Consider the following 57,671-nt stretch of genomic DNA (forward strand, 5'->3'; position numbering starts at 1 on the left):
CGTGCCGCCGACGTCCATCAAGATGAAGCTGGTGGACGGTCCTTTCAAGACCCTCGACGGCGTGTGGACCTTCAAGGCCCTGCGCGAAGACGCCTGCAAGATCGAACTGGACCTGCACTACGAGTTTTCCAGCCGCGTACTGGAACAGATCATCGGCCCCGTCTTCGGCATGATTGCCAACAGCATGGTCGATTCCTTCTGCAAGCGCGCGGAGACCGTGTATGGCTGAGACCAGCATGCAGGTGCAAGTGTGTCACGCGCTGCCGGACAGCAGCTTTTTGCGCACCTTGACGGTGCCTGCCGGCACCACCATCGGGCAGGCGGTGGCGCTGAGCGGCTTGCTGCAGGAAATGCCCGGCATCGACCTGGCCGTGAACATGGTCGGCATCTATGGCAAAAAGAAGCCGCTCGATACCGTATTGCACGAGCATGACCGCGTGGAAGTGTACCGCCCCTTGCAGGCGGACCCGAAAGAGGCGCGCCGGCGCAGGGCCAGCGGCAAGCCTGCGAAGGGCTGAGCGGGCAGGGCGGCCGCTGCCTGGCGAGCGCCATTTTTTGCTATTTTCAAATATCTTTTCTATGCTGCAAGGACGGAGGGCGCTTTTTTCTGTATAATCTGCTTTTGCGCCAATAGGAAATGCTATGCGTCTACTTCAAAAAGCACTCACATTCGATGACGTGCTGCTCGTCCCAGCCTACTCCAACGTTCTGCCCGCCGATACGTCCCTCAAAACTCGCCTGACCCGCAACATCACCCTGAATATTCCCTTGCTGTCCGCAGCCATGGATACGGTGACGGAAGCCCGTCTGGCGATCGCGATGGCCCAGGAAGGCGGCATCGGCATCATCCACAAGAATTTGAATCCGAAGGATCAGGCTCGTGAAGTGGCCCGCGTAAAGCGTTTCGAAGCTGGCGTGCTGCGTGATCCGATCACGATTCCGCCGGAAATGAAAATCCGCGACGTGATCGCCCTGACGGAACAATACGGCATCAGCGGTTTCCCTGTCGTCAAAGGCAAGGAAGTCGTCGGCATCATCACCAACCGCGATTTGCGCTTTGAGCAGGAACTCGACGCGGAAGCTTCCGCCAAGATGACCCCGCGCGAAAAACTCGTCGTCGTCAAGGAAGACGCCGATACGGCCGAAGCCAAGCGCCTGATGAACAAGCACCGTCTCGAGCGCGTGCTGGTCGTCAACGACGCATTTGAGTTACGCGGCCTGATCACCGTCAAGGATATCCAGAAGTCGACCTCGCACCCGTTCGCGTCGAAAGACAGCCAGGGCAAACTGCTGGTCGGCGCTGCCGTCGGCGTCGGCGCCAAGGATGAAGAGCGCATCGACCTGCTGGTCGCCGCCGGTGTCGACGTGCTGGTGGTCGACACGGCCCACGGCCACTCGCAAGGCATCCTCGACCGCGTACGCTGGATCAAGACCAAGTACCCGCAAGTCGAAGTGATTGGTGGCAACATCGCTACCGCCGCCGCCGCCAAGGCGCTGGTGGAATACGGCGCCGATGCGGTCAAGGTCGGCATCGGTCCTGGCTCGATCTGCACCACGCGTATCGTCGCCGGTGTGGGCGTGCCGCAAATCACGGCCATCTCGAATGTTGCCGAAGCACTGGAAGGCACGGGCGTGCCATGTATCGCCGACGGCGGTATCCGCTTCTCGGGCGATATTTCGAAGGCGCTGGCCGCTGGCGCCTCGACCGTGATGATGGGTTCCATGTTTGCCGGTACGGAAGAAGCGCCAGGCGAAGTGATCCTGTATCAGGGCCGCAGCTACAAATCGTACCGCGGCATGGGTTCGCTGGGCGCGATGTCCGACGGTTCGGCTGACCGTTATTTCCAGGACGCCACCATGAAGGCCGACAAGTTCGTGCCTGAAGGTATCGAAGGCCGCGTGGCTTACAAGGGCAGCGTGCTGGCGATCATCTTCCAGCTGGTGGGCGGCGTGCGTCAATCGATGGGTTACTGTGGTTGCGCCACCATCGACGAGCTGCGCGAAAAAGCGGAATTCGTGGAAATCACCTCGGCCGGCATGCGCGAGTCGCATGTCCATGATGTGCAGATCACGAAAGAAGCGCCAAATTATCGCTCCGAGTAAGCGGTAACGAAAGTCCAGACCGGCGCCCAGTGCGCCGGTTTTGCAATTGACCCTGAATAAAGCTCCGACCATGCATTCTAAAATCCTCATTCTCGATTTCGGTTCCCAAGTCACCCAGTTGATCGCCCGCCGCGTGCGCGATTCCGGCGTGTTTTCCGAAGTCTTCCCGTATGACGTCAGCGACGAATTCGTGCGCAACTATGGCGCCGCCGGCGTGATCCTGTCGGGCAGCCATAATTCCACGCTGGACGGCGATTCGCCGCGCGCGCCGCAAGCCGTGTTCGAGCTGGGCGTGCCCGTGCTGGGCATCTGCTACGGCATGCAAACCATGGCGGCCCAATTGGGCGGCAAGGTGGAAAACGGCCTGGTACGCGAATTCGGCTACGCCGAAGTGCGCGCCCGCAGCCATACCAAGCTGCTCAACGGTATTGCCGACTTCGTCACCGACGAAGGCCACGGCATGCTGAAAGTGTGGATGAGCCATGGCGACAAGGTGCTGGAAATGCCGCCAGGCTTCAAACTGATGGGCAACACCCCAAGCTGCCCGATCGCCGCCATGGCCGATGAAGAGCGCCAGTTCTACGGTGTGCAGTTCCACCCGGAAGTAACGCACACGGTGCAGGGCAAGGCCATGATCGGCCGTTTCGTGCATGAAATCTGCGGCTGCAAGTCGGACTGGAACATGCCTGACTACATCAGCGAAGCGGTGGAAAAGATCCGCGCGCAAGTGGGCACCGATGACGTCATCCTGGGCTTGTCCGGCGGCGTCGATTCGTCCGTGGCCGCTGCCCTGATCCACCGCGCCATCGGCGACCAGCTGACCTGCGTCTTCGTCGACCACGGCCTGCTGCGCCTGGACGAAGGCAAGATGGTGATGGACATGTTCGCCAAGAACCTGGGCGTGAAAGTCATCCGCGTCGATGCGGAAGACCAGTTCATGGGCCACCTGGCCGGCGTCACCGACCCCGAGCAAAAGCGCAAGATCATCGGCCGCGAGTTCGTCGAAGTGTTCCAGGTCGAATCGGGCAAGCTTGTCAACGCCAAATGGCTGGCGCAAGGCACGATCTACCCGGACGTGATCGAATCGGCCGGCAAAGGCAAGAAGGGCCAGACCATCAAGAGCCACCACAACGTGGGCGGCTTGCCGGACACCATGAAGCTCAAGCTCCTCGAACCCCTGCGCGAACTGTTCAAGGACGAAGTGCGCAAACTGGGCGTGGCCCTGGGCTTGCCGCATGACATGGTCTACCGCCACCCGTTCCCGGGTCCGGGCCTGGGCGTGCGCATCCTCGGCGAAGTCAAGAAAGACTACGCCGACCTGCTGCGCCGCGCCGACGCCATCTTCATCGAAGAACTGCGCAATACGCCGTATGAACCGGTGGTGGTGCCTGGCTTCGACCAGGATAGCGTGCCGACCAACTGGTACGAAGCGACGAGCCAGGCTTTTGCCGTCTTCCTGCCCGTCAAATCGGTGGGCGTGATGGGCGATGGCCGCACCTACGAATACGTGGTGGCACTGCGCGCCGTGCAGACACAGGACTTCATGACGGCTCACTGGGCACACCTGCCGCACAGTCTGCTGGGCAAGGTCTCGAACCGCATCATCAATGAAGTGCGCGGCATCAACCGCGTCGTCTACGATATTTCGGGCAAGCCGCCGGCGACCATTGAGTGGGAGTGAGTTCCCATAAGGAAACTTTGCATTTCCGAATAAGCGAGTAAGCCAAAGCCCTGTTTTTACAGGGCTTTTTTTATGCATCAATGCCGGACGCCATTGCCTGCTCTGTCGCCGCCAGGCCGCGCGGGTTTTACTAGTGGTAATTGGATAGTTGAAAGACAGTTACCAAACAGCTAAAGTTCTCAAGAAATAAATAAAGTTGCCCCATAGAAATAATTAATTTATAATTTCCTTACGTAAATAATTACTTAAGGCAACATATGCACCTGCGCTTGACGCCATGGTGCGGTGTATTTTTGTTCAGCGGTACCTTGTGTGCCGCCGTGTCTGCGCAGACCCGTCCCGAAATCGCGCCGCCCCTTCCCACCCCGCCTGGCAGCAGCCAGCGCGACGATGCCAGCCAAGAATTGATCCGCCAGCAAGAACGTGAGCGCCTCCTGCGCCAGCAGCAGGAGCGCACGCCCGACGTGCGCCTGCTCGAGGCGCCCGCGGCCGCTTCCGCCAACCGCCTGCCCACAGGCGAATCGCCGTGCTTTACCATCGATCATCTGCAATTGCGGGCCGAGGACGCCGCCCAGTTCCAGTGGGCGCTGGCCGCAGCCGGGCGCGACGACCTGGGGGCGCCGGATTCTGCGCTGGGGCACTGCCTGGGCACGCAGGCCATCAATGTGCTGATGGGGCGCATGCAGAACGCCATCATCGCGCGCGGCTTTGTCACCACGCGCGTGCTGGCCGAGCCGCAGGACCTGAGCCGTGGCACCCTGGCCTTGACCTTGATACCGGGGCGTATCCGCCAGATCGGCTTTGCGCCCGGCACCAACCCCCGCGCCACCTGGTGGAATGCCGTGCCGGCGCGGCCGGGCGACTTGCTCAATGTGCGCGATACGGAACAGGCGCTGGAAAACTTCAAGCGCGTGCCGACGGCCGAGGCCGATATCCAGATCATGCCGGCCGAAGGCGGCAATGCGAAGCCGGGCGAGAGCGACCTGCAGATCCAGTGGAAGCAGGGTTTGCCGTTCCGCCTGGCGCTGGGCCTCGACGACGGCGGTTCGCGCTCGACGGGCAAACTGCAGGGCAGCGTGACGCTGTCGTATGACCACTGGCTGACCCTGAACGATCTGTTTTACCTGAGCCTGAACCAGAACGTTGACGGCAACCGCAATGGTCCGCGCGGCACAGGCGGCATGGTGGCCCACTATTCGATTCCCTACGCCTACTGGCTGCTGGCCTTCACGGCCAGCGACAGCCGCTATCACCAGTCCGTGGCCGGCATCAGCCAGGATTACAACTACAGCGGCGCCAGCCAAAACAAGGAAGTGAAACTGTCGCGCCTGGTGTACCGCGACGCGTCGCGCAAGACGACGCTGTCCCTGCGCGGCTGGCAGCGTGCAGCGCAAAACTTCATCGACGACACGGAAGTGGAAGTGCAGCGCCGCCGCATGGCCGGCTGGGAACTGGGCCTTGGCCACCGCGAATTCCTGGGGCAGGCCACCCTGGACCTCAACCTGCAATACCGGCGCGGCACGGGCGCGATGCATGCGATGGCGGCGCCCGAGGAAGCGTTTGGCGAGGGTACGTCGCGTTTCAAACTGATCCTGGCCGACGCGGCCCTGTCGGCGCCGTTCAAGCTGGCCGGCCAGCCGCTGCGCTACGCGGGCAGCTGGCGCATGCAGCACAACCGCACGCCGCTGGTGCCGCAGGACCGCTTTGCCATCGGCGGGCGCTACACGGTGCGCGGCTACGACGGCGAAAGCAGCCTGTCGGCCGAACGCGGCTGGCTGCTGCGCAACGAGCTCGGCGTGTCGCTGGGCAGCAGCGGCCAGGAAGCGTATGCGGGCCTGGACCACGGCGAAGTAGCGGGACCGTCCGCCGAATGGCTGATCGCGCGGCGCCTGACGGGCGGCTTTGTCGGCTTGCGCGGGCAGTGGCTGGGCGTGCAGTACGACGCCTTTGTCGGCTGGCCCGTGCGCAAACCTGAGCTGTTCCGTACGGCCAGCCATACGGCCGGCTTCAATTTGAACGCGAGCTTTTAATCATATATCCGACACCATGAGTACCTCTTCTTTGGACATTATCGCCCCCGCCTTGGGCTTGCCTGGGCACAGCGAGGCAGAACTGTTTGGCGCGCTGACATGGCTTTGCATGCATTCTAAGAATCATCGCGATCTGCCGCTAGCGTCTTTCAGCCAGACTTTGTTGAATCCGATCAAACAGCAGCAGTTCATGCTGGCGTTGACGTCGCTCGATGGCGTTCAGCAGCCGGTGGCTTACGTGGCCTGGGCAAATTTCGATGCCGATGCCGAAAGCCGCTATCTGGCAGACGGTAACCATACCTTGATGCGCCCGGAAGACTGGAATAGCGGCGACCGCATGTGGATTACGGACTGGGTCGCTCCATTTGGCCACACGGCATCGTTCGTACGCGAAGTTTCTACACGCCTTTCCGAATCCTGTTACCGGTTTTTGTATCACAAGGGAGACGAGACGGGTTTGCAAGTAAAAACATCCCGCGGTTGCGCGGTTTCCAAGGAGCAGGCGGCCAGCTGGTGGAGCGCCAGGCCCATGCATGCCAATTACGCCGAAACGACATCCATTTAAATATTTATAACACCTAGCGCAGCAAGTTTTGTTAGGTGTTCTCAACGAGAAGAATCCATGAATAAGCACCTGTACCGCATCATATTCAATCAACGCCGTGGCCAATTGATGGTGGTGGGCGAGAATGCCACGTCGCAAGGTAAAGCTCCTGGCGGCGAAAGTGTCATGAACGACGGTGCAGGGGGAGGTGGCGCGGAATTGACGCTGGCAACGTTGCGGCCGGCCTGCCTCGCGGTATTCAGTGCCTTGGGCATGCTGCTTTTTGTGACCGGTGCTGCGCATGGTCAGGTCGTGGCGGATCGCAATGCCCCGGGAGGCCAGCGTCCAACCGTGTTGCAGACAGCAAATGGCATACCGCAAGTGAATATCCAGACGCCGAGCGGGGCAGGCGTGTCGCGCAATACGTATAGCCAGTTTGACGTGCAGAGCAATGGCGTCATCCTGAATAACAGCCGTGGCAATACGCAAACCCAGACCGGTGGCTGGGTACAAGGCAATCCGTGGCTGGCCGGCGGCAGCGCGCGCGTCATCCTGAACGAAGTCAATTCCGCCAATCCCAGCCAGTTGCGCGGCTATGTCGAAGTGGCGGGACAACGCGCAGAGGTCATCATCGCCAATCCTTCCGGGGTAGCTGTGGATGGCGGCGGCTTTATCAACGCCAGCCGCGTGACGTTGACGACAGGTTCTCCCATTGTCAATGGCGGCAATCTCGACGGCTATGTGGTGCAGCGGGGTATGGTCACCGTCAGCGGCAGGGGACTGGATACGTCACAAAGCGATTACACGTCCATTCTGGCTCGGGCTGTGCAAGTGAATGCTGGCATATGGGCCAACGATCTGCGGGTCGTCACGGGCGCGAACCGGATGGATGCAAATCATGCGGTCGAGGCTGCCGCATCTGGCGATGGCGCGAAGCCTGCGTTTGCACTGGATGTCGCCCAGTTGGGCGGCATGTATGCCGGAAAAATTACACTGATAGGCACCGAGGCTGGTATCGGTACGCGTAACGCCGGAACCGTGGCCGCATCGGTGGGTAATGTGGTGCTGCATTCGGATGGTTGGATCAGCAACAGTGGCTATATTCAGTCTGGTGCTGAAGGTGGCCAGGTACAGGCCAGCGCAGCGGGGAATTTGCAAAATGCGGGCACGATTTATGCCGCAGGCGATACTGGTATTTCAAGCGGTGGTGATATCAGCAACAACGGCGTGATCGCTGCTGCTGGCAATACTGCGCTGCATGGAGGCGGCCGCGTTGATTCAGCCGCCGGTGCGGTGCTGGCTGCTGGCCTGAATGCTGACAATATGCTTCGTCCAACGGGCGATTTGACCGTCGAGGCAAATGCCGGTGCAGGTATCCATGGCATCGGCGCCGCGGGCAATACGGTGCGGATTGCGGCAACCGCAGTCGATCTCGCCGGGGCTAATCTGTCCGCCAGACAGCTTTCTGCCGTGGCAAGCCAGGGAGACCTGGATGCCCGGCACGCCGGGCTGGCCGCGCGCGACACGCTGGCGCTGCAGACCACGCGTTTACTGCGTACCGATGGTGCGCAGGCAACGGGCGGAGAGGTGAGTATTGCTGCGCATGACATATCGAATGTGGGGGGCCAGATTTTGCAACTTGGCGAAGGCGACCTTGCGCTTCGTCTGCCTGGTCAACTCGATAATAGTGCTGGACGGATTGCCACCAATAGCCACAACCTGACCGTGGATGTGGCGGCGCTGGTCAATACAGGCGGCAAGATCGAACATGCGGGCACGGGTGCCCTTGCTATTCATGCCGCCTCGCTGGCAAATCAGCGTGGACAGATAACCGGCAATGGCGACCTTGCGCTCGCGGCTGACGCAGTGGACCACCGCGAGGCGACAACGCTGGCCAGGCATCTGACTGTGCAAGCAGGTACGCTGGATAACCGCGGTGGCAGCCTCATTCAAACCGGAACCGAGCAAACAACGGTGGATGTTGCGCGGGGGCTGGAGAATAGCGGCGGCAGGCTGGAAACCAACGGCAGTCTTGGCCTGTCGGCAGCCAGTGTGCTGAGCGAGCATGGCCGCATTGCCGCAGCGCAGGCCGTCAACATGAACGTTGCCGGGGGCCTGAACAACACGGGCGGTGTGTTGGCTGCTGGACTTTCCCTGACCTTGAATGCTGGCGACGTGAACAATACGCGCGGCCAGATCCAGGCGGTATCCGGTGCGGCCAGCCTGGCCATCGGCGATTTGCGGAATACGGCCGGCAGCGTGTTTGCGGCGGGTGACCTGGCGATTGCGGCCGGCAAGGTCGACAACAGCGGCAGCCTGTACGCAGGCGCGCATCAAACGCTCAAGGCGACGGGTGCCATTGTGAATACGGGCGTGATCGCGGCGCAGGGCAATGCGACGCTCCAGGCGGCCAGCCTGGACAGTTCGGCATCGAGCCTGCTGGGCGCGGGCGTGAAGGCCGATGGCGGCTTGCTGGCGGCGGGCGACTTGCGCGTGACGACGGCACAGGCGCTGCTGGCCAAGGGACAAAACCTGGCGGCGGGCCAGCTGGCCCTGAGCGGCGCGGCGCTGGACCTGACGGGCAGCCAGACGGGCGCGGCGAACATCGCATTGACGGCGACACAGGGCGATGTGCTGACGCGCCAGGCACTGCTGACGACGCCGGGCACCCTGGCGGTGACGGCGGGAGCACATGCGGGCCAGACCCTGGTCAATGAACAGGGGCAACTGAGCGCGGGGCAGCTGGACTTGCAACTGAGTAACCTGGACAACCGCCGCGGCACCGTGGTGCAGACGGGCGCCGGCGATACGCGCATCGTGTTGAGCACGCCGGCCGGCGTACTGGACAACACCAGCGGCCGCATCGCCGTCAACAGCGCGAATGCGACCCTGGATGCCGGCAAGCTGATGAATACGGATGGCAAGCTCGAACATGCGGGCAACGGCACGCTGGCGCTCCACGCGGCAACGCTCGATGGCGAGCGTGGCAGCATCCTCGGAAATGGCCTGGTGCGCATCGACGCGGGCATCATGCGGCATGACCAGGCCAGCACGGTGGGGCAGCAAGTGACGCTGCAGGCCGATAGCCTGAGCAACCGTGGCGGCCATGTGCTGCAGACGGGCAATGCGGCGATGACGGTAGCCACGACGGGACAGCTCGACAACAGCGGCGGCGAGATCGGCGGCAACGGCGGCGTGCAGGTGCGGGCCGGCGTGCTGGACAACAGCAAGGGCCGCATCACGTCCGCGGCTGCGGCATCTGTCGCCAGCAAGGGTGCTGTGAATAACACCGATGGCGTGCTGGCGGCGACCACCGACCTGCAGGTCGGCGGTGCCGCGCTGGACAATACGCGTGGTGTCGTGCAAACGGGCACCGGTGCCTTGGCGCTGGATGTGGCCAGCCTGCTGAACCAGCAGGGCACGCTGAGCGCGGGCACGGACCTGGCGGCCAAGGTCGGCGGGGATCTGAACAACTCCGGCTTGCTGTATGCGGGCCGCGACCAGCTCCTGGTCGTCGGCGGCACGCTCGGCAACAGCGGCTCGCTGGCGGCGGGGCGCGATGTCAGTGTGCAAGCAGGCAGCATCGACAGCAGCGGTTTGCTGGGCGCGGGCATGCGGGCCGATGGCACGCTGGGCCAGGCAGGCAGCCTGGTCGTAACGGCTACGCAGGCTTTGCGGGCGACAGGCCAGAACTTGGCAGGGGGCGACGCAGTGCTGGACGGCGCCGCGCTGGACCTCACGGGCAGCCAGAGCAGTGCTGCGAATATTGCGCTGACGGCGCGCGCAGGCGACGTCCTCACCAGCCAGGCGCAGGTGAGCACGGCAGGCTTGCTGGCGATCACGGCCAACGGCAACAATGGGCAGGTACTGGTGAATGCGGGCGGCCAGCTGAGTGCGGGACAACTGGCGCTGGCGGCGGCCAATGTGCGCAATGTGAAGGGGACGATCGTGCAGTCGGGCGCGGGCAGTACCGTCATCGACACGGGCGTGCTGGACAATACGGGTGGGCGCATCGCCGTCAACAGCGGCAACTTGAGTCTGGGCGCAGGGGCGCTGACGAATATCGATGGCAAGATCGAACATGCGGGCACGGGCACGCTGGAGATTCGCGCCACGAACCTGTATGGACAGCGGGGCCAGATCTCAGGCAACGGTGCATTGGTCGTGACGGCCGATAGCTTCGACCACCGCGACGGCGCATTGCTGGCCAGGCAGGTGACGCTGCATACCGGCACCCTGGATAATCGCCAGGGCAGCGTCACGCAGACGGGAACTGGCAGTGGCAGCGTGGCGGCCACCGGTCATCTGGACAACCGTGGCGGCAAGATTGAAGGCAATGGCGACATGGCGCTGAGCGCCGACATGCTGTTGAATCAGAACGGGCGCCTGGCGTTCGCCGGCGCGGCCGAGATCGTTACTGGCTCGCTGGACAATACCGATGGAGGCGTGCTGGCAGGCGGCCTGAATATACGTGGCGGCGACGTGAACAATACGCGCGGCCAGATCCAGGCGGTATCCGGTGCGGCCAGCCTGGCCATCGGCGATTTGCGGAATACGGCCGGCAGCGTGTTTGCAGCGGGCGACCTGGCGATTGCGGCCGGCAAGGTCGACAACAGCGGCAGCCTGTACGCAGGCGCGCATCAAACGCTCAAGGCGACGGGCGCCATTGTGAACACGGGCGTGATCGCGGCGCAGGGCAATGCGACGATCCAGGCGGCCAGCCTGGACAGTTCGGCATCGAGCCTGCTGGGTGCGGGCGTGAAGGCCGATGGCGGCTTGCTGGCGACGGGCGACTTGCGCGTGACGACGGCACAGGCGCTGCTGGCCAAGGGACAAAACCTGGCGGCGGGCCAGCTGGCCCTGAGCGGCGCGGCGCTGGACCTGACGGGCAGCCAGACGGGCGCGGCGAACATCGCATTGACGGCGACACAGGGCGATGTGCTGACGCGCCAGGCACTGCTGACGACGCCGGGCACCCTGGCGGTGACGGCGGGAGCACATGCGGGCCAGACCCTGGTCAATGAACAGGGGCAACTGAGCGCGGGGCAGCTGGACTTGCAACTGAGTAACCTGGACAACCGCCGCGGCACCGTGGTGCAGACGGGCGCCGGCGATACGCGCATCGTGTTGAGCACGCCGGCCGGCGTACTGGACAACACCAGCGGCCGCATCGCCGTCAACAGCGCGAATGCGACCCTGGATGCGGGCAAGCTGATGAATACGGATGGCAAGCTCGAACATGCGGGCAACGGCACGCTGGCTCTCCACGCGGCAACGCTCGATGGCGAGCGCGGCAGCATCCTCGGCAATGGCCTGGTGCGCATCGACGCGGGCATCATGCGGCATGACCAGGCCAGCACGGTGGGGCAGCAAGTGACGCTGCAGGCCGATAGCCTGAGCAACCGTGGCGGCCATGTGCTGCAGACGGGCGATGCGGCGATGACGGTAGCCACGACGGGACAGCTCGACAACAGCGGCGGCGAGATCGGCGGCAACGGCGGCGTGCAGGTGCGGGCAGGCGTACTCGACAACAGCAAGGGCCGCATCACGTCCGCGGCTGCGGCATCTGTCGCCAGCAAGGGCGCTGTGAATAACACCGATGGCGTGCTGGCGGCGACCACCGACCTGCAGGTCGGTGGTACCGCGCTGGACAATACGCGTGGTGTCGTGCAAACGGGCACCGGTGCCTTGGCGCTGGATGTGGCCAGCCTGCTGAACCAGCAGGGCACGCTGAGCGCGGGCACGGACCTGGCGGCCAAGGTCAGTGGCGATCTGAACAACTCCGGCTTGCTGTATGCGGGCCGCGACCAGCAGCTGACCGTGGGCGGTCTGCTGAACAACACGGCTTCCATCGCCGCCGCCAATCACACAACGATCTCCGCTGGCAGCGTCACCAGCAGCGGCTTGCTGGGTGCCGGCATGAAAGCGGATGGCAGTCTGGGTACGGCAGGCAATCTGACCGTCAACGCGGATGGCGTGCTGCAAGCGAGCGGGCAGAACCTGGCGGCGGGCAGCGCCGTGCTAATGGGTTCCAGCGTAGATCTGTCGGCCAGCCAAACGGGCGCTGGCAATATCGCCATCACCGCGCGCAGCGGCGACGTACTGACAAACAAGGCAGTCATTTCCGCCAGCAACGTGCTGGCCATCACCGCCAATGCCAATAATGCCCAGGCGTTGGTGAACAGCCAGGGTCAGCTGGTGGCGGGCCAATTGCAGTTGAATGTGGCGAATCTGGACAATGCCAGCGGCGACATCGTGCAGACGGGCACAGGCGATACCGTGATTACCACCGGTAAGCTGGACAACACGGCCGGCCGCATCGCCGTCAACAGTAATAACCTGGCCCTGAACGCGACGGTGTTGACGAACCTTAACGGCAAGCTGGAGCATGCAGGTGCGGGCATACTGTCCATCAACGCGGGCCAGTTCAACAACCAGTTCGGCAAGATCACGGGCAATGGCAAGCTCGACATCACGGCAGTCGCCTTCGATCACCGCAATGCGACGACGGTGGCGAATCAGATGACCGTCAACGCCGGCAGTCTGGATAATCGCGCCGGCAGTCTGGCGCAGACGGGCGCGGGCATGCTGACGGTGACTGCCACCGGGCAGCTGGACAATACGGGCGGCAAGATCGAGAGCAATGGCGATGCATTGGTGAAAGCTGGCGCCTTGCTGAACAATACGGGCCGCGTCGTGGCGGCGCAAGATGTCGAATTGAAAGCGGGAAGCCTGGACAATACGGAAGGCACGGTGGCGGCCGGGCGTCACTTGGTCTTGAACGGTGGTGACATCGACAATACCAAGGGGCAATTGCAAGCCGTTGCCGGTAACGCGACCTTGAACGTCGGCAAGCTCCACAACACTGCTGGCAGCGTGTTTGCAGGCGCCAACTTGAACGCCACGCTTTTCAGCTTGAATAACACGGGCAGCATGTATGCTGCCGGGAATCAATCCATTACCGCCAGCGGCGGCGTCGCCAATACGGGTGTGATTGCGGCGCAAGGCAATACCAGTCTTGCGGCCAATAGCCTCGATAGCAGTGCAAGCAGCTTGATCGGTGCAGGCATGCAGGCCGATGGCAAGCTGGGCACGGTTGGTGACTTGACGATCAATACCGCGCACATGCTGGCCGCACATGGCCAGAACCTGGCGGCCGGCGCGGCGAACCTGTCGGGCGCCAATGTGGATATCACGGGTAGCCAGACCGGTGCAACGCAGATCAGCCTGGCCGCGACGAGCGGCGATGTGTTGGCCGCCAAGGCCGTGGTGAGCACGCCGGGCACGCTGACGGTCCGCGCGCACGATACCTTGCGCAATACGGAAGGGCAACTCAGTGCCGGCCAGCTTGACCTGCACGTGGGTCACCTGGATAACACCAAGGGCACCGTGATCCAGACGGGCACGGGCGACACTGTCATCCAGACGGGCAAACTGGACAATAGCGTGGGACGCATCGCCGTCAATAGTAATAATTTGATCTTGGGCGCGGCCAGCTTGACGAATGCGGGCGGCAAGATCGAGCATGCGGGTGCAGGTACCCTGGCCATCACGGCGGCCACCTTGCAGGGCGCAGGCGGCAGCATCATCGGCAATGGCGCCGTCGATCTCAAGGCCGGTCTGTTTGACCATGCCAACGCCACCACCACGGGGCGGTCCCTGAGCGTGCAGGCTGACAGCTTGAGCAACCGGGGTGGCCATTTGCTGCAGACGGGCGCGGGCGGTATGACGGTGGCCGTCAGTGGCCAGCTCGATAATACGAATGGGGAGATGGCCGGCAACGGCGTGTTGTCGCTGCAGACCGGCAGCCTGGACAATACCAAGGGCAAAATCACCTCGGCAACGTCCGCCGACATCGTCAGCACTGGCGCACTCGTCAATACCGACGGCGTGATCGCGGCGGCGACCGATCTGCACCTGGGCGGCGCCATCGACAATACGCGCGGCCTGCTGCAGGCAGGCACGGGCGCCTTGAGCCTGGATGCGGCCAGCGTGCGCAACGTACAAGGCACACTCGGCGCGGGCACGGATATCACGGCCAAGGTCAGCGGCGACGTCCTCAACGCTGGCGTGCTGTATGCGGGCCGCAACCAGACCCTGGAGATCGGTGGTTTGCTCAGCAATACCGGTTCGCTGGCGGCCCTGGGCAATACGGCGATCACGGCGGGCAGCCTGGGCGGCAATGGATTGCTGGCGGCAGGCATGCGCGCCGATGGCAGCTTTGCCTCGGCTGGCGATTTGACGGTGAAAACGGCCGGCGCCTTGCAAGCTGGCGGCCAGAACATGGCGGCGGGCCAGTTGCAATTGACGGGCGGGTCGGTCGACGTGGGCGGCAGCCAGACCAGCGCAGCCAATGTCGGCTTGACGGCCTTGACGGGCAATGTGACGACCAGCAAGGCCATCGTATCGACGAATGGCTTGCTGGCCATCACGGCGAATGCCGCCAACGGGCAGGCACTGGTCAACCAGGGCGGCAGCCTGAGCGCCGGGCAGCTGGCCCTGCGGGTGGCCAATCTGGACAATACCAAGGGTACCTTGATACAGACGGGCACGGGCGACACGGTCATCGAGACGGGCAAGCTGGATAACACCGGCGGGCGCATCGCCGTCAACAGCGCCAATCTGCGCCTGCAGGCGGGCGACCTGACGAATATCGATGGCAAGATCGAACATGCGGGCAAGGGTGTGCTGGATATCCACGCCACGCATCTTTACGGCCAGCGTGGCCAGCTCACGGGTAATGGCGCGCTGCAAGTGGCGGCCGATTACGTCGATCACCGCAATGCCAGCGCGATTGCGCGCCAGCTGACGGTGACGAGCGGTGCCCTGGACAATCGTCAGGGCGAGATCATCCAGTTAGGAACCGACCTGGCGAGCATCGTTGCCACGCGTAGTCTGGACAACAGCGGCGGCAAGATCGAGGGCAATGGCGATGTGCAGGTCGAAACGGCGACCCTGCTCAACGACCATGGCCGTCTTGTTTCGGCACAGAATCTCGGTGTGAACGCCAGTACGGCTTTGAACAATACTGAGGGAAATATTCTGGGTGGGCGCAAGCTGACACTGCGCGGTGGTGCAGTGGATAATACGCGCGGCCAGATCCAGGCGCTCGATGGCAATGCGGAGCTGGCTATCGGCGACCTGAACAATACTGGCGGCAAGGTGTTTGCCAGTATCGACCTGAATACGGTTGCCGCCAACGTCGTCAACAGCGGCAGCCTGTATGCTGGTGCCAACCAGACTCTGCGTGCCTCGGGCGATGTCAGCAATACTGGCACTATCCTGGCGCAAGGACACAACACGATCAATGCAGGCAGTCTGACCGGTTCCGCGTCGAGTTTGCTGGCTGCGGGCGTCAAGGCCGATGGCAGTTTGTTGGCCGCAGGCAACCTGAACGTGACGACGGCCCAGGCCTTGCGCGCCTCCGGTCAGAATCTGGCTGCGGGCAACATGGTTTTCAGCGGTGCTACGGTGGATGTGGCGGGGAGCCAAACCAGTGCGTCGAACATCGCGCTGAACGCGAGCGCGGGTGACGTCTCCACCAGCGGCGCCGTGGTAACGACCCCTGGCACACTCGAAGTCCATGCCGCCAATCACTATGGCCAGCGTTGGGAGAACGGCCGCGGCCAGGTCAGCACAGGTCAATTGACCGTGCAAGTGGCGAACCTGGGCAATGTACAGGGCAGCATCATCCAGACGGGCAGTGGCGCCAGTTCGCTCAACCTCACTTCGCCCGGCGGCGTACTCGATAATACGAGCGGACGCATCGCCGTCAACAGCGTCAGTTTGAACCTGAACGCTGGCGTGCTGGCAAATACGGACGGCAAGATCGAACATGCGGGTAGCGGAACACTGACGATGCATGCAGGCCAGATCAGCGGCCAGCGGGGCCAGATCACCTCGAATGGCAGTTTGGACATGACCGCGGCGGCGCTTGACCATCGCAATGCCAGCACGATCGCGCAGCAGGTAACGATCTCATCCGGTACGCTCGACAATCGTCAAGGAAATATTACCCAACTCGGCCTCGGACAGACCGCTATCGGCGCCAGCCAGAGCCTGGATAACCGCGGCGGCACGATCGCCAGCAATGGCAGCACCAGCATCGCTGCCTACTCTTTGAATAACCAGGGCGGCACGCTGCAGGCGGCTGGCAGCGGCAGCCTGGATATTCGCGGTGGCGGCACGCTGGACAACAGCAAGAGTGGCGTGATCGCAGCCGGCGGCAATTTCACGGCGGCGGTGGGCGAGCTGTTGAACCAGGGCGGCAAACTGACGGCTGGCGGTACGCTGCACGCCAGCGCGGCCCAGGTGCTGCGCAACGAGGCCGGCTTGCTGGCCGCGACGGGTAACGTCGAACTGGCGGCTGGGTTCCTGGACAATACCGGCGGTAAGGTTGCGACAGTGGCAGGTAACTTGAATGTCATCAGCGGCGGCGTCTTGAAAAACGACGGCGGCACGCTGCAGGCCGTTGGCGACATCACGCTTCGGAGTGCTGACTTGAGCAATACGGTCGCTGCCGGACAAGGCGCCGCCGGTATGATTGTTGGCAAGAATATCCGGATCGATACGGGCCTATGGGCGCTGGATAACCATCTGGGCACCATCGCCGCCAGCGAGACGCTGAGCGTGTACTCCGGCCCGTTGACGAATGATGGCGGCCTGTTGCAGTCTGGCGCTGGCATGCGCATCGACACGCGCGGCCAGGTCCTGAGCAACGGTAGCGCTGGCGCCTATGCTGCGCGCAACCAGGGCAATGCCGGCGGCATCGTCAGCGGTGGCGACGCCGTTCTGTCGATAGGCAGCTGGAACAACACGGCAGGTTATTTCGGTGCGGCAGGGGCGATCAGCGGCACCACCGGTTTGATCAACAATGCGGGTGGGCAGATCGTCGGCCAATCCAGCCTGGCGTTGTCTGGCGCTGGCCTCGATAACCAGAATGGCCAGATACAGGTGGTGGGCAAGCTGTCGTTCGCTACTCCCGGCGGCATCGACAACCGGAATGGATTGATACGCTCCGGCGCCACGGTCAGCCTGACGGCGGGCACGATCGACAACAGCACGACGCAAGGCAGTAACCAGGGTATCGAGGCGATTAACGCCATCCTGACGACGGGCTCGCTGAGCAACCGGGCGGGAGCGTTGCGCACCGATGGCAATCTGGATATCGTCGGCTCAGGTGTTTTTGATAATACACAAGGTCTGGCCAGCGCCGGCAGGGCGCTGAGCGTGGCCGATCTGGCGGCGAACCGCAGCCTTGCCATCATCAATACGGGAGGGACGGTGATTGCCGGCGCGCTGGCCGATGTGCGTGCCGCCAGTCTGACGGGCGATGGACGCCTGTTGTCGCAGCTGGACATGAACCTCGATCTGAGCGGTGGCTATAGCCATGGCGCCGGTGCGGAGCTCGTCGCCAACCGCAACCTTGGCATCGCCACCGGTGGTCAATTCCTGAACATGGGCAAAGTGCGCGCGGGCGGCACATTGACCCTGCGTACCAATTCCAACATCGATAACACGGCCTACGGTGACATCAGCGCGACCATCACACGCCTCAGTGCCGGCGGTCTGCTGGTGAATCGGGGCGTGATCGACGGTGTTGCCACTGAGATTAATGCAAACATCATTCATAACATTGGCACCGGACGCATCTATGGTGATCAGCTCAGCATTGGTGCCGGGACCCTGAACAATGATGTGGAAAATGGTGTTGCCGCGACCATCGCTGCGCGCAACGACCTGCAGATTGGCGCACAAACCATCAATAACTTCGAACACGCGCTGATTTTCAGCGCCAACAGCCTGTCTATCGGCGGCAGTATTGACGGCAATCGCCAAGCGACCGGGCGCACGGCGGTCTTGAATAACGCCAGCGCCACCATCGAAGCGTTGGGCAGCCTGAGCATGAGCGCTGCCCAGATCAATAATCTGAATAAGCATATTCAGATGAAAATGTCCTCATCGACGAAACAGGAGTCCGTGACCGAGTACCAGGGCGCCGGCGCGGCGAAACGCTATGTCGCCGGCACGCCGGGCGTGGAGACATATGATGACGAGTCGCTGCATCTGCGCACGCCAGATGGCACGTATGAAGTGTGGACGCTCTACAAGACCACGCGTACTTCGCGCCAGAGCGAGATCGTCAGTTCCGACCCCGGGCGCATCATTGCTGGCGGCAATATCTCCATCAGTGCCGACCTGGTTGCCAACGAAGACAGCCATATCATCGCGGGCGGGCTGCTGGACATGCATGGCAGCCGCATCAGGAATGGACAGACGCAGGGACAGAAAATCAGTACTGACAAAGGTACGGCGACCCTATACAAGCGAAAGTTCAAAAAAGGGCGCGATAGTACCAGCATTGGAAAACCGGCGGCTTTTACCGGGGCCGAGAAAACCGAGAGCATCACTCTTAACATTGCGCGGGAAGAACAGTTTGCCACGCCGCAGGGCAGCGGCATCAGCTTGTCCGGCGCCGCTACTGGCGGCGTCAATGCATCCACCAGCGCGGCCGGCGCGGCCAGCGCGCAAGTGCAGGGCAAGGCCATTGTCAGCGTGCTGGCAGGCCTGGCCGGGGTTGACAATGCGGCAGGCCGTCAGGCCGGCGCGGCCAGCGGCGGCAGTGGGCCGAACGGAACGACGCGGGTGGCGGGGGCCGGCCTGGGCGGCACTGTCGGCAGCGTCTCCGGGAGCGCAGTCGATGCGGTTCAACAAGGCAATGGCCCGACTGGTGCTTACCCGAGCGCCATTGCGCTTGGCACGGCGGCAACGGGTGCCATGGCCCAAGAGGTGCAGCATGTCGGCGGTACAGCTTCAACTACTGGCACGGATCGCCTCGGCCAGGCCGGCCAGGGGGGATTCGTTCGTACGGTCGCCGGCGCGCTTGCCGCCACCGTGACAGGTTCGAATCAGCTTGGCCAGGTCAGCCTGGCGTCCGGGAGCACGACTAGCATCGGCAATGCCTCCGGAGGCGTTTCCGCGGCGACCGGCGTCGGTGGCGTGCCGGGTGCGGCGCGCGGGGCCGGCGTCACGGAAGCGACACTGGGCGTGCTGCCCGCCGACATGCAGGTGGGGCGCGTGACGGGGGCGGATGCACACGGCCAGGCCAGCCTGGCGCCGGCGGGCAGCACCAGCATCGGCAATGCATCCGGCACCGCCGCGCAGGCTGCCGGCCTGGGTGGCGTACCGGGCCAGACACGCCTGCCCGGCATTGCGCAAGTGGCGCTTACGGACGCTTCCGGCCGGGCGCAGTTCGTGCGCACCAGCAGCCCGTCAACGGCCTTGCCCAATGCAAGCCTGTTCCGCACCTTGCCGTCGTTGTCGTCGCGTTACCTGGTCGAGACGGATCCGCGCTTTGCCAATTTCCGCGAATGGACAGGTTCCGACTATCTGCTCAATCAGGTCAAGGTGGACCCGTCGGTGACGCAAAAACGCCTGGGCGACGGCTTCTATGAACAAAAGCTGATCCGCGAACAGGTGGCGCAGTTGACGGGGCAGCGCTTTGTCGGCGACTACACGAACGACGAGCAGCAATACCGTGCCTTGATGGACGCCGGCGTGGCATATGCGAAGAATTACGATCTGCATCCTGGTGTTGCATTGACGGCCGAGCAAATGGCAGCGCTGACGAGCGATATTGTCTGGCTGGTCGAACGCGACGTGGCGCTGCCAGATGGCTCGGTGCAGAAAGCGCTGGTACCGCAAATTTATCTGCGCCTGCGTGAAGGAGACCTGGACGGTAGCGGAGCACTGCTGGCCGGCAAGGACATCAATATCAATCTGTCGGGCGACCTGACCAACAGTGGCACGATTGCCGGGCGCAGCGTTGTCAAGCTGACCGCGGACAATGTGGAAAACATGGGTGGCCGCCTGAACGGCGACGCCGTCGCCGTGGCCGCAAGGAACGACCTGAACAATATCGGCGGCACGATCTCGGCCAACAGCGAGTTGATCGCTACCGCCGGGCGCGACATCCATATTGCCAGCACCACGCAAAGTGCCAGCAGCAGCGCTGGAGGCAACAGTTTCAGCCGCACGGATATCGACCGGGTGGCGGGGCTGTACGTGACCGGTGATGGCAGCAGTGGCGGCGGAACGCTGGTGGTGTCTGCGGGCCGCGACGTGAGCATGCTTGCCGGGGTCATCGGCAATGCCGGCAAGGATGGCCAGACCATCGTCAACGCCGGCCGCGACATCAACCTGGGAACCTTGACGACGGCCAGCAGCAGCAGCCTGAGCTGGGATGCGAAAAACTACCGCAAGGACAGCAGCAGTACCGAGGTGGGTAGCCAGATCCAGGGCAGTGGCAGCATTGTGCTGCAGGCCGGCAACGATCTGACTGCCCGGGCAGCCGATGTGCAGGCAGGCGTGGGCCTGTCTGTGACGGCGGGCCATGACATCGTGCTGAGCGCTGGCACGAACCAGCTTACCGTCGACGAGGGACATGTACAGACCGGCAAGGGTTTCCTGAACAAGAAGACCATCACCACGCGCGACATGCTGGACCTGGGTACCTCGGCCGGCAGTGCTTTTGGCGGCGCTACGGTGACGTTTGCTGCAGGCAACGACATCAAGCTTACGGGCGCGCAAATTCTCAGCGATGGCTCCGCCAGTTTGCTGGCGAAGAACGATATCAGCATAGCCGCGGCAAGCGAAACGAGCAAGGAACTGCACCACCGCGACGTCAAGGAAAGCGGCTTCATGAGCGGTGGCGGCTTTGGCTTCAGTTATGGCACGCGCACCACGACTACCGACCAGGAGCGTGACGCCGTCATCCAGAGCGGCCAGGCGCGCAGCACCGTGGGTTCAACCAGCGGCGCCTTGACCATCGTTGCAGGCAAGGACCTGAAGATCGGCGGCAGCGATATTGTCGCGGCCACTGACCTGAACCTGGCGGGCACCAGCGTGAAAATTACGCCGGGACAAGATAGTGATAAGGGGAAATTCGAGACCAAGACCACGCAGGATGGCTTTACCGTCGCCTTGGGCGGCAGCGTGGTGAGCGCCATCCAGACCTTGCAAACCATGAGCACGGCAGCCAGCACGGCGAAGAACAGCCGGGTGACGGCCATGGCTGCGGCGACCACGGCCATGGCGGCGAACGCCGCGGCCAAGGACATGATGAAGGAAGGCGGACCAAGCATCAGCATCAGCCTGACGGCGGGCCATTCGGAAAGCCAGCAGACGCAAACGACGGCGAGCACCACACACAGCGGCAGCGTGTTGACGGGCAACAATATCAACATCACGGCCACGGGTGGCGGCAAGGATAGCAATATCACCATCCTGGGCAGCGACCTGAACGCGAAGAACGATATCCGCCTGCATGCCGACAACAACGTCAATCTGCTGGCCGCGCAGGATACGGAAAGCCAGCACAGCAAGAGCTCAAGCATGAGTGCATCGGTGGGCGTGCAAGCCATTGTCAGCACCAAGGGCACCTCGTTCGGCTTCACGGCCAGCGTCAGCGGCAGCAAGGGGCATGAGGACGGCGATGGCACGACGCAGCTCAACACGCATGTGAATGCGGGCGACAAGCTGGTGATCAGCAGCGGTGGAGACACCAACATCAAGGGCGCCGTGGCCAGCGCCAACCAGGTGATTGCCGACATCAAGGGCAATTTGAACCTGGAAAGCCTGCAGGACACGGCCAAGTTCGACAGCAAGAGCCAGAGCATCTCCGCCAGCGGTACCGTCGGCTTTGGCGCCAGCGTCAGCGGTAGCTATAGCCAGAGCAATATGCACAACGACTATGCCAGCGTGCAGGAGCAAAGCGGCATCAAGGCGGGTGATGGCGGCTTCCAGATCAAGGTGGGTGGCAATACGGACTTGAAGGGCGCCGTCATCAGTGCCACGGAGGCGGGCAAACTTGACAGCAGCCTGATTACGTCGACTTTGACGCATAGCGATATCGCCAATCATGCGATATCGAAGGGCAGCAGCGTGGGGGTGTCGGGTGGCATGTCCTTTGCTGGCACGGGAACACGAAATGAGAACCTGACGGATGTCGCTGGCAAAAAAGATGCTAAGACAGTGGGCCTGCCAGCTATCGTTTCCCTTAGCGAAAACTCCACCAGCACGACCCGCAGCGGCATCAGCGGCGGGACAATCGTCATCACCGACGATGCGGCTCAGCGCGCGGAGACGGGCAAGGGCGTGGATGAAGCTATTGCCGGTGTGAACCGCGATGTGACGACTGGAGTGGATTCCAGCGGTAAGATTGGCAATAATTTTGACAAGGCTGCGCTGCAGGCGACGATGGAGGTGACGAAGGAGTTCGTCAAGGCGGCAGCGCCTTTGGTTGCCAATTGGGTAGGGGACATCGGAACACAAAAGCAAGAAGCCGCCAAGCAGGAAATAATTAGAAATAAGAGTTTGGCTGAAGAAGCGAAGAGAAGCGGTAACGAAGAAGAAGTTGCGCGATTCGAGAAATTGGCCACGCAAGCGAAAGAAAACTACGAATCGTGGGGGGATAATGGTGCAAATCGTATTGCTTTGCACGCTGGAACGCAGGGTCTGATTGGCGCATTGGCTGGCGGAGGGGCTGGCGCACTTGGTAGCGCTTCCGGAGTTGTGGGTGGGAATCTTGGCCAAAAACTAGGCAAGGAATTGGCCGAGAAGGAAGCTGCTCGTCTGAAGTTAGGCGATGTGGATCGCCTATCATTGGTCAACTCTTATCAGCAAATGTTTGCAAGCCTTGGTGGTGCCGTCGGTGGTTTAGCCGCAGCAGGTGCTAGCGGCCAGACTGGGGTTGGGGCACTGTCGTCGGTGGCGCAGGGGAGTGGCAGCGCGACAGCTGTGGATGTCTATAACAGGCAGTTACATTTAAGCGAAGCTGAAAAACTGACGGCGTTGAAGGCCGGAAAATCGAAGCAGCAGCAAGACAGATTGGATGCAGCCGCTTGTGCATTGGTAAAATGTGCAGATGGGGTATCGTCGAGTGATCCCAACTTTGCTCAGTTGAGTAAGATGCAGAGGGATGGAGCGAGTTTCACTGCAGAACTCAATGAACTAAAAAAGACCAAAGATTTTGTTTATGAAACAGCCGACTCACTTAGAGATGGCATAACAAAAACTGCTGAGTGGACTCATCGCGCAACTGGTTTCGTGCATACAGGGGTCGGAGCCATTGGTACGGTCGGTGGCGGCATGCTGACTACTGCCTCCGGCGCCGCCTGTCCAGTTACTGGATTTAGCTGTGCAGTTGCGGTTGGGGCTGCTGGACTGACTTATTTAAGTTATGACCAAATGTTGGATGGGTCTAAAGCGCTTTTTGGAAAATATAATAATAATGAGGGCGCGCGAGTACTTAACTCATTTAATGTTGCTACATATCCTGGCGAAAATAATATATTAAGAAATACATTTGTTGCTGGATTGGCCAACGTTGGACTTGCAGCAGCTGGAAAGTATATGCCAAAGGTTCTGGCACGTAGCGAAGATTTGATCGTTTCGAAGGTGAGCAGTGGCGTAAAATCGCCCTCACCTAAATTGAATGAAGCAAAAAACCACACCCTCCTTGGAGACGAGCCTTATGCCGGGTCAAATGGTATTTCAGATGGTGGAATGGCTCATCCAGTTGCGAGCACTAACTCAGGAAAAATAGCAGTACAAAGTTCTGGGACAAATATTCCCGTAGTGAGTCCTGAAATCGTAGGTGCCTATACGCCGCTAAGTGCGCGTGCGGAAATTGTAGGGGCACGTCAGTTAATTAATAATGGAAGAATAAATTCTGATGATTTGCTTAATTTCGTTCCTGGTAGCACGGTTGATACGTTTTTGCCATCGAACTCAATTTCTGACGGATTTAAGTTCAAGTACGAAGTGAATGGTACGAAAATGGAAATAAAATGGCACTCCCCGGATTCAGTCGCTGCGTCAAAGTTTCCAGGTTCAAATTCTGGCACTGAGTGGACAACGCAGATTAAGATTGGAAATAAATTACTTGGGACTGATGGCTACCTTTACGCAAAACCGAGCAATATTACCCATATACCGTTGGATATAAAATGACAATTGATGATTTTGATGGTGTTAAATTATTGTTGGATAATTTAAGTGATGTGCAATTAAAGAGTAAATTTAACTTTTTGATTCGTGTTATTAAGGAAGTGGAAACGGAAAGTGAGAAGATTCTAATTATGGACGTGTTGGCTGAGTTGGCTGATAGACAATGGGAGACTTACGATCTTTTGCCAGAACAAACACGACTAGGATTGGGCGAGTCAATAACTGATGTTTGGGACCGCGATTCGCTGGACTCGACGGAGAAGTTGGTAGGCATAGTTGCGAAATTAGGACTGGGAAATACGTTTTTGTATCTGACTGAGATTGTCAATGAAATTTTGAATCCAGAGGTAAAACAAGAAATTCGTTCTGCAATTACTGAGTTCGGTGAGAATGTTAACGATCCATATTCTGGAATGAGGTAGTTGGTATTGTCATATTTAATAATGCCTGTAGGGCGCGCAGGTCCGCCATTTGTACACGATCTTAGCTTTAGCGAGAGCGCACACGGCCGGGGTCAGGTCCGCTATTTGTACACGATCTCAGCTTTGTCCATCTCTTTTTTGGGCAAGTTGCGCCTTATTAAATGCCGATACGGCCCGACTGACTGTCTTGCTCGAGACGTGAAAAGCGGCGGCGATATGGGACATGGTAAAAGCGGTAGACAGATAAGCGCGTGCCATTGCCTCGTCTCTGTCGCTATAGCGGGCCTGATATTGAGCGAGTGACAGTGTGACTGCGCGGCGCTGCTGCCATGGCGCATCTTTGAATGCATTGGACCGCTGCGATTGCTGATGTGCCGAAACGAAGGCGTCATCGCCCAGTAGCACTTGGTGGCAGGTGTGGGCGAGCGGACTAGTTTCACCCATACCGGCCGCGACAAACCGAGAATAGTTGGCGATCGCCTCGTCGCGCGTGGTGCCAAATTGGCCCAAGAGCCAGTCCCGTGTCAACCAGCATGGAGACACTGCTTCGTCCAAAACGTAGTGATGGCTGCTCCAGTACCAGTCGTCGGGTGATGCAACCATGTGCGCCCGGACTGGATTCAAGACGATGTAGCGGGCCAATTCCAACAGATAATTTTCTTGCTGCACCAAGATGGCTTTGTAGCGGACTTGCAATACGTGCCCGACAAGCTGGTGGCGCCGATTGAAATACCGGTTATATAAGCCGTTCAGTCGGCCCATGCCCTGCGGCAGATTCGCCTCGACCGTTTCAACGAGCAGATGATAATGATTGCTCATCTGAAAAAGTCGTGCACGAGAAAATGGTGCCGCTCACACACCAGTGTTAGTACTTTTTGCCAGGCGAGGCGATCAGTATCGTCTCGGTAATGGTGCCACTTCGGTCGCCGCGCGAAGTAAGGTAGTAAAGCGCACTGGCGTATTCAAGTCGTAGTGGTCGCGTCATGCGTAGACGGTATCTGAACTAGGCGTATTGGCACTGAGATTGCACCGAGGTTTGGATATTGGTATGGCTGAGGCTATGTCGGAATGGCGGACCTGCCCCCGTTCCGTATTTTTTTGAAAATCAAGATAAAGGATAAAGAATGGAATCGAAAGATATTGAAATATCTAAAGAAGTTGGGAAATATTTATATAATATCGCTCCGGGAGATGCAAAAATAATTTTGATGATTGCAGTCATTTCTCCTGAAGGTGATGTTGGTCGATTTGAGTTTTATTCAAATAACGGAGTCGCCGAAAGCAATTTCTCCATCAGTGATTTGGAGACTCAGAAACTTCTTGATTTGGTTGGTGAACATCAGCAATTCATGGTCAGTAATAATCAGCCTGCATGGACACGTTGCGAATTCACGGTAAATGTTGATGCCGGTAAATTCTCTATGGATCTGGGTTATGAGGCGAACTTATTTAAAGAAGGTTCGTTACGATAATCGATAGGTGACTTTTCATCGGTATGGTGAGGTTTCGTCGAAATGGCGAAGCCTCATTCCGTTCGTGAAATTGTTACTGATCCTGGGTGCCGCAACACCGGGGCACCTCAAGCCGCCGTATTCAGGTCGTCTGCCCCAAGTTGGCCAGGCGTGCCAGCGTTTCCTGCGCATTCATGCTCTTGGCCAGTGAAATGGCAGTCATGCCGCGGCTGTCCACGGCGTCGATGCGGGCGCCGTGTTGCAGCAGCAGGTCGAGGATGGCGAGGCGGTTGAACATGGCGGCCATCATCAACGGTGTCTTGCCGTCCGGGCTGGCGCCTTCCACATGCGCGCCATGCTGGAGCAGCAGTTCGGCGATCTCCAGATAGCCCTTGTAGGCCACGCCGGCCAGCGGCGTCTGGCTCTGGTCGTTGGGGACGTTGGCGTCGGCGCCCGCTGTGAGCAGCAGGCGCGACGTTTCCAGGTGGCCATGGTAGCTGGCCAGCATGATCAGGCTGTCGCCTTTTTCGTTGCGGAAGTTGACCGGGACGCCCTGGGCAAGCATGGGGCCCAGTTGCTGCGTATCGCCTTCGCGCACGAGGGCGAACAGGCTCTGGATGAATGCCAGGGTTTCGGCATCCATCGTTGGCGGGAGTTTTCGAGCATCGGCGGTCATCGTGTGCTTTCTGTGAGGTTGGGCCAGGCTTGCAGTCTACTATGCGGCTGGCACCAGCGCCTTTTGCCGCGCAGCCAGCGCTGCACCGATGAAGAGGGCGATGGCCGAGGCGATCAAGCCCCGCTCCAGTCCGGCCGGGCCGTCGGCGATCCAGCCGACCACGATGGGGCCGGCGATCTGGCCCAGCGCGAACACGGTCGTGTAGGCGCTGATGCCGGCCGTCCAGGATTGTTGCGGCAGGTTGTGCCGCACGAGGGCCGTGGTCGACGCCACCACCGACAGGAACACGGCGCCGAAGACGAGGCCGGAGAGGAAGACGACGGGCACAAAGCTCGTCAGCGCGGGCAGGATGGTGACTGCGCCCAGCACGCCATTTAATATCGCCAGCGATTCGCCGCCCTTGTAGCGGTCGAGCATGCGCGCCCAGATGCGCGACGAGGCCACCACCGCCAGGCCCAATACCGTATAGAACACGGTGATCAAGTTGGCACGCATGCCTTGCTGCTTGAGCAGGGCGATGACGAAAGTCATGTAGCCGATGTAGCCGACGCCAAACATGAAATAGCCGGCCAGGCTGGGAGAAAAGTCGCGCCAGGCGAAACGCCGCGGTGTGTCGACGGCACGCGGCGTTTCGCCGATCGTTTTGGCTGGCAGGGCCATGAGGGCGGTGGCGGCCAGGCAGGCGAGTCCCAGGGCCAGCCATGGCCATTGCCAGGCATGCGCGGCGCCGTGGTCTTGCGCGGCGGCCAATGCCGCCGGCACCAGCAGGGCCGACAGCGCGATGCCGAAGCCCGTGCCGCCGTAGTACAAACCGATGTAGAAGCCGGCGCGCTGGCTGTGCATGGAACCGAGCCGCGCCGCCAGCACGCCGCCGGCGATGAAAATGAAGGCGCTGGCCACGCCCGCACACACGCGCTGCAGGAACAGGGCGGCCGTATCGCTGACCAGGCCCGACATCAGCATGAAGACGCTGGCCAGCACGGAACCGGCGATCAGCAGGCGCCACACGCCCAGGCGGCGCATCAGCGCCGGCGTGGCCAGGGCGCCGAGAAAATAGCCGAGCGCATTGAAGGTGTTCATGGCCCCGGCCAGCAGGTAGGACCAGCCCAGATCGTCACGCATGGGCGGCAGCAGCAAGCCATAGGAAAAGCGCGACAGGCCCAGGGCGACTGCGGCGCCCAGCGACAGCGCCAGCGCCGTGGCCAGCGGATGGGACGGGGAAGGATCGTGTGTCGGCATGGCCTCAATACCCGTTTATGTGAGAGCGTGGAGTGGGCGCCGGGCGGGGGCAATCGGCGGGCAAGGTCTGTGCGGGACAGCGGCTGTGGCGCTGACGACACGCTTTTTTACTGCCAAGTTAATGAACAGGAGCCTGGAAGTCAAGCAGGGCCGCGCCTGTCATGGCAGTCAACAATGCAAATTCTGTCATCGTTACTTTTGGAGAGAATTGTGAGACATGCAATCTCATATAATTGCAATTAGGAAATTAACTTGCCAAAATTCAATTTTGCGGGTTGCTCCTGATCCTCCATATCTTAAGGGCACTATGAACAAGAATAAACCTGGCGCGTTGTTGATGGCAGCGCTGATTGGTGCGGCGTTGGCTGGCTGCGCTTCCGAATCGTCGCAAGCCCTGGCTGTTCCCACAGTCGCCAGCGCGGCCCGACCTTACGTCGGTCCCCGCACGCTGATCGCTGTCGGCAAGTTCGACAACCGCTCCAACTTCATGCGCGGCATCTTTTCCGATGGTGTCGATCGTCTGGGCAGCCAGTCGAAGACAATTCTGATTGCACACCTGCAAACATCCAACCGCTTCAACGTCCTCGACCGCGACAATATGGCCGAGCTCAAGCAGGAAGCTGACTTCAAGAAGCAGGGCCAGAACATCAAGGGCGCGGACTTTGTCGTGACGGGCGACGTGACCGAATTCGGCCGCAAGGAAGTGGGCGACAAGCAATTGTTCGGCATCATGGGCCGCGGCAAGACACAAGTGGCATATGCCAAGGTCACCTTGAACGTCGTCAATATCGCCACCTCGGAAGTCGTGTACTCGGCCGGCGGCGCCGGCGAATACAGCCTGTCGAACCGCGAAGTGCTGGGTTTTGGCGGCACCGCCAGCTATGACGCCACCCTCAACGGCAAAGTCCTGGACCTGGCCATGCGCGAAGCGGTCGAGCGCCTGGTGGCCGGCGTCGAAGCGGGCGCATTGCGCAAACAATAAGGTAACCCATGACAACAATGATGAACAAGGGCGCAGCCCTGCTGGCCATGCTCGCCTGTGCCGCCCTGACCGGTTGCGCCACGCAATCGAAGACCCTGTACCAATGGGAAGGCTACCAGCCGCAAGTGTACGAATACCTGAAGGGCGAAAGCCCGGAGCAGCAGATGGCCGCCATGGAAAAAGACCTGCAAGTGATCGCTGCGAAGGGTAATCATGCGCCGCCGGGCTTCCACGCCCACCTGGGCATGCTGTACTCGATCGCTGGCAAGCCGGAGCAGGTCGCCGCGCAGTTCGAAGACGAGAAAAAACTGTTCCCGGAATCGACGCCGTACATGGACTTCCTGTTGGGTAAATTGAAAAAAGGCGAGAAATTATGATGTCGCGCATGTTGAAAATGGCCCTGTGCCTGGGTCCCGCCATCTTCATGGTCGGTTGCGCCACCAAGCAGGCGGCATACGATTACACCGCCTTCAAGGCGGCCAAGCCCCGTTCCATCGTGGTCTTGCCGCCGTTGAACAACTCGCCGGAAGTCAATGCCGGCAACAGCGTCTACGCGCAAGTGACCTATCCGCTGGCCGAAGCGGGCTACTACGTGCTGCCGGTGGCCGTGGTCGGTGAAACCTTCAAGCAGAACGGCTTGACGAACGCGGCCGATATCCACGGCGTCGATGCCAAGAAGCTCAACGAGATCTTTGGCGCCGATGCGGGCCTGTACGTGACGATTTCCAAATACGGCACGACGTACGCCGTGATCGACAGCGTGACGGTGGTGGCGGTCGATGCCAAGCTGGTCGACCTGAAGACGGGTGCCTTGCTGTGGCAGGGCGCTGCCAGCGCATCGAGCAATGAAGGCAACAACAGCGGTGGCGGCGGCCTGATCGGCGCCCTGGTGACGGCAGCGGTCAAGCAGATCATCAACACCAGCACCGATGCCAGCCATCCTATCGCCGGCACGGCGAATGCGCGCCTGCTGTCGGCCGGCGTGCCGAACGGCTTGCTGTACGGCCCGCGTTCGGAACGCTACCTGGCGCAGTAAGCGTCCTGCCGCACCCGCACAGGGCCTGCATCCGCCATGGCCTGTCGCAGGCCTGCCAGGCCCGTGTCGAAAGGCATGCCTGGCAGCGCCGAACCGTTCGTCCACGATCATCACATCACATCCCGGCCTGCGCGATGCGCACCCGGACATGACGCAGCCCGCAGTCCGCGGAGCCTGTGAGACTTCGACTGGCGCAAGCCCACTTTCCCCAGCCACGTTAAGATAGCGGTATTTTCAAGACTGCGAGGGGACCAGGTGCGCGTGTTGCTGGTGGAAGACGATCCGATGATCGGGGAAAGCCTGGTCGAGGGCTTGCGCGGCGAGTGCTATGCCGTGGACTGGGTGCGCGACGGCCACGATGCGGAGCTGGCGCTGGCCGGCTTCGCCTACGATTTGATGCTGCTGGACCTGGGCTTGCCCGGCAAGCAGGGCATGGACGTGCTGCGCGCCATGCGCGCGCGGGGCGCCGAGTTGCCCGTGCTGATCATCACGGCGCGCGACGGCACGCCGGCCCGCGTGGAAGGACTCGACAGCGGCGCCGACGATTACCTGGTCAAACCATTCGACCTCGACGAACTGCTGGCGCGCATCCGCGCATTGCTGCGGCGCCGGGTCAGCCGTTCGCGCTCCGTCATCGAGCATGGCGCGCTGATCCTCGACCTGGCCAGCCACGACGTCACGTTCGAGGGCGAACTGATCAAGCTGCCGCCGCGCGAGTTTTCCGTGCTGCGCGCCTTGCTCGACCATCCGGGCAAGGTGGTGTCGAAGCGTCAGCTGAGCGAAAAGCTGTACGGCTGGGATTGCGAAGTGGAAAGCAATACCGTCGACGTCTACGTCTACCAGCTGCGCAAGAAGCTGGGCGCGGACGCCATCCAGACCGTGCGCGGCGTGGGCTACAAGATGCGGGTGGCATCTTGCTGACCATCCGCCGCCAATTACTGCTCGGCTTGCTGGCCGCCACCTTGCTGTGCGTGCTCGGCGCCGGCATTTCGCTGTTCCGCTCGCTGCTGGAAGAAACCAATGAACTGGCCGATTTGCAGCTGCGCCAGCTGGCCGTGGCCTTGCCCGACGAGTTCGAGCCGCAGGCGGGCCTGGCCGCCGCGCAGGAGCCGGAAGAAGCGTTCGTGCTGCAGGCGTGGGACGAGGAGGGCCAGCCATTGCCCGTCCTGCAGGGCAAGCCGGCATTGCCGCGCTATGCGCTGGCCGGCTTTGCCGATGTCACATTGCACGGCGAGGACTGGCGCCTGTACGGCGAGACGCGGCGCGGCCGCTACGTGCAGGTGGCGCAGGCGCAGGCCGTGCGCGACCAGCTGGCCTGGCAGATGACCATGCGCGCCGGCGCGCCCCTGCTGGTGTTCGCGCTGATCCTGGCGCTGCTGATCGTCGCCGTCGTGGGGCGCGCGCTGGCGCCGCTGCACCGGCTGGCCGAATCCGTGGCCGGCCGTTCGCCGGAAGCGCTCACGCCGCTGGCGGCCGACGACATGCCGCCCGAACTGCGGCCCGTGGCGCTGGCGCTGAACAGCCTGATGGGCCAGTTCGAGGCGGCGCTGACGGCGCAACGCACCTTTGTCGCCGATGCCGCGCATGAATTGCGCTCGCCGCTGACGGCGCTGAAACTGCAGCTGCAGGTGGCCGAACGGGCCGGCAGCGAGGAAGAGCGCCGCGTCGCGCTGGCGCGCCTGCATGAACGGCTGGACCGCAGCACGCACCTGGTGCGGCAATTGCTCAGCCTGGCGCGCCATGAAACGGCGCTCTCGGCCAGCCAGCTGCACACGGTGGACCTGGGACAGTTGCTGGAAGCGGCCGTGGCCGACCACAGCGCGCTGGCCGACAGCCGCGCGATCGACCTGGGCGTGGTGGAAACGCTGCCGGCCCCGGTGCTGGTACAGGCCGATCCCGACGGCTTGCAGGTCTTGCTGAATAACCTGATCGACAACGCCTTGCGCTACACGCAGCAGGGCGGCCGGGTCGATCTGCAGGCGGCGCTGGAAGAGGGCCGGCCCCTGCTGCGCGTCTCCGACAACGGCCCCGGCGTGCCAAGCCAGCACCATGCACGGCTGTTCGACCGCTTCTTCCGGCCCGACGGCAACGACGCCTGGGGCTGCGGCCTGGGCCTGTCCATCGTGCGCCACATCGCCGAGCACCACCAGGCGGACATTGCGCTGGCCGACGGCGAGGCGGGGCGGGGCTTGCAGGTGACGGTGCGCTTTCCGCAAGCGGCCTGAACGAAAAAAAGCGGATGCCGGCGAGGGCATCCGCTTTTCAGTCGCTGGCGCGGCGCTTAGGCCAGCTCGGTAATGAATTGCTCGCGCGCGGGGCGCACTTTTTTCAGGTCCACCAGCCAGTCGCCTTCGTCGGCACGGTAGCCCAGCGGCAGCATGACGACGGAGCGCAAGCCTTTTTCGCGCAGCTTCAGGATCTCGTCGACCTTGGCCGGATCAAAACCTTCCATCGGCGTCGAATCGACTTTTTCCTGCGCCGCGGCGATCAGGGCCGTGCCCACGCCGATATACGCCTGGCGCGCCGCGTGCTGGTAGTTGGTCTCGGCATCGCGCTGCGGATACGTGGCCAGGATCTGCTGGCGGTACGCTTCCCAGCCTTCATTCTTGAAGCCGCGCACGGTGTTGACCAGGTCAAAGCGGGCGTTGATGCGTTCGACCGTGTAATTGTCCCAGGCGGCAAACACCAGCAGGTGCGAGGCGTCCGTCACTTGCGACTGGTTCCACGCGTGCGGCTTGATCTGCTCGCGCAGGGCCGGATTCGTCACGACGAACACTTCGTAAGGATGCAGTCCGCTGGAGCTGGCCGTCAGGCGCACGGCTTCCAGAATGCGCTCGACCTTGTCTTGCGGCACCGTTTTCGTCGGGTCCATTTTCTTGGTGGCGTAGCGCCATTGCAGTGTTTCGAGCAAATCGGACATGTGAATCCCTTTCAGAGTGAATAGTTCAGATTGGAAATGATAGCGGATTCAGCCATTTCAAGTGCGGCCCCTCAAAGAGAGTTGTATAGATGAGCTGTCTCTTGCCCTTTACAGCCCCACCATGGCCAGCTCCACTGCCGGGTAGCGCGCGCCTTGCACGCTGGCGGGCGCGATGGCGGCGCCGATGGCGGCCAGCTCGGCGCCGCTCAGGGTGAGTTGCGCGGCGGCCACGTTCTCTTCCAGGTGGGCCAGGCTGCGGGCGCCGGGAATCGGCACGATGTCAGTGCCTTGGGCCAGCAGCCAGGCCAGGGCCAGCTGGGCCGCCGTGGCGCCGCGCGCCGCCGCCAGGCGCTGCAATTCGGCAACGAGATGTCCGTTGGCCGCCATCGCCGGCGGCTGGAAGCGGGGCAGGCTGTGGCGGTAATCGTCTGGTGCCAGCGCGGCGCTGGATGCGAGCCGGCCCGTCAGGAAGCCCCGGCCCAGCGGGCTGTAGGGCACGAAACCGATGCCGAGCGCGCGGCAGGCGGGCAGCACGTCCGCTTCCACGTCGCGGCTCCACAGCGAGTATTCGGACTGCACGGCCGCAATCGGGTGCACGGCGTGGGCGCGGCGCAGGGTGGCGGCCGACACTTCCGACAGGCCCAGGTGGCGCACCTTGCCTGTACGCACCAGTTCGGCCATGGCGCCGACCACGTCTTCGATGGGCACGGCCGGGTCCACGCGGTGCTGGTACAGCAGGTCGATGCACTCGATGCCGAGCCGGGACAGCGATCCTTCCACCGCCTGGCGAATATGTTCGGGGCGGCTGTCGACGCCGGCCATGCGTTCGACGCCCTGGCCGTGCGGCAATATCTTGAAGCCGAACTTGGTAGCGATGCTGACTTTGCCGCGCAGCTGTTTCAGGGCGCGGCCTACCAAGTCCTCGTTGGCGTAGGGGCCGTACACTTCGGCCGTATCGATCAGGGTCACGCCCAGCTCAACGGCGCGGTGCAGCACGCGCAGCGAGGCGGCCTCGTCGGCGCCGCCGTAGGCAAAGCTCATGCCCATGCAGCCCAGGCCGATGGGGGCGACGCGCAAGCCGGAGTTGCCCAGTGTTCTGTGTTCCATTGTCATTTCCTTTCAAAAAAAGATGCAAGGAGTATGGATGAAGCAACAGCATGCGATAAGATGGCTAATCCTGCATGCATTACTGAATTTTTCTCATGAATTTTTTCCTCGACAATGGCTGACCTCAACGAATTGACGGCCTTTGCCGCCGTCGCCCGCCTGCGCAGCTTCCGCAAGGCGGCATTGGAGCGGGGCGTGTCCGCCTCTGCCCTCAGCCATGCATTGCGCGCGCTGGAAGAGCGCCTGGGCGTGCGCCTGCTGAACCGCACCACGCGCAGCGTCACGCCGACCGAGGCGGGGCAGCAGCTGCTGGCGCGGCTGGCGCCGGCCATGCGCGAAATCGACGATGCCTTGCAAGACTTGAGCGCCTTGCAGGACGTGCCCGCAGGCACGCTGCGCCTGAACGTGCCCCGTCCGGCCGCCCGGCTGCTGCTGGGGCCCATGCTGGCCGGTTTTGTCGCCCGCTATCCGCGCGTGCAGGTCGAAGTGGTCACCGATGACGGCATGATCGATATCGTGCGCGACGGTTTTGACGCGGGCATCCGCTTCGGCGAACAGGTGGCGGCCGACATGATCGCCGTGCCCGTGGGCGCGCCGCAGCCGTTCGTGGTGGTGGCGGCGCCCGCCTACCTGGCGGCGCATGGCGCACCAGGCACGCCGCGCGACTTGCTGGCGCACGCCTGCATAGGCCGGCGCTTTCCCAGCGGGCGCCAGTATGCGTGGGAGTTCGGGCGGGAGGAGGATGCCGTCAGTATCGCCGTCGGCGGGCCGCTGGTGTTCGATGACGATGAACTGATGCTGCGCGCGGCCCGCGACGGGGCGGGACTGGCCTATGTGTACGAAGCCGACGCGCGCGCCGATATCGCGGCGGGCCGGCTGGCGCGCGTGCTGGAGCGCTGGCTGCCGCCGCCGTCCCGTTACTTCCTGTACTACCCGAGCCGGCGGCAGATGCCTGCCGTGCTGCGCGCCTTTGTCGACATGGTCCGCGCCGACGGTCTTGCCTAGGCGGCGGCCGGCGGCGCGCCGTGCTCGACCGGCCACTTGACGGTAAACACGCTGCCGCCCGCCTTGCCGCGCGTGCAGGCCGCGCTGCCGCCATGCGCGCGCGCGATGGCTTCGACCACGGCCAGGCCCAGGCCGCTGCCCGCGTTCAGGTCGCCGCCGTCGCTGTCGCCGCGGCGAAACGCCTCGAACACGTGCGGCGCCAGTTCCTCTGCAATGCCGGGGCCCGCATCCTCGACGCTCAGGTAATACTGGCCGGCCTGCACGCGGGTGCGCACGCGCAGCAGGCCCGGATGCGCATAGCGGCGCGCGTTGTCGAGCAGGGCCAGCACGATTTGCCGGATGCGCGCCGCGTCGCAGCAGACGGGATGGTCGGACAGGTGCAGCTGCAGCGTAAAGCCGGCCGCTTCCATTTCCTGCGCCAGCAGGCGTCCCACTTCCTCGATTTCCAGGGTCAGGTCCGTCCACGCCATGCGCAGCTGCATGTGGCCGCTGTCGGCCAGGCTCAGGGTGCGCAAGTCCTCGATCAGGCGGCCCAGATCCTCGACTTGCGCCAGCAGGCTGGAAAACGGCACTTCCTCGGGTTTGAAGACGCCATCGACGACGCCCTGCAAGGTGCCGCGCAGGATGGTCACGGGCGTGCGCAGTTCGTGCGCGATGGCGGCATTCCACGTTTCGCTTTCCTTGGCGCCCCGCTGCAGTCGCTCGGCCATGCTGTTGAAGTCGTCGACCAGCATGGCCGTCTCGCCCAGGCTGCGGTCGCCCGCGAAGGCGCGCGCGGACAGATCGCCGTGGGCCACGCGGCGCACGCTGTCCATCACGGAATTGATCGGTTTTAAGATGCGCGCGGCCAGCTTGAAGGCGAAAAAGGCGGCCAGCCCCAGGCCGAAAATGGTGATGGCAAAGATCCACAGCCATTCGACGGTGCTGGGCGACCAGTCGTCGGGCTCGGACAGCATGCCGGGATCGATCTTGAAGGCGACGGCGAAGAAGATCCACGAGCCGATCCAGATGATCAGGATGCTGCACACCATCAGCACGGACATCGACAGCACGATCTGCCGGTTCAGGCCTGTAAAGCGCATCAGGCGTCGCTTTCCAGCCGGTAGCCCACGCCGCGCAGGCTGGCCGGCATGTTCATCACGCCCGCTTCCTCGAGCTTCTTGCGCAGCTTGCTGACGTGGCTGTCCACCGTGCGTTCCATCGAATTGCTTTCGGGCATGCACGACTCCAGCAATTCCAGGCGGCTGCAGACGCGGCGCGGCGTGCGCGCCAGGTGCGCCAGCAGGCGAAATTCCGTCAACGTCAGGCTCAAGGGCACGGGCGCGCCGTCGCGCAGCACGCTGGCCACGTAGGTTTCCTGGTCGATCTCGATGGGGCCGCAGCGCAGGCGCTGGCCGCCCACCGGGTGGTGGCGCACGCGCGAGCGGCGCAGCACGGCGGCCACGCGGGCCACCACTTCGGCCGGGTTGAAGGGCTTGATGATGTAATCGTCGGCGCCCACGCGCAGGGCGGCCAGCTTGTCGGCATCCTGGTCGCGGGCCGTGAGCATGATGACGGGCGTCTCGCCGCGCCGCCGCACTTCGGCCAGCACGGCCCAGCCGTCGACGCGGGGCATTTGCACGTCGAGCAGCAGCAGGTCCGGCGCCAGCGCCAGGTGCTGCTGCAGCGCTTCCTGGCCATCGAGGGCGAAGGCCGTGCGGTAGCCGTCGCGCTCCAGATAACCGGCGAGGATGCGGGCGATTTGCGGTTCATCTTCGGCGATCAGGATGAGGGCGGAAGGGGGCGTGGTGGCAAGAAAAGAGGGCTGGCTGGCGCTGTGATGATAGTTCATGCAAATAGTCTAGCATTCTTCTTTCTCTCCATCGAATCTCCACATTTCTTTGACGAAATATCCACCTTGGCCTTTTATGCTGCGCTTATCTGTCGACCGGACCGCCGGTTGGGATCTGCCATAGAGAAAGACCATGCATCCGAGCCACTTCACCAAGAAAAACATGTTGATCGCCGCGGCACTGCTCAGCCTTGCCGCCTGTTCCAAACCCGCGCAGGAAGAAGCGGCCGCGCCGCCCGCCGCCGTGACGGTGCTCAAGCTGCAGGCGGCGCCCGTCGTCCTCAGCGACGAATTGCCGGGCCGGGTGGCCGCCTTCCGCACGGCCGATATCCGCCCGCAGGTGGGCGGCATCGTGCTGCGCCGCCAGTTCGAGCAGGGCGCCGACGTGACGGCGGGACAGAAGCTGTTCCAGCTGAACCCCGCGCCATTCCAGGCGGACGTCGATTCGGCCGCCGCCGCCCTGCAGCACGCGGTGGCCACGGCGAACCGCGCCAGCAGCCAGGCAGACAGGCTGAAACCGCTGGTGGAAGCGGACGCCATCAGCCGCCAGGCGTATGACGACGCCGTGGCCCAGCGCGAGCAAGCCGTGGCCACCGTGGCGCAGGCGCGCGCGACCCTGGCGCGCCGGCGCCTGGACCTGGCCTTTGCCAGCATCGAGGCGCCGATTGCCGGGCGCATCGGTTCCGAACTGGTGACCGAAGGCGCGCTCGTAGGCGTGGCCGATGCTGCGCCGATGGCGCGCATCCAGCAGATCGACAAAGTGTATGTCGACGTGCGCCAGCCGGCCGCCGCGCTGGCCGCGCTGCAAGCCTCGGGTACGGGCGGTGCCGATAAGCTGCCCGTGACCATTCTGGGCGCCGACGGCCAGCCGCATCCCGTCACGGGCCGCATCCTGTTCTCGGGCATCAGCGTCGATGCGGGCACGGGCGACGCCGTCATCCGCGTGCTGGTCGACAATCCGCAGCGCCAGCTCTTGCCCGGCATGTTCGTGCGCGCCCGCATCGCCCGCGCCGTGCAGGCCAACGGCGTGCTGCTGCCGCAGCAAGCCGTCTTGCGCAGCAGCGGCGGCCAGGCGCAGGCCTGGGTGCTGGACGGCACGAACAAAGCCAGCCTGAAACCGATCGCCGTGGGCGACGTGGTCGAGCACCAGTATGTGGTCAGCGGCGGCCTGAAGGCGGGCGACACCGTCGTCATCGAAGGCCAGGAACGCCTGCAGCCGGGCGCCACCGCCGCGCCGCAGCCATGGAAGCCGGCCGTCGTGGCAGCCGCAGCTGCCGCCAAAGCGCGTTGATGCGCCATTTGAATCCAATGAAAGTCTAACGACATGCCTCAATTTTTCATCAACCGCCCCGTCTTTGCGTGGGTGGTGGCGGTCTTCATCGTCCTGTTCGGACTGATCGCCATACCGCAATTGCCGATTGCGCGTTTTCCTTCCGTGGCGCCGCCCAGCGTCAGCATCAGCGCCGTGTATCCGGGTGCCACGCCGCAAACCATGAACGATTCCGTGGTGGGCTTGATCGAACGCGAACTGTCTGGCGTCAAGCACCTGCTGTATTTCGAGTCGTCCACCGACACCTCGGGTTCGGCCTCGATCACCGTCACCTTCCAGCCGGGTACCGACCCGGAAATGGCGCAGGTGGACGTGCAAAACCGCCTGAAAGCCATCGAGCCGCGCTTGCCTCAAGCCGTGCGGCAAAACGGCTTGACAGTGGAATCGGCGTCGTCCGGCTTTTTGATGATCGTCAGCCTGATTTCCGAGAATGGCCAGCACGATGAAGTGGCGCTGGGCGACTACCTGGCGCGCAACGTGACGGAAGAGCTGCGCCGCATTCCCGGCGTGGGCAAGGTGCAGCTGTTCGGTTCCGAGCGGGCCATGCGCATCTGGGTCGACCCGGCCAAGCTGGTGTCGTACAACATCGCCATGGGCGAGCTGACGGCCGCCATCGCGCAGCAAAATGCGCAGATCGCCCCGGGCCGCCTCGGCGATTCGCCCGCCGTGCACGGCCAGCGCGTGACGATTCCGCTGACGGTGCAGGGCCAGCTGCAAACCCCGGCCGAATTTGCCGCCATCGTGCTGCGCGCGAACGCGGATGGCTCGAAAGTGACCATCGGCGACGTGGCGAAAGTGTCGCTGGGGGCGCAAAGCTTCAATTTCAGCATCCGCGAAAACGGCCAAGCCGCGTCGGGCGCCGCCATCATGCTGTCGCCCGGTGCCAACGCCGTGCAGACGGCGGCCGCCGTGCGTGCGCGCATGGCCGAACTGGCGCACACCATGCCGGCCGGGATGAAGTACTCGGTGCCGTTCGATACGGCGCCGTTCGTGAAGATATCAATCGAAAAGGTCGTCGTCACCTTGCTGGAGGCGATGGTGCTGGTCTTCCTCGTCATGTACCTGTTCCTGCAAAAGATACGCTACACCCTGATTCCCGCCATCGTCGCGCCGATCGCCCTGATGGGCACATTTACCGTGATGCTGATGGCCGGCTACTCCGTCAACGTGCTGACCATGTTCGGCATGGTGCTGGCCATCGGCATCATCGTCGATGATGCCATCGTCGTGGTGGAAGCGGTCGAGCGCCTGATGGCGACCGAAGGCCTGTCGCCGAAGGAAGCGACGTCGAAGGCGATGCGCGAAATCACAGGTGCCGTGGTCGGCATCACCCTGGTGCTGACGGCCGTGTTCATCCCGATGGCCCTGGCCAGCGGTTCCGTGGGCGCCATCTACCGCCAGTTCACGCTGGCGATGGCCGTGTCGATCCTGTTCTCGGCGTTTCTGGCCTTGACCCTGACGCCGGCCCTGTGCGCCACGATGTTGAAACCAATCGGACCGCATGACCATGATAAAAAAGGCTTTTTCCTGTGGTTCGACCGCCAGTTTGAGCGCATGACGGCCCGCTACGAAAAAGGCGTGGTGGCGATGCTGAAACGCGCCGGCCGCTCGATGGTGCTGTACGGCGCCATCGTCGCGGCGCTGGGCGTGGCCTTCATGCAGCTGCCGTCGGCCTTCCTGCCCGAGGAAGACCAGGGCTACTTCATCACCTCGATCCAGCTGCCGTCCGACGCCACCATGGAGCGCACGCTCGATGTCGTCAAGCTGTACGAGCAGCACGTGGCCACGCGTCCCGGCATCGAAGTGAACCAGTCGATCCTCGGCTTCAGCTTTTCCGGCGCGGGACCGAACGCGGGCCTGGCCTTCACCATGCTGAAGGACTGGAAACAGCGCAACGGCGCCACGGCGCAGGAAGAAGTGGCGCTGGCGCAGGCGGCCATGTCGCAGGCGAAGGAGGGCGTGATCATGAGCCTGATGCCGCCCGCCATCGATGAACTGGGCAATTCGTCCGGCTTTTCGATGCGCCTGCAAGACCGCGCCAGCCAGGGCATTGCGGCCCTGCAGGCGGCGCAGAACCAGCTGCTGGGCCTGGCCGCGCAAAGCAGCAAGGTGGCGGGCGTGTATCCGGACGGCTTGCCGCCCGGCGCCAGCGTGCGCCTCGACATCGACCGCACCAAGGCCGAAGCGCTGGGCGTATCGTTCACGGCCATTGCCGACATGCTGACGGCGGCCATGGGGTCGACCTATGTCAACGATTTCCCGAACGCGGGCCGCATGCAGCAGGTGATCATCCAGGCCGATGCGCCGTCGCGCATGCAGCTCAACGACGTGCTGGCCTTGCGCATTCGCAATAACGCGGGCGGCATGGTGGCCCTGGGCGAACTCGTGCGCCCCGTGTGGAGCGAGTCGCCGCTGCAGCTGGTGCGCTACCAGGGCTACCCGTCGGCGCGCATTTCCGGCAGCGCGGCGCCCGGCGTGTCCAGCGGCGACGCCATGCTGGAAATGGAGCGGCTCGTGAAGCAGTTGCCGCCGGGCTTCGCGCTGGCGTGGACGGGCCAGTCGCTGCAAGAGAAGGAATCGGCGTCGCAGGCGCCCATGCTGATGGCGCTGTCGATGCTGGTGGTCTTCCTCGTGCTGGCGGCCCTGTATGAAAGCTGGTCGATTCCCGTTTCCGTGATGCTGGTGGTGCCTTTGGGCTTATTGGGCGCCGTGCTGGCCGTGATGTTGCGCGGCATGCCGAACGACGTGTTCTTCAAGGTGGGCATGATCACCATCATCGGCCTGTCGGCGAAGAATGCCATTCTGATCGTCGAGTATGCGCGCCAGTTGCAGGCGCAGGGCAAGGGGCTGGTCGAGGCGACGGTGGAAGCGGCGCGCCTGCGCCTGCGCCCGATTTTGATGACGTCATTGGCGTTCGCGCTGGGCGTGGTGCCGCTGATGCTGGCCACGGGCGCCAGCGCCGAGACGCAGCACGCGATCGGCACGGGCGTGTTCGGCGGCATGATTACCGCCACCGTGCTGGCCGTGTTTTTCGTGCCCGTGTTCTTTGTCGTGGTGCTGGGCGCCGTCGACAAGATGGGTACGTACTTCAACAAACGCAGTGATCGCATCGCCGTCAAGGCGGTGGAAGGAGAGTTGTAATGCGTTTCTTTTTTCTCACGCCCCTGGCCGCGCTGGCCTTGTCGGCGTGTTCCCTGACGCCGCCGCTGCTCAAGCCGGCGGCACCGATACCGGCCAGCTATGCCGAATCTGCCGCGCCAGCCACGGCCGACACTGCGGCCGACCTGGGCTGGCGCCAGATGCTGCTCGATACGCGGCTGCAGCGCCTCGTCGACATCGCGCTGGAAAACAACCGCGACTTGCGCGTGGCTTCGCTCAACGTGGAAGCCGTGCGGGCGCAGTACCAGATCCAGGATGCGGGCCGCTATCCGGCCATCGGCGTGAATGCGGGCGGCGTGCGCCAGCGCGGCGCCGACGCTGTGACACAGAATCAGTTCACTGCCGGCATCGCCATGAGCGCGTTCGAGATCGACCTGTTCGGCCGTCTGCGCTCGCTGTCGGACGCGGCGTTTGCCCGCTACCTGGCCACGCAGCAGGGCCAGCGCGCCGCGCATATGGCCCTGATCGGCGCCGTGGCCGACGCCTACCTGGAGCAGCGCCTGGCCGAGGAACAGCTGGCGCTGGCCCGGCAAACCCTGCTTGACTGGCGCCAGGCGCTGCTCCTGACGCAGCGCCTGCACGGCGCGCAGCAGGGCAGCGGCCTGGACGTCGCGCAAGCGCAAGGGCAGGCGGCCACGGCGGAAGCGGACGTGCAGGCGCGCGAACGGGCCAGTCTACTTTCGCGCAACAACCTGGAATTGCTGCTCGGTGCGCCGCTGCCCACGGACTTGCCCGCCGGCCGGCCGCTCGATGGCCAGCCCGTGCTGACGCAGCTGCCGCCCGGCCTGCCGTCGGACTTGCTGGCGCGCCGTCCCGATATTTTGCAAGCCGAGTACGCGCTGGCGGGGGCGAATGCGGAAATCGGCGCCGCCCGCGCCGCCTTCTTCCCCCGCCTGTCCTTGACGGCGTCGCTGGGCTTTGCCAGCCCGGAACTGGGCGACCTGTTCCGCGGCAGCGCGCGCAGCTGGTCGTTCGCGCCGCAGGTGACGCAGCCGCTGTTCCAGGGCGGCCAGCTGCGCGCGGAACTGCAGCTGTCGCGGTTGCGCAAGGACGTGGCCGTGCTGCAGTACGAACAGGCGATCCAGGCGGCGTTCCGCGAGGTGCGCGACGGCCTGGCCGGCAGCGCCACGTTTGCGCAGCAGATCGCCGCGCAGGAGCGCGTGGTGGCGGCGTCGCGGCAGCGCCAGCGCCTGTCGCAGCTGCGCTACGACGCGGGCCAGGACAGCCGCCTGGAATTGCTCGACGCGCAGCGCCAGTCGTATGCGGCCCAGCAAGCCCTGCTCGACGCGCGGCGCGACCAGTTCAAGTCGGCCGTGGCGCTGTACAAGGCGCTGGGGGGCGGCCTCGAGGAGTAAACCTCCGTCTACCAGGGCAGCGCCACGGGCACGCTGTCTCGGTGCTTCGCCTGGTAGTGGGAACGCAGGAATTGCGCCAGGAAGGTGAATTCGTTGTAGCAATGCATGAGCAGGGCGCGGGCGAATGCATCGGGGAAGAGGGCGGCGATCTCTTGCGGGCCGTGGCCGGCGTCCGGCAAGTCCTGGCCCATGTAGAAATGGCTGCGCAAGGTCATGCCCCAGGCCGTGTCGCGGCCCATGTGCAGCAGGCGCCCGCCGATGACGGCGCCGTCCGCGGTGCGGGGTGGCGCATAGCTCATGCCGACCCTGGCGCACACGGCGGCAGAAATGCGGCCCTCGGCCCGCGCCGCCTCGTATTGCCGTCCCTCGAAGAATTCACGGGGATCGCGGAACTGGATGGCCAGCTGTTCGGCCGGCATGCCGCTGAAAAATTCTTCCGCCAGATGGATGGAGCCGACGTGCGTCCCGGCGCTGCCTTCGATCCAGTCGCTGGCCAGGTGGTCGACCGGGTGCCACATCAGGTAGCGCTCCGTGTCGGGCCGCGAGCGGAACCACCATTCAAACATCTCGCCAGTGCAATTTGGCAAGTCGGTGCGGCACGCCACGTGCAGCACGCCGCTGGGCAGCCGTTCGAAGCCCGTTTCCAGCGCCAGGGGAGCGGGGTGCAGCAGGGCGTGGACGTCGTTGAGATCCATGGTCTTACCTTTCAGTGTGGGTGGTGGAAACAGCGGTGGTGCCGGCCGGGCGGCGGCGCAGCAGCGGCGCGGCGGCCACGGCCGCGCCCAGCAGGGCCAGTGCGGCCGTGGCGGCAAACATCGCCGCGTGGCTGCCGGGCAGATACGTCATGAAGGAAGAGAGAAATTGCCCGCCGAAGATGGCCATCGACAGATAGGCGAGGTTGCGGTTGCGGCTGGGCAAGTGGCTGCGTTCGACCGTCATGTGCGTGCACAGGGGTACCGACAGGCCGAAGCCCATCCCCAGCGCCACGGCGCCGGCCAGCAGCATGGGCAGCGCGGCGGCGCCCGCAAACAGCAGGTGTGCCAGCGCATAACAGGCGAAGGCGGCGCCCAGGGTACCGTGTTCATGCAGGCGCCGGACCGCCAGGGGCATCAGCCAGGCGGCCGCCACGGCCACCAGCGACACGAAGGACAGCAAATACCCGGCCCGGTCCTCGCTCCAGCCCAGCTGCTGCAGGCGCAGGGGCAGGATGATGATGGCGGCGAAAAACACCGTCATGGAGAGTGCCGCCAGCGCATGGACGAAGAGCAGGGCGCGCGACGGGCCGGGCGCTGGCGGCGCGCCATCCATGCCGGCATCCCCGGCAGGGGCAAGTGCCGGCACGCAGCGCCAGGCGCATGCCAGCAGCACCCACGAAGCCAGATACAGCAGGAAGGGATAGCGCCAGCCCGCCGTGGCCAGCAGGCCGCCCAGGGCGAGGAACAGCACGCCGCCCAGTTCGATCGTCATGCCTTGCCTGGCGATCATGCGCAGCCTTGCCTGGCCGCTGAACAAGGCCGAGATCAGCCCCGTGCCCGACGCCATCACCAGCGCCGTCGGCGCGCCCAGCAGGAAACGGTTGGCGAACACGGCCAGGTGGCCATGCAAAAACATGCCCGAGACGCCCAGCAAGCCGTACAGGAACAGCCCCGCCAGCAGGCTGCGGTGCAGTCCCAGGCGCTGCATGAGCATGGCGGCGAAGGGGCCGGACAGCACCACGCCCAGCGAGGGCAGCGTGACGAGCCAGCTGGCGGCGTCGGCCACGCCGAGCCGCGCGGCGATGGACGGCAATCCCGGGACCAGCACGCATCCCACCATGATGGTCAGGCTGGCAACGGAAAGGAGCGTGCACGTTGCTGTCTTCGATATACTGCGGCTGGACATGCGCCTCCCCCGGTGCTTACGTTAAAAACCGTTAATCGGAACACTGTTCCGAATGATGGAACAATTATAGGGCCATGTACAATGCCGGTCAATGCCATCACGGCAGCTATCGTCATGCACAATTGGGTAAAGAAATGAGTGAAGAAAACGAAGGCAATAGCGGCAAGCAAGTCATTGCGCGCGCGGCGGCGGTGCTGCGCGCGCTGGAAAACCAGACGGGCGGCCTGAGCCTGGCGCAGATCGCCAAGGGCGCGGACTTGCCGCGCACCACGGTGCACCGCATCGTCGCCGCGCTGGAAGCCCAGCAACTGGTCAGTTCCGGCGCCGGCGGGGTGAAGCTGGGTCCGGCCATCGCGCGTCTGGCGGCGTCGGCGCATACGGACGTGGTGGCGGTCCTGCGGCCGTATGCGGAAGCGTTGGGCCGGCGCACGCGCGAAACGGTGGACGTGTGCGTGTACCGCGGCCTGCATGCGGTGTCGGTGGACCAGTACTGTTCCGACCATGAGCTGCGCGTCGTGTCGGCCGTGGGAACGGCCTACCCGATCCACTGCACCGCGCATGGCAAGGCCTTGCTGGCGCGGATGCCGGAAGACGCGCTGGCCCGGCTGTTCGGCGAACGCCTGGAAGCGCGCACGGACCAGACCATCACGGCGCTTGCGCAACTGCTGCCGCATCTGGAACAGGTACGCGCGCAGGGCTACGCCGTCGATATGGAAGAGCACGCGCCGGGCGTGTGCGGCATCGGCGTGGCCCTGAACACGGGGACGAGCGAGCGCTACGCGCTGTCGCTGGGCGTGCCGGCCCTGCGTTTCCACGCCCAGCGGGAACAGCTGCTGTCGGCGCTATTGCAGTGCAAGGCGGAAGTCGAAGCCGTGCTCGGCGTCAAGCCGTAAGCGCCGATCGGGCGCTTGCGCGCCAGGCTCAGCCCGCTTGCTGCACGTGGTCGCTCCAGAGGATTTCCCTAAAGTTCAGCTTGAACTGACCGGACGGCAGGTCGTCGGGATGGCTTTCCAGCTCGATTTCGCTGACTGACAGATATCACCATCGCCCTCAAGTGAGCGGGGTAAGCCCGGCAGGCTGCGCCCGCTGCCTCACGACTTCTGTATTTGCTGCTGGAAGGTGAGCTCGATGAACTCGTCCGGGCGGCTGATGGCGACCAGGACGGTGACCCGCAAGATGCCTTCCAGGATGTCGTCGGGCGTCATGGTTTCACCCAGGCCGACGTGTACGCTGAAGGCATCGTCCGGTGTGGCGCCCGCCAGGCCGCCGCGCTTCCAGATGCCGGTCAGGAAGTTAAGGGCCATGCTCTTGATCGTGAGCCAGGTGCTGGCCACGTTCGGCTCGAACACATACGCCTTGATCGCCAGGCGCAGCGACTCCTCGAGCATGATCATGGTGCGGCGCACGTTGATGTAGCGCCAGTCGAGGCTGTTGCCGTCGAGGGTGCGCGCGCCCCACACCAGGGTGCCTTCGCCTTCGAAGCTGCGGATGGCGTTGACCGACTTGCCGCTGCTGCTCACGTTGAGGTCTTCCTGGTCCTCGTGCGTGATGTTGACGGCCGGCGCGCTCACTGCCACCAGGCCGATGTTGGCCGGCGCCTTCCACACGCCGCGCGTGTTGTCGGTCATGGTGTACAGGCCTGCCATCGCGGCGCCTGGCGGCAGCAGATTGAGTTGGCCGTGCATGTCCCGCAGTAGCTGCTGGTACAGGGGACTCACGTCGCGCAGTGCACGATCGATGGCGGCGATGCGGCTGGCCTGGCCGTTTTCGGAAGAAGGCGCGATGGCCATTTGCTCGAACAGGGCCGACACTTGCCGCTGCCCGCCGGCGTCCAGCGGCTGCAGCAGCACGTCTTGCAGCGCACCCCACTGGCTACGGCGGATGGGGGTGAAATTGAGTTCCTCCAGCGAAACGACCGTGGCCTGTACCCACGGATAGTAGGCGGCGCCAAAGGCCAGCGAGTCGCTGCCGATAGCATCCCGGAAAGCGGTCACGGGTCCATCCGTCAGCGGCGCCGCCCCATGGTGGATGTCGAGGATGGCGAAGCGGTTCCGCATCTGTTGGCCACAATGCATGAGCATGTGCCTTTGCAGCGCATGGCAGTCGTCCAACGCCAGCAGCATGGCGTCGGGCACGGCCAGCAGCGTCGCGCCCGGCTCCCGCAGCAGCGCATCGATGCCGGCGCACAATGCGCCGATGTCCGGCGTGTCATGATAATCGCCGACGGAGACGATATAACAGGCGCCGCCGCCATTCATGAAGAAGAGCAGTATGCTGTGATACAGCAGGAACCGGCCGGCGGCCTGGCGCAGCGTGCACGACGCGCCAGCCGCGCGGCCCGCCTCCAGCATGAATTCGGGCACGGGCGCGCCGCCGAAGCAGGCTTCAAATTCCGCCATCGAGCTGATGCGCGACGGCTGCTTGCGCAGGGACCGGCCGTCGTGGCTGGCGCTGGCGGTGTAGCCGACAAAGCCCGGCACGGCCGTCGCCACTTCGACGACGGCATTGGGAAACGCGTTTTGTTCCACGATATACATGCCGGGAGTCTTGTATTGCGCCATGTGCATGCTTTCCTGGTTGGTCAGAGGGAGCGGGGCTGCATCGGGTCACGCATCTGGCCACGCATTGGGCCACGCATTGGGCCAGTATAGCCAGTGATAGCACGGGCATGGGCATTTCTCGCTTTACATTTATTTGATAATTCCAGTATTATTGAAATATTGAATATTTATTCGCGCTTTTTCCTGGACCACTGCCCCCATGCTCACCGCCTTCCTGATCTTTCTCGCCACCTTAACCCTCGTCATCTGGCAGCCGCGTGGCCTGGGCATCGGCTGGAGCGCCGTCATCGGCGCCGGCGCGGCGCTGCTGGCCGGCGTGATCCACTGGGGCGACATTCCCGTCGTCTGGCATATCGTGTGGAATGCCACCGGCACGTTTATTGCCGTCATCATCATCAGCCTGCTGCTCGACGCGGCCGGCTTCTTCGAGTGGGCGGCGCTGCACGTGGCGCGCTGGGGCGGCGGCAGCGGGACAAAACTGTTCGTGCTGCTGGTCTTGCTGGGCGCGCTGGTGTCCGCCGTGTTCGCCAACGACGGCGCCGCGCTGATATTGACGCCCATCGTCATCGCCATGCTGCGGGCATTGAAGTTTTCCGCCAAAGCCACCCTGGCCTACGTGATGGCGGCCGGTTTCATCGCCGACACGGCCAGCCTGCCGCTGGTGGTGTCGAATCTGGTCAATATCGTCTCGGCCGACTATTTCAAGATCGGCTTTGCCGAGTACGCGTCCGTGATGGTGCCCGTCAACGTCGTCGCCGTGGGCGCCACCCTGGCGGCCTTGCTGATCTTTTTCCGCCAGGATATCCCGTGCGACTATGACGTGGCGCAGCTGAAGCGCCCGGGCGCCGCCATCCGCGACTTGCCCACCTTCCGCGCCGGCTGGCTGGTGCTGGCGCTGCTGCTGGTAGGATTTTTTTCGCAGGAAGCCCTGGGCGTGCCCATCAGCCTGATCGCGGCCGTGGGCGCCGCGTTGTTGCTGGGCGTGGCGGGCAAGGGCCATGTGATTTCCACGCGCCATGTGCTGCGCCATGCGCCATGGCAAATCGTCGTCTTTTCGCAGGGCATGTATCTGGTCGTGTACGGCTTGCGCAATGCGGGCTTGACGGCTTACCTGACGGAACTGCTGAACCACTGTGCCCAGTACGGCGTGTGGGGCGCGGCCATGGGCACGGGCGTATTGACGGCCTTGTTGTCGTCCGTGATGAACAACCTGCCGACGGTGCTGGTGGGCGCGCTGGCCATCGACCCGACGACGGCGCAGGGCGCCGTGCGCGAGGCGATGATTTACGCCAACGTCATCGGCAGCGACCTGGGCCCGAAGATCACGCCCATCGGCAGCCTGGCTACCTTGCTGTGGCTGCATGTGCTCGACAGCAAGAATATCCACATTTCCTGGGGATATTACTTCCGCGTCGGCATCGTGCTGACCGTGCCCGTGCTGCTGGCGACCCTGGCGGCGCTGGCGCTGCGCCTGTCCTGAGTTCCGTGTATGGTGGTGGCTGACAGCAACTTTAACGGGAAAGCCATGAAATTATTGCTTGTGGGCGCCACCGGCCTCGTGGGTCGCGAAGTGCTGCGCCTGGCGCTGGCCGACGCGCGCGTCAGCCAGATCGTCGCGCCCGTGCGCAAGCCCTTGCCCGCGCATCCCAAACTCGATGCGCCGCTCGTCGATTTCGACCGCTTGCCGCCCGGCGCGCCCTGGTGGCAGATGGATGCCGTCATCTGCACCCTGGGCACGACCATGAAGGTGGCCGGTACGCGGCAGGCGTTCCGGCGCGTGGACCACGACTATCCGCTGGCCGTGGCGCGCCTGGCGCTGGCGGCCGGCACGCGCGCGTACGCGCTCAATTCCGCCGCCGGCGCCAATCCCGGCTCGCGCATCTTCTACAACCGCGTCAAGGGCGAACTGGAACGCGACCTGGAGCAGCTGGGCTTCATGTCGCTCACCTGCGTGCGGCCGGGGCTGATCGGCGGCGAGCGCGACGTGACGCGCGCGGGTGAGGGCGCCGCCTTGCGCCTGCTGCGCGTGCTGGGCCCCGTGCTGCCGCGCCGCTGGCGCATCAATCCCGCGCCGCGCATCGCCGCCGCCCTGCTGGAAGCGGCGCTGGCCGCCGCGCCGGGCGTGCACGTCGTCGGGTCGGAACAGCTGGCCTGAACGCGCACCCCTTATAATCGGCGTTCATGTTCTTTTGAGTACGCAAAATGCAAACAGTACGTCCTTACCGGGCCGGCGACCGCGACGCCTGCCTGGCCCTTTTCGACGGCAATACGCCGCGCTTTTTCGACCCGTCCGAGCGCGCGGCCTTCGTCGCCTGGCTGGAAGCATCAACACAGCCGTATCTGGTCATCGAACGTGCGGTCGAGGGAACAACGCGCATCGTCGCCTGCGGCGGCCATGCCATCGAGGCGGGCGGCATGGTCGCCAGCCTGTGCTGGGGCATGGTGGCGCAGGACGTGCACGACCAGGGACTGGGCCGCGCGCTGACGCAGGCGCGCCTGGATGCGATACGCGCCGTGCCGCAAGTGGCCAGGGTGAGCATGAACACCAGCCAGCACACGCAGGGATTTTATGCGCGCTTCGGCTTCGTGCTGGTCAAGGTGACGCCGGATGGCTTCGGACCCGGCATCGACCAGTGGGACATGATGTTGCAACTGCCGGCGCGTGGGGCGCACCGATGAGCGCCGCCAGGCACGGAGGCCACCATGGCGGATGACCGCCACCCGACGGCGCCGCTCGTCATCGTCGCCAGCAACGGCACCGGCGGCGACATGCAACCATTTATCGCGCTGGCGCAGGGCTTGCGGCAACGGGGGCGGCGCGTGCTGCTGCTGGTGCCGGGCTGGCAGGAAGCGGCTGCGCAGGCGTCAAGGCTGCCGTATCGCACCTTCGGCACGCAGGAAGAGGGGCAGGCCATGCTGGGCGACCCGGGCCTGTGGGATGAGCGCAAGGGCTGGGGCGTCGTGTGGCGCGGCCTCGTGCCGTACCTGGGCGCCGTGCGCGACGTCGTGCAAGGCTTGCCGGACGGTGAAGAGTGCGTGGTGCTGTGCCATCCCTTCCTCGTGCCGATGGCCGCCCTGGCACGCTCGGTACGCCCGGACCTGCGCATCGTCGCGGCCTATCTGGCGCCATCGAACCTGTGCAGCAGCCATGATTTCCTGGCGGCCGGCTCGCTGCGCATTCCCGCCTGGGTGCCGCTCGCCTGGCGCCAGGCCCTGTGGCGGATGATCCACCGCGGCATGGTCGACCCGGTGCTGCTGCCTGGCCTGAACGGCGCGCGCGCGCAGCACGGACTGCCGCCCGAAGCGCATTTTTTCGCGCACATGCTGGCCGCGCCCGATGCCTCGCTGGGGCTGTTTCCCGCCTGGTTCGCCGCCCCGCAGGCGGACTGGCCGCCGCATTTCGTGCAAGCCGGTTTCTCCGGCGCCGCCCCGCATGGCGCCGCGGCGCTGCCGCCGGAGCTGGAACGCTTTCTGGGCGAGGGCGAGCCGCCCATCGTCTTTACGCCCGGGACCGGGCACCAGCACGCGCAGCGCTATTTCAGCATCGCCCTGGACGTGTTGCGGCGGCTGGGGCGGCGCGGCTTGTTCCTCACGTCCCATGCGGCGCAGCTGCCGCAGCACTTGCCCCCCAGTGTCATGTGGCAGGCGTACGCGCCGTTCGCGGCCCTGCTGCCGCGCGTGGCGGCCGTGGTGCACCATGGCGGCATCGGCACCAGCGCGGATGCCTTCCGCGCGGGCATCCCGCAACTGATCGTGCCGTTCGCCTACGACCAGTTCGACAATGGCTGGCGGATCAAACGGCTCGGGGTAGGCGATGTCTTGCTGGCCAGGCGTCTGTCGGCCGGGCGCATGCGGCGCCAGCTGGCGCGTTTGCTGGCCGCGCCCGAGGTTCAATTGGCGTGCGGCGAGGTGGCCCGCCGGATGGGGCAGGGGCCGCAGCCGGCGCACCTGCTCGATCAGGTCGAAGCGGCGCTGGCCGCCCGGACTGCTTAGGGCGTGTTGTGCGGCGTATCGTCGAGGGCGATGACGCGGTCGTTCGGGCCGGGCACGCAGCCGTCGGCGACCGGTTCCCAGCCCCGGTGCACCACCACCTGTTTGCCGTCGTGGCAGATTTCCACGCGCTCGCTGGCGGGCAGGCGCTGGCGCGCGAACGCTTCCAGGCTGGCCGGCAGGCTCACTGCCAGCCGCATCGTGCCGATGGCTTCGGGCGGATGGTCGTCCATGTGCACCAGGGGCACGAAGATGGAACCGAGCATCAGCCAGCGGGCGCCCACGTCGACGGCGGCGGGGTTGTAAGGCGCGGCGCGCAGCCAGTCCTGGGCCCGCGCGCGCAAGTCGCTGCCCGCGGCCAGCTCCCCCCAGGCGGCGGCCAGCATTTCCGCCACCCACTGATTGCAGTTCTGGTATTTCAAATTGAAAGCGTACGCATTGGCGCTGTAGCGGCCCGCCAGCAGCTCTTGCACGCGCACGGGGTCGAGCAGGGCGCGGCGCAGGGGCGGCACGGTTTCGGCCGGCAGTTTCACCAGCGAGATGTAGCCGAGCGATGGATTGGCCGTGCCCATGGCGAAACCTGCCGTGCCCTGGTCGAAGATGCGCGGACGGCCTTCGTCGCAGGCGTAGTACAGCTGGCGCGCGGACCAGCCGCTGTCGTTGTCGTGGCGCCAGGCCAGCGCCGCGTGCGAATAGCGGATGCCGAAGCGCGCCAGGTTCAGGCCGGAACGGCTGATGAGGGCCACGCTGCCTTCGCTGGCGGCCAGTTCCTCGCGCACGACGGCGGCAAAGCGCAGCAGCCGGTCCTGTTCCGTGGCCGTGAGTTCCTGCGCGCGGTCGCAAAAGCGCGACGAGGCCAGCGAGGTACCCGCCTGGGCGGCGCCAGCGCTGAAGATGGCGCAAACGCCCAGCAGCAGTGCCGGGCGGTGCGGGAGAAAACGAATCAAAGGCTGACGGGACGCGTGGCCAGTTCGCCGTACCAGTCGTCGGCCAGCACGAGGAAGAAGGCGGCGCGCGTGTCGTTGCGCGAAAATTCGATGCCGTAGGCGCGGTTTTGCGCATGCACCATGTCGCCTTGCGCCAGCTGCTGTTTGTCGAGCGCCGCCTGCGGCAAGTCCAGCACCAGCGGCGTGGCCGTGGCCTCGGCCTGCATGGTCAAACGCGTCATGCCGTCGCGGCCCGGCACGGCGGCCACGTCGATGATGCGGTAGGGGCCATTGGCCACCTTGTTGTCGCGCGAGGAGCTGTTGCTCGAACCGTTGAGCGAATCGGATATGCTGCCGCTCGACTGGGAGCCGGCGCTGGAGGCCGAGGAAACGAAACTGTCGGCGTTGGCGTTGCACGCCATGGTCAGAGCTGCGGCCAGGCCGAGCATGCGTAGGGAGGTAGTCAAGGCAGTTTTCCAGTGCACATCAATGAAAGCGGGCCGGGTCCGTCCGGGCCTGCGCCATCATAGCAGATCGGCCGTCAGCTGAGCAGCACCTTGATCAGGGCCTTCGCTTCGGCCGACGGCTGCGTGCGCAGCGCCTGCAGCACGGGGTCGTGCTCCAGGTAGGCCTGCAGCGGCGCGCTGATGGTGACGTAAGCCTGCGGCAGCGGCGAAGGCACGGGCGCCAGCGCCTTGGCCAGCAGCAGGGTGTCGCGCAAGCCTTCGGGCGGCAACATGATGGTCGAGCCGGGCAAGGCGTTGACGGCATCGGCCACCGACAGCGGCACGCCCAGCTGGCGCATCAGCGCGCGGCCGATCACTTCCAGCGTGGAGGCCATCTGCGTTTCCAGCTCGGCGTACAGGCCCGGGGTCTTGTCGGCCTGGGCCAGCAAATAAAATCCGGCTACTTCATGCACGATACCGGCGAACAGCGCCGTATCGGCATCCGTCTGCGTGACGGCGCCTGCCAGCGCATGCGCCAGCGCCGCCACATGCACGGTGTGCGCCCACAGCTGGGTGGCGCGGGCGCGCAAGGCTTCGTCGCGGATGCCCGCGTTCAGCTGGCGGATGACGGCCGCCGTCGCCAGCGCATACAGGTTGCGGTGGCCCAGCCGCTCGACGGCGGCGCGCACACTGGTGATGGCGGGCGTGTGGCCGGACGCGAACATGGCCGAATTGGCCAGCGCCACGGCGCGCGCCGACAAGGTGGGTTCGCACAGCAGCAGCCGGCTGATGTCGGCCGAGTGGCAATCCGGGTTGGCCAGTTCCTTTTGCAGGAGCAGGGCCGTGTTGATACTGGTGGGAAAGGCCAGGGTTTCCGTTTCGGCGCTGGCCAAAAGTTGCGCAAGGCTGCTGAGCGTGTTGACGTGCATGGATAAGAGGGAGCGAGAAGTAGCAATGTCCCCATATTATCAGGCAATCCGGCTGGCATGGCGTTCGCATGCCCAACCGGCCATGCCCGCCATCGGGAGCTGCGTTCCAGCGCCTTATGGCAGCAGCAAGGAGTGCTGGCTGGCCGTATGGAAATCGCGCCACACGCGGTTGATGGCGCTGTCTTCGCGGGCCGCGTACAGGCCGCAGTACGGATACAGGCCGTCGACTGCCGCGCGGCACGCGGCGACCAGGGCCAGCGCACGCTCTTGCACGGCCTGCATGACGTCCGCGTCGAGCGTTGCGCCGGCGGCCACCGTTGCCCAGCTGTCATCGAGCACGGCATAAAAGCGCGCGCGGGCGGCGATGAATGCGTCTTGCTTGTCTTGCAACATGGATAATACTTCCGGCACCTCCAGCAGCGGCAGGCCGGCGCGCGCGTGGCGGCGGTGGCGCATGCATTCTTCGGCCAATTCCATGAAATGCGCGGCCATGCCGGCCACGTTGGCGGCCAGGGTCACGTAGGCGAGCGAATAAAACGGGTAGCGGTACAGGGGGCCGTCGGCCGTCGCGGCCGCGGGACTGATGGTAAAACCGTGTTCCTTGCCGAGCCACTGGCCGTCGATGCGGTAGCTGTGCGAGGCGCTGGCGCGCATGCCGATGCTGTTCCACGAGGGCACCAGCCGCACCAGCGCGGCGGGCACGAGAAAGGCGCGGATGCGCGGCTGGCCTTGTTCGTCGAGCAGGGGCTGGCCAGCGCGCCGCAGCCGGGCGTTCAGGGTGAAGTGGGTGGCCATGGGCGCGCCGCTGGCGTAGTCCCAGCTGCCCGTGATGCGGTAGCCGTCGCCTTCTTCCTCCGCGTATCCGGTGGCCGCGCCGCTGCCGCCCAGGCAGGCGCGCGGCGTGCCGATGATGGCGCGCGCCATGTCGGGCGCCAGAAAGCCCGCGAACCAGCCGGCGCCCGCGCACAGGGTCAGCACCCAGCCCATGCTGCCGTCGACGGCGGCCACGGCTTCTTCCAGGCGCACCACTTGCGGCAGGGGCAGTTCGGCGCCGCCCGCGCTGCGCGGCGCCAGCATCGTCAGCCAGCCGCGCCGGTGCAGCAAGGCTTGCTGCACTGGGTGCAGAAAGCGGGCGGCGTCGGCCGCCTGGGCGTGGCGCGCGATGCGCCGGGCGTCGCGCCCGGAAAGGGCAGCAAGGGTAGCGAAGGCAGCGTGCGGCATGGGCAAAGTCCGGCAATGGCGAAGGCGGGCATTTTCGCACAGAGCCGGGCGTGCCGCGACACGGCCGTTCAAGCGGCCTTGCTCAATCCTTCCGCTTCCCAAGCAGCCTTGACGCTGTCGCGCTGGGACACTCGGCCCAGGAAGGCTTGCAGATTTGCCAGCGCGGACAAGTCCACGCCCACGTTCGGCGCCCAGCCCGTGATGACGAACAGGTAGGCGTCGGCTACCGTGAACGTGTCGCCGGTCAGATAGGACCGGCCTTCCAGGCGGCTGTCCACCCACTTGAATTTCTTGCCCAATTGCTCGATGAACAAGGCCTTGGTGGCGGCATCGAAGCGGGGATCGAACAGGGGACTGAACGATTTGTGCAGCTCGGACGTGATGTAGTTCTGCCATTCCAGCACCTGGTAGCGGGCAAAGCTGCCCACGGGCGGCAGCAGGTCCTGCCTGCCGGCCTGTTCGGCGATGTACTGGGCGATGACGGGGCCTTCGCTCAAGGTCGTCCCATCGTCGAGCGCCAGCAGCGGCACCTGGCCTTTCGGGTTGAGTTCATAGTAATTGCCGCCTTCCTGCGTGCGGTGCTGGCCCAGGTCGACCTTGGCCAGGGTGAATGGCATGCCCGTTTCGCGCAAAATAATGTGCGGTGCTTGCGAGCAGGCGCCCGGCGAGTAAAAGAGTTTCATGGCGATCCTATCCTCGAACAGGTTGGGAAGACGCCACTATAGTCCTGCGGGAGCCGCCGGTAAATGCGTGTTCGTGCGGTGGCTGGTCATGCCCGGCGAACGATTGCGCTGGCTCAAAGCCCGGGATAGCGCAAGGGGGCAAGCAGCAAGAAAAACGCGTGCGCCATGCTGCTGGTGCGGATGGCTCACGCGCGCCCGCCGAGGCTGCCTCCGCCATCCACTGCCAAGACTTGGCCTGTCACGTAACTGGCTTGCTCCGATAGCAGGAAGCCGGCGGCGGCAGCGACTTCATCCGGCTGTCCCAGGCGCCGCATCGGTATCGTGGCAAGCACCTGGCGTTCCATTTCGCTGCCGACGGGGCGCGTCTTGCGGAACAGCGCCGTTTCCACGGGGCCTGGGGCGATTGCATTGACCGTCACGCCGTGCTGGGCCAACTCCAGCGCCCAGGTTCTCGTGCAGCCGACCAGGGCGCTTTTGGCGGCGGAATAGGCGGTGCGGTCCGCGCTGCCGTAGACTGCGCGGCTGCAGATATTCACGATGCGGCCATAGCGGCGCTGCTTCATCGCATCCACGAACTGCTGTGTCACCTGGATGGCGGCGCGCACGTTCAGGTCGAACACGCTCTGCAAGGTGGCAAAGTCGATTTGACCCAGCGGCTGGGGCGAGGCAATGCCCGCATTGTTGACGATGCCATCGATATCAAACTGTTTTTCCAGCGCCTTGAGAACCTGCGCCGTCTGCGCCAGATCGGCCAGATCGCAGGCCACCAAGGTGCCCGGAAAGTCGACGCCCGCAACGTGCCGCGCGATGCCGATCACCCGATGGCCTTGCTGATGCAGCAGGGTGCAGATGGCATGGCCGATGCCGCGTGTCGCGCCGGTGACGAGGAAAGTACGAGATGTCATGGGGAGGAGGTCCTTTGGCCTGAAAATGCCCAGCTGCGAAGGCTACACTTTTTTGCAAAGTCACGTCGCCGCAGCGGCTGACCATTCGCGCAGCAATTGTCCGAACGCTTCGGCGGCCGCCGTGGCGCCGGCGTGGCCCAGCTTGCGCTCGCGCAAGGCTTTGGTGCCGTGATGCTGTACGGCGGCATGGCCGCCTGCCTGTTCGCCGCGGCCAGCTGGCTGGTGTTTGGCGCCGGGAGGGAAGGTGCGTCAAGGGCGGGAAGGCTATAATCGGGGCACGTTGGCAAGTGTTGCTCAACGTCATTACGAGGCCGCCCATGCATAAACTGATTTCCGAACTCACCCGCCTGTATCTGTTCGAGGAACAGCAGCACTACGTCGATGCGCAGGGCGGCGTCCAGCCTTTGACGCCGGCCGTGCTGGCGCGCCACCTGTCGGGCGAGCAGACGGTGGCCGTGCAACTCGTGACCGAGAGTGGCCTGGCGCGCGCGCTGGTGCTGGAGTTTGGCGGCAAGGGCGGCGGCGAGGCACACTGGAGCGCGCTGTGCGTGATCGCCAATGCCGTGCAGCACGAGCTGGACTTGCCTGCGCCCGCCGTCAGCATCTCGGGCACGGCCTTCCAGTTATGGCTGTCTCTGGCCACGCCCGTGCCCGTTGCCCAGGCGCGCCAGTTCGTGCAGCTGCTGCGCTCGACCTTTTTGCCTGCTTCGACCGACATCCTCGCCGTCGCGCCGCCAGACTACGTGGAACAGGTGACGCTGCCGCCCGCCTTGCAGCCGTCGGGCAAGTGGGCCGCCTTCATTCATCCCAGCATGGGCGCCGCCTTCGTCGACGAGCCGGGCCTGGACATGCCGCCGCCGCCCGCCGCCCAGCTGGGTTTCCTGGAAAGCTTGCGCAGCATCACTCCGGCACAATTCGCGCAGGCGCTGGCCAAGCTGCAGGGACACGCGGGGCTGGCTGATGCCGTGCCCGCTCTCGCGCCCGTTGCCGCGCCATTACCGGCGGTAAAGCCCGTTACGCAGCCAGGCTTGCTGCTGCAGGACGCCACACTGGAGGACATCGTGCGCTGGCTGCATGCGCGTAACATCGAGCCGACGTTCCGGCACAGGTTGCCGTAGAGGGGCTTTCCCTGATTGCAGGCTAGGTTGGACACCCAGGAGGCAATATGACAGTCAAGCGCATGGACAACGTCGGCATCGTCGTGGAAGACATCGATGCCGCCATTGAATTCTTCACCGAACTTGGTCTC

Annotated in this window: 43 protein-coding genes and 1 pseudogene (2 of these 44 only partly in view); 27 read left to right on the top strand and 17 right to left on the bottom strand. The window is 64.0% G+C overall.

All coding sequences use genetic code 11. The features are described 5' to 3' along the window. From AC3RCG_RS13335 to AC3RCG_RS13365, 7 genes and pseudogenes are all read left to right on the top strand, one after another. Positions 1-229: the 3' portion of a type II toxin-antitoxin system RatA family toxin gene (locus AC3RCG_RS13335; RefSeq protein WP_035818194.1), read on the top strand. Its footprint begins 203 nt before the window's first position; only the last 229 of its 432 coding nucleotides appear in the window; its start codon lies beyond the left edge, outside the window; it ends in the stop codon at positions 227-229. After that, positions 222-518, top strand: coding sequence for an RnfH family protein (locus AC3RCG_RS13340; protein WP_070221508.1), 297 nt, complete (start codon positions 222-224; stop codon positions 516-518). The genes AC3RCG_RS13335 and AC3RCG_RS13340 overlap by 8 nt, the downstream gene beginning before the upstream one ends. Before the next feature lie 124 nt (positions 519-642). Beyond that, on the top strand, positions 643-2,103 hold the full coding sequence (guaB, locus tag AC3RCG_RS13345) for an IMP dehydrogenase (protein ID WP_034752206.1): 1,461 nt from the start codon (positions 643-645) through the stop codon (positions 2,101-2,103). 70 nt (positions 2,104-2,173) lie between these two features. Beyond that, on the top strand, positions 2,174-3,784 hold the full coding sequence (guaA, locus tag AC3RCG_RS13350; RefSeq protein WP_070288027.1) for a glutamine-hydrolyzing GMP synthase: 1,611 nt from the start codon (positions 2,174-2,176) through the stop codon (positions 3,782-3,784). A gap of 257 nt (positions 3,785-4,041) precedes the next feature. Next, the gene (locus AC3RCG_RS13355) at positions 4,042-5,814 is read left to right on the top strand and encodes a ShlB/FhaC/HecB family hemolysin secretion/activation protein (RefSeq protein WP_492401682.1); all 1,773 of its coding nucleotides are present in this window, start codon (positions 4,042-4,044) and stop codon (positions 5,812-5,814) included. A gap of 16 nt (positions 5,815-5,830) precedes the next feature. Continuing rightward, the gene (locus AC3RCG_RS13360) at positions 5,831-6,379 is read left to right on the top strand and encodes a toxin-activating lysine-acyltransferase (protein WP_492401681.1); all 549 of its coding nucleotides are present in this window, start codon (positions 5,831-5,833) and stop codon (positions 6,377-6,379) included. A 57-nt stretch (positions 6,380-6,436) separates the two neighbouring features. Further along, a pseudogene (locus AC3RCG_RS13365) lies at positions 6,437-7,435 on the top strand (two-partner secretion domain-containing protein); the annotation flags it as partial. 201 nt (positions 7,436-7,636) lie between these two features. Here AC3RCG_RS13365 and AC3RCG_RS13370 read toward each other — a convergent pair. After that, on the bottom strand, positions 7,637-7,861 hold the full coding sequence (locus tag AC3RCG_RS13370) for a hypothetical protein (protein WP_492401706.1): 225 nt from the start codon (positions 7,859-7,861) through the stop codon (positions 7,637-7,639). Between the two features lie 228 nt (positions 7,862-8,089). On the opposite strand from AC3RCG_RS13370, the gene AC3RCG_RS13375 reads away from it, so the two are divergent. After that, positions 8,090-24,370 carry a hemagglutinin repeat-containing protein gene (locus tag AC3RCG_RS13375; RefSeq protein ID WP_492490448.1) on the top strand — a complete coding sequence of 5,427 codons (16,281 nt, stop codon included), beginning with the start codon at positions 8,090-8,092 and terminating at the stop codon, positions 24,368-24,370. Continuing rightward, a complete protein-coding gene (locus AC3RCG_RS13380; protein WP_492401680.1) occupies positions 24,367-24,789 on the top strand; it encodes a hypothetical protein in 423 nt (140 codons plus the stop codon). Before AC3RCG_RS13375 ends, AC3RCG_RS13380 begins: the two co-directional genes overlap by 4 nt. Before the next feature lie 117 nt (positions 24,790-24,906). Here the strand turns inward: AC3RCG_RS13380 and AC3RCG_RS13385 are convergent, their stop codons facing one another. Continuing rightward, on the bottom strand, positions 24,907-25,608 hold the full coding sequence (locus AC3RCG_RS13385) for a transposase (RefSeq protein WP_492401678.1): 702 nt from the start codon (positions 25,606-25,608) through the stop codon (positions 24,907-24,909). Between the two features lie 305 nt (positions 25,609-25,913). Here AC3RCG_RS13385 and AC3RCG_RS13390 point away from each other — a divergent pair, with 305 nt between their 5' ends. Next, a complete protein-coding gene (locus AC3RCG_RS13390; protein WP_492401677.1) occupies positions 25,914-26,261 on the top strand; it encodes a hypothetical protein in 348 nt (115 codons plus the stop codon). Between the two features lie 121 nt (positions 26,262-26,382). Here the strand turns inward: AC3RCG_RS13390 and AC3RCG_RS13395 are convergent, their stop codons facing one another. Together AC3RCG_RS13395 and AC3RCG_RS13400 are read right to left on the bottom strand one after the other, a co-directional pair. After that, entirely contained in the window at positions 26,383-26,883 is a 501-nt protein-coding gene (locus AC3RCG_RS13395) for an ankyrin repeat domain-containing protein (RefSeq protein ID WP_492401676.1), read from the bottom strand. 72 nt (positions 26,884-26,955) lie between these two features. After that, positions 26,956-28,155 (bottom strand): YbfB/YjiJ family MFS transporter, encoded by a 1,200-nt coding sequence (locus AC3RCG_RS13400; protein ID WP_492401674.1) that lies wholly within the window; start codon positions 28,153-28,155, stop codon positions 26,956-26,958. 307 nt (positions 28,156-28,462) lie between these two features. Here AC3RCG_RS13400 and AC3RCG_RS13405 point away from each other — a divergent pair, with 307 nt between their 5' ends. From AC3RCG_RS13405 to AC3RCG_RS13425, 5 genes are all read left to right on the top strand, one after another. Further along, positions 28,463-29,137 carry a CsgG/HfaB family protein gene (locus tag AC3RCG_RS13405; RefSeq protein WP_070313143.1) on the top strand — a complete coding sequence of 225 codons (675 nt, stop codon included), beginning with the start codon at positions 28,463-28,465 and terminating at the stop codon, positions 29,135-29,137. A 17-nt stretch (positions 29,138-29,154) separates the two neighbouring features. Beyond that, entirely contained in the window at positions 29,155-29,514 is a 360-nt protein-coding gene (locus tag AC3RCG_RS13410) for a DUF4810 domain-containing protein (RefSeq protein WP_205602385.1), read from the top strand. Next, entirely contained in the window at positions 29,511-30,173 is a 663-nt protein-coding gene (locus AC3RCG_RS13415; protein ID WP_070221498.1) for a DUF799 domain-containing protein, read from the top strand. The genes AC3RCG_RS13410 and AC3RCG_RS13415 overlap by 4 nt, the downstream gene beginning before the upstream one ends. A gap of 255 nt (positions 30,174-30,428) precedes the next feature. Next, a complete protein-coding gene (locus AC3RCG_RS13420; RefSeq protein ID WP_070288051.1) occupies positions 30,429-31,094 on the top strand; it encodes a response regulator transcription factor in 666 nt (221 codons plus the stop codon). Then, positions 31,088-32,398: an ATP-binding protein gene (locus tag AC3RCG_RS13425; RefSeq protein WP_492401672.1), complete on the top strand. Its 1,311-nt coding sequence runs from the start codon at positions 31,088-31,090 to the stop codon at positions 32,396-32,398. Before AC3RCG_RS13420 ends, AC3RCG_RS13425 begins: the two co-directional genes overlap by 7 nt. Positions 32,399-32,454: 56 nt before the next feature. Here AC3RCG_RS13425 and AC3RCG_RS13430 read toward each other — a convergent pair whose 3' ends face one another. Together AC3RCG_RS13430 and AC3RCG_RS13435 are read right to left on the bottom strand one after the other, a co-directional pair. Beyond that, a complete protein-coding gene (locus AC3RCG_RS13430) occupies positions 32,455-33,093 on the bottom strand; it encodes an NAD(P)H-dependent oxidoreductase (RefSeq protein WP_070221495.1) in 639 nt (212 codons plus the stop codon). A 108-nt stretch (positions 33,094-33,201) separates the two neighbouring features. Further along, positions 33,202-34,200: an aldo/keto reductase gene (locus AC3RCG_RS13435; RefSeq protein ID WP_492401670.1), complete on the bottom strand. Its 999-nt coding sequence runs from the start codon at positions 34,198-34,200 to the stop codon at positions 33,202-33,204. Positions 34,201-34,314: 114 nt separating this feature from the next. On the opposite strand from AC3RCG_RS13435, the gene AC3RCG_RS13440 reads away from it, so the two are divergent. Beyond that, positions 34,315-35,205, top strand: coding sequence for a LysR family transcriptional regulator (locus AC3RCG_RS13440; protein ID WP_492401669.1), 891 nt, complete (start codon positions 34,315-34,317; stop codon positions 35,203-35,205). Here AC3RCG_RS13440 and AC3RCG_RS13445 read toward each other — a convergent pair. Next, the gene (locus AC3RCG_RS13445) at positions 35,202-36,287 is read right to left on the bottom strand and encodes an ATP-binding protein (protein ID WP_492401668.1); all 1,086 of its coding nucleotides are present in this window, start codon (positions 36,285-36,287) and stop codon (positions 35,202-35,204) included. The two genes, AC3RCG_RS13440 and AC3RCG_RS13445, sit on opposite strands and share 4 nt — an antisense overlap. Continuing rightward, positions 36,287-37,036: a response regulator gene (locus AC3RCG_RS13450; protein ID WP_121669237.1), complete on the bottom strand. Its 750-nt coding sequence runs from the start codon at positions 37,034-37,036 to the stop codon at positions 36,287-36,289. The genes AC3RCG_RS13445 and AC3RCG_RS13450 overlap by 1 nt, the downstream gene beginning before the upstream one ends. A gap of 133 nt (positions 37,037-37,169) precedes the next feature. On the opposite strand from AC3RCG_RS13450, the gene AC3RCG_RS13455 reads away from it, so the two are divergent. The 3 genes from AC3RCG_RS13455 to AC3RCG_RS13465 are packed head-to-tail and all read left to right on the top strand — an operon-like array spanning position 37,170 to position 42,880. Continuing rightward, positions 37,170-38,327, top strand: coding sequence for an efflux RND transporter periplasmic adaptor subunit (locus tag AC3RCG_RS13455; RefSeq protein WP_492401666.1), 1,158 nt, complete (start codon positions 37,170-37,172; stop codon positions 38,325-38,327). A gap of 33 nt (positions 38,328-38,360) precedes the next feature. Beyond that, the gene (locus AC3RCG_RS13460) at positions 38,361-41,507 is read left to right on the top strand and encodes a multidrug efflux RND transporter permease subunit (RefSeq protein WP_492401664.1); all 3,147 of its coding nucleotides are present in this window, start codon (positions 38,361-38,363) and stop codon (positions 41,505-41,507) included. Then, a complete protein-coding gene (locus AC3RCG_RS13465; RefSeq protein ID WP_492401663.1) occupies positions 41,507-42,880 on the top strand; it encodes an efflux transporter outer membrane subunit in 1,374 nt (457 codons plus the stop codon). Before AC3RCG_RS13460 ends, AC3RCG_RS13465 begins: the two co-directional genes overlap by 1 nt. Before the next feature lie 8 nt (positions 42,881-42,888). Here AC3RCG_RS13465 and AC3RCG_RS13470 read toward each other — a convergent pair whose 3' ends face one another. Further along, positions 42,889-43,575 (bottom strand): DAPG hydrolase family protein, encoded by a 687-nt coding sequence (locus AC3RCG_RS13470; protein WP_492401662.1) that lies wholly within the window; start codon positions 43,573-43,575, stop codon positions 42,889-42,891. A 4-nt stretch (positions 43,576-43,579) separates the two neighbouring features. Beyond that, positions 43,580-44,761, bottom strand: a complete 1,182-nt coding sequence (locus AC3RCG_RS13475; RefSeq protein ID WP_492401661.1) for an MFS transporter — start codon at positions 44,759-44,761, stop codon at positions 43,580-43,582. A gap of 134 nt (positions 44,762-44,895) precedes the next feature. Between AC3RCG_RS13475 and AC3RCG_RS13480 the strand changes: the two genes are divergently transcribed. Then, entirely contained in the window at positions 44,896-45,654 is a 759-nt protein-coding gene (locus AC3RCG_RS13480) for an IclR family transcriptional regulator (RefSeq protein ID WP_070312871.1), read from the top strand. 198 nt (positions 45,655-45,852) lie between these two features. Here AC3RCG_RS13480 and AC3RCG_RS13485 read toward each other — a convergent pair whose 3' ends face one another. Further along, positions 45,853-47,328: a phage tail sheath family protein gene (locus AC3RCG_RS13485; protein WP_492401660.1), complete on the bottom strand. Its 1,476-nt coding sequence runs from the start codon at positions 47,326-47,328 to the stop codon at positions 45,853-45,855. Positions 47,329-47,521: 193 nt separating this feature from the next. On the opposite strand from AC3RCG_RS13485, the gene AC3RCG_RS13490 reads away from it, so the two are divergent. Genes AC3RCG_RS13490 through AC3RCG_RS13505 form a run of 4 tightly spaced genes read left to right on the top strand, consistent with a single transcriptional unit; the run spans position 47,522 to position 51,315 of the window. Next, on the top strand, positions 47,522-48,802 hold the full coding sequence (locus tag AC3RCG_RS13490) for an arsenic transporter (protein WP_492401659.1): 1,281 nt from the start codon (positions 47,522-47,524) through the stop codon (positions 48,800-48,802). A gap of 45 nt (positions 48,803-48,847) precedes the next feature. After that, positions 48,848-49,477, top strand: a complete 630-nt coding sequence (locus AC3RCG_RS13495) for a Rossmann-fold NAD(P)-binding domain-containing protein (RefSeq protein ID WP_492401658.1) — start codon at positions 48,848-48,850, stop codon at positions 49,475-49,477. A gap of 47 nt (positions 49,478-49,524) precedes the next feature. After that, the gene (locus AC3RCG_RS13500) at positions 49,525-50,001 is read left to right on the top strand and encodes a GNAT family N-acetyltransferase (RefSeq protein WP_492401657.1); all 477 of its coding nucleotides are present in this window, start codon (positions 49,525-49,527) and stop codon (positions 49,999-50,001) included. A 24-nt stretch (positions 50,002-50,025) separates the two neighbouring features. Then, a complete protein-coding gene (locus tag AC3RCG_RS13505; RefSeq protein WP_492401656.1) occupies positions 50,026-51,315 on the top strand; it encodes a glycosyltransferase in 1,290 nt (429 codons plus the stop codon). On the opposite strand, the gene AC3RCG_RS13510 is transcribed toward AC3RCG_RS13505, so the two are convergent. The 6 genes from AC3RCG_RS13510 to AC3RCG_RS13535 form a co-directional block, all read right to left on the bottom strand. Beyond that, positions 51,312-52,259, bottom strand: coding sequence for a DUF2145 domain-containing protein (locus tag AC3RCG_RS13510; RefSeq protein WP_492401654.1), 948 nt, complete (start codon positions 52,257-52,259; stop codon positions 51,312-51,314). The genes AC3RCG_RS13505 and AC3RCG_RS13510 overlap by 4 nt on opposite strands. Beyond that, positions 52,256-52,687: a hypothetical protein gene (locus AC3RCG_RS13515; RefSeq protein ID WP_070224319.1), complete on the bottom strand. Its 432-nt coding sequence runs from the start codon at positions 52,685-52,687 to the stop codon at positions 52,256-52,258. Before AC3RCG_RS13515 ends, AC3RCG_RS13510 begins: the two co-directional genes overlap by 4 nt. A gap of 92 nt (positions 52,688-52,779) precedes the next feature. After that, positions 52,780-53,577 carry an HDOD domain-containing protein gene (locus AC3RCG_RS13520; protein ID WP_227741955.1) on the bottom strand — a complete coding sequence of 266 codons (798 nt, stop codon included), beginning with the start codon at positions 53,575-53,577 and terminating at the stop codon, positions 52,780-52,782. 150 nt (positions 53,578-53,727) lie between these two features. After that, positions 53,728-54,834 (bottom strand): acyl-CoA dehydrogenase family protein, encoded by a 1,107-nt coding sequence (locus AC3RCG_RS13525; RefSeq protein ID WP_492401653.1) that lies wholly within the window; start codon positions 54,832-54,834, stop codon positions 53,728-53,730. 68 nt (positions 54,835-54,902) lie between these two features. Continuing rightward, positions 54,903-55,517, bottom strand: coding sequence for a glutathione transferase GstA (gene gstA, locus AC3RCG_RS13530; protein WP_121669246.1), 615 nt, complete (start codon positions 55,515-55,517; stop codon positions 54,903-54,905). A gap of 185 nt (positions 55,518-55,702) precedes the next feature. Beyond that, entirely contained in the window at positions 55,703-56,422 is a 720-nt protein-coding gene (locus AC3RCG_RS13535) for an SDR family oxidoreductase (protein WP_492401652.1), read from the bottom strand. A gap of 96 nt (positions 56,423-56,518) precedes the next feature. On the opposite strand from AC3RCG_RS13535, the gene AC3RCG_RS13540 reads away from it, so the two are divergent. The 3 genes in view from AC3RCG_RS13540 to AC3RCG_RS13550 are tightly spaced (at most 47 nt apart) and all read left to right on the top strand, a layout consistent with a single transcriptional unit that may run on beyond the window. Continuing rightward, a complete protein-coding gene (locus AC3RCG_RS13540) occupies positions 56,519-56,692 on the top strand; it encodes a hypothetical protein (protein ID WP_492401650.1) in 174 nt (57 codons plus the stop codon). A gap of 47 nt (positions 56,693-56,739) precedes the next feature. Beyond that, positions 56,740-57,540 (top strand): TOTE conflict system archaeo-eukaryotic primase domain-containing protein, encoded by an 801-nt coding sequence (locus tag AC3RCG_RS13545; protein WP_492401649.1) that lies wholly within the window; start codon positions 56,740-56,742, stop codon positions 57,538-57,540. A gap of 47 nt (positions 57,541-57,587) precedes the next feature. Beyond that, a protein-coding gene (locus AC3RCG_RS13550) for a VOC family protein (protein WP_492401648.1) crosses the window boundary here: on the top strand, positions 57,588-57,671 show its beginning. It continues 366 nt past the right edge of the window; the window shows 84 of its 450 coding nt (coding positions 1-84); the start codon lies at positions 57,588-57,590; its stop codon lies off the right edge, out of view.

The organism is Janthinobacterium sp. GW823-FHT01H08 (assembly GCF_058797855.1).

Coding starts and splice junctions, on each gene's coding strand:
- AC3RCG_RS13475 (WP_492401661.1), bottom strand. CDS start 44,761: ATGTCCAGCCGCAGTATATCGAAGACAGCAACGTGCACGCTCCTTTCC.
- AC3RCG_RS13460 (WP_492401664.1), top strand. CDS start 38,361: ATGCCTCAATTTTTCATCAACCGCCCCGTCTTTGCGTGGGTGGTGGCG.
- AC3RCG_RS13380 (WP_492401680.1), top strand. CDS start 24,367: ATGACAATTGATGATTTTGATGGTGTTAAATTATTGTTGGATAATTTA.
- AC3RCG_RS13490 (WP_492401659.1), top strand. CDS start 47,522: ATGCTCACCGCCTTCCTGATCTTTCTCGCCACCTTAACCCTCGTCATC.
- AC3RCG_RS13405 (WP_070313143.1), top strand. CDS start 28,463: ATGAACAAGAATAAACCTGGCGCGTTGTTGATGGCAGCGCTGATTGGT.
- AC3RCG_RS13430 (WP_070221495.1), bottom strand. CDS start 33,093: ATGTCCGATTTGCTCGAAACACTGCAATGGCGCTACGCCACCAAGAAA.
- AC3RCG_RS13415 (WP_070221498.1), top strand. CDS start 29,511: ATGATGTCGCGCATGTTGAAAATGGCCCTGTGCCTGGGTCCCGCCATC.
- AC3RCG_RS13525 (WP_492401653.1), bottom strand. CDS start 54,834: ATGCCGCACGCTGCCTTCGCTACCCTTGCTGCCCTTTCCGGGCGCGAC.
- AC3RCG_RS13440 (WP_492401669.1), top strand. CDS start 34,315: ATGGCTGACCTCAACGAATTGACGGCCTTTGCCGCCGTCGCCCGCCTG.
- AC3RCG_RS13465 (WP_492401663.1), top strand. CDS start 41,507: ATGCGTTTCTTTTTTCTCACGCCCCTGGCCGCGCTGGCCTTGTCGGCG.
- AC3RCG_RS13400 (WP_492401674.1), bottom strand. CDS start 28,155: ATGCCGACACACGATCCTTCCCCGTCCCATCCGCTGGCCACGGCGCTG.
- guaA (WP_070288027.1), top strand. CDS start 2,174: ATGCATTCTAAAATCCTCATTCTCGATTTCGGTTCCCAAGTCACCCAG.
- AC3RCG_RS13455 (WP_492401666.1), top strand. CDS start 37,170: ATGCATCCGAGCCACTTCACCAAGAAAAACATGTTGATCGCCGCGGCA.
- AC3RCG_RS13495 (WP_492401658.1), top strand. CDS start 48,848: ATGAAATTATTGCTTGTGGGCGCCACCGGCCTCGTGGGTCGCGAAGTG.
- AC3RCG_RS13360 (WP_492401681.1), top strand. CDS start 5,831: ATGAGTACCTCTTCTTTGGACATTATCGCCCCCGCCTTGGGCTTGCCT.
- AC3RCG_RS13410 (WP_205602385.1), top strand. CDS start 29,155: ATGATGAACAAGGGCGCAGCCCTGCTGGCCATGCTCGCCTGTGCCGCC.
- AC3RCG_RS13435 (WP_492401670.1), bottom strand. CDS start 34,200: ATGGAACACAGAACACTGGGCAACTCCGGCTTGCGCGTCGCCCCCATC.
- AC3RCG_RS13505 (WP_492401656.1), top strand. CDS start 50,026: ATGGCGGATGACCGCCACCCGACGGCGCCGCTCGTCATCGTCGCCAGC.
- AC3RCG_RS13535 (WP_492401652.1), bottom strand. CDS start 56,422: ATGACATCTCGTACTTTCCTCGTCACCGGCGCGACACGCGGCATCGGC.
- AC3RCG_RS13340 (WP_070221508.1), top strand. CDS start 222: ATGGCTGAGACCAGCATGCAGGTGCAAGTGTGTCACGCGCTGCCGGAC.
- AC3RCG_RS13445 (WP_492401668.1), bottom strand. CDS start 36,287: ATGCGCTTTACAGGCCTGAACCGGCAGATCGTGCTGTCGATGTCCGTG.
- AC3RCG_RS13485 (WP_492401660.1), bottom strand. CDS start 47,328: ATGCACATGGCGCAATACAAGACTCCCGGCATGTATATCGTGGAACAA.
- gstA (WP_121669246.1), bottom strand. CDS start 55,517: ATGAAACTCTTTTACTCGCCGGGCGCCTGCTCGCAAGCACCGCACATT.
- AC3RCG_RS13390 (WP_492401677.1), top strand. CDS start 25,914: ATGGAATCGAAAGATATTGAAATATCTAAAGAAGTTGGGAAATATTTA.
- AC3RCG_RS13450 (WP_121669237.1), bottom strand. CDS start 37,036: ATGAACTATCATCACAGCGCCAGCCAGCCCTCTTTTCTTGCCACCACG.
- AC3RCG_RS13385 (WP_492401678.1), bottom strand. CDS start 25,608: ATGAGCAATCATTATCATCTGCTCGTTGAAACGGTCGAGGCGAATCTG.
- AC3RCG_RS13395 (WP_492401676.1), bottom strand. CDS start 26,883: ATGGATGCCGAAACCCTGGCATTCATCCAGAGCCTGTTCGCCCTCGTG.
- AC3RCG_RS13545 (WP_492401649.1), top strand. CDS start 56,740: ATGCATAAACTGATTTCCGAACTCACCCGCCTGTATCTGTTCGAGGAA.
- AC3RCG_RS13500 (WP_492401657.1), top strand. CDS start 49,525: ATGCAAACAGTACGTCCTTACCGGGCCGGCGACCGCGACGCCTGCCTG.
- guaB (WP_034752206.1), top strand. CDS start 643: ATGCGTCTACTTCAAAAAGCACTCACATTCGATGACGTGCTGCTCGTC.
- AC3RCG_RS13480 (WP_070312871.1), top strand. CDS start 44,896: ATGAGTGAAGAAAACGAAGGCAATAGCGGCAAGCAAGTCATTGCGCGC.
- AC3RCG_RS13515 (WP_070224319.1), bottom strand. CDS start 52,687: ATGCTCGGCCTGGCCGCAGCTCTGACCATGGCGTGCAACGCCAACGCC.
- AC3RCG_RS13470 (WP_492401662.1), bottom strand. CDS start 43,575: ATGGATCTCAACGACGTCCACGCCCTGCTGCACCCCGCTCCCCTGGCG.
- AC3RCG_RS13355 (WP_492401682.1), top strand. CDS start 4,042: ATGCACCTGCGCTTGACGCCATGGTGCGGTGTATTTTTGTTCAGCGGT.